This window comes from Bradyrhizobium sp. S69, assembly GCF_009766005.1.
Classification (GTDB): Bacteria; Pseudomonadota; Alphaproteobacteria; order Rhizobiales; family Xanthobacteraceae; genus Bradyrhizobium.
In genome coordinates, this window is the sequence record NZ_LMUK01000016.1 from 1 (window position 1) to 49,237 (window position 49,237).

Annotated in this window: 59 protein-coding genes and 1 pseudogene; 51 read left to right on the forward strand and 9 right to left on the reverse strand. The window is 61.9% G+C overall.

What is annotated here, in order from left to right; translation table 11 throughout:
- The 3 genes and pseudogenes from GSQ88_RS04900 to GSQ88_RS04910 form a co-directional block, all read left to right on the forward strand.
- A pseudogene (locus GSQ88_RS04900) lies at positions 1–898 on the forward strand (DNA-directed RNA polymerase subunit beta'); the annotation flags it as partial.
- 182 nt (positions 899–1,080) lie between these two features.
- Positions 1,081–3,150, forward strand: coding sequence for an FAD-dependent oxidoreductase (locus tag GSQ88_RS04905; RefSeq protein WP_159006269.1), 2,070 nt, complete (start codon positions 1,081–1,083; stop codon positions 3,148–3,150).
- A gap of 258 nt (positions 3,151–3,408) precedes the next feature.
- Positions 3,409–5,505, forward strand: coding sequence for an ABC transporter ATP-binding protein (locus GSQ88_RS04910; protein WP_174247919.1), 2,097 nt, complete (start codon positions 3,409–3,411; stop codon positions 5,503–5,505).
- On the opposite strand, the gene GSQ88_RS04915 is transcribed toward GSQ88_RS04910, so the two are convergent.
- Positions 5,430–6,668: an FAD-dependent oxidoreductase gene (locus GSQ88_RS04915; protein ID WP_159006270.1), complete on the reverse strand. Its 1,239-nt coding sequence runs from the start codon at positions 6,666–6,668 to the stop codon at positions 5,430–5,432. The two genes, GSQ88_RS04910 and GSQ88_RS04915, sit on opposite strands and share 76 nt — an antisense overlap.
- A 697-nt stretch (positions 6,669–7,365) precedes the next feature.
- Here GSQ88_RS04915 and rpsL point away from each other — a divergent pair.
- The 32 genes from rpsL (at position 7,366) to GSQ88_RS05075 (ending at position 27,383) form a co-directional block, all read left to right on the forward strand.
- On the forward strand, positions 7,366–7,737 hold the full coding sequence (gene rpsL / locus GSQ88_RS04920; RefSeq protein WP_029584567.1) for a 30S ribosomal protein S12: 372 nt from the start codon (positions 7,366–7,368) through the stop codon (positions 7,735–7,737).
- Between the two features lie 15 nt (positions 7,738–7,752).
- Complete coding sequence (rpsG, locus tag GSQ88_RS04925) at positions 7,753–8,223, forward strand: 30S ribosomal protein S7 (RefSeq protein WP_159006271.1); 471 nt, start codon at positions 7,753–7,755, stop codon at positions 8,221–8,223.
- Between the two features lie 31 nt (positions 8,224–8,254).
- Positions 8,255–10,327, forward strand: coding sequence for an elongation factor G (gene fusA, locus GSQ88_RS04930; protein ID WP_159006272.1), 2,073 nt, complete (start codon positions 8,255–8,257; stop codon positions 10,325–10,327).
- Positions 10,328–10,366: 39 nt separating this feature from the next.
- Positions 10,367–11,557 (forward strand): elongation factor Tu, encoded by a 1,191-nt coding sequence (tuf, locus tag GSQ88_RS04935; protein ID WP_159006273.1) that lies wholly within the window; start codon positions 10,367–10,369, stop codon positions 11,555–11,557.
- A gap of 80 nt (positions 11,558–11,637) precedes the next feature.
- A complete protein-coding gene (rpsJ, locus tag GSQ88_RS04940; RefSeq protein ID WP_002712302.1) occupies positions 11,638–11,946 on the forward strand; it encodes a 30S ribosomal protein S10 in 309 nt (102 codons plus the stop codon).
- Positions 11,947–11,999: 53 nt separating this feature from the next.
- Complete coding sequence (rplC, locus tag GSQ88_RS04945; protein ID WP_159006274.1) at positions 12,000–12,722, forward strand: 50S ribosomal protein L3; 723 nt, start codon at positions 12,000–12,002, stop codon at positions 12,720–12,722.
- 1 nt (position 12,723) lies between these two features.
- Positions 12,724–13,344: a 50S ribosomal protein L4 gene (gene rplD / locus GSQ88_RS04950; RefSeq protein WP_159006275.1), complete on the forward strand. Its 621-nt coding sequence runs from the start codon at positions 12,724–12,726 to the stop codon at positions 13,342–13,344.
- The gene (locus tag GSQ88_RS04955; protein WP_159006276.1) at positions 13,341–13,640 is read left to right on the forward strand and encodes a 50S ribosomal protein L23; all 300 of its coding nucleotides are present in this window, start codon (positions 13,341–13,343) and stop codon (positions 13,638–13,640) included. Before rplD ends, GSQ88_RS04955 begins: the two co-directional genes overlap by 4 nt.
- A gap of 12 nt (positions 13,641–13,652) precedes the next feature.
- On the forward strand, positions 13,653–14,486 hold the full coding sequence (gene rplB, locus GSQ88_RS04960; RefSeq protein WP_159006277.1) for a 50S ribosomal protein L2: 834 nt from the start codon (positions 13,653–13,655) through the stop codon (positions 14,484–14,486).
- Between the two features lie 12 nt (positions 14,487–14,498).
- Entirely contained in the window at positions 14,499–14,777 is a 279-nt protein-coding gene (gene rpsS / locus GSQ88_RS04965; protein WP_159006278.1) for a 30S ribosomal protein S19, read from the forward strand.
- Positions 14,778–14,801: 24 nt separating this feature from the next.
- Positions 14,802–15,188, forward strand: coding sequence for a 50S ribosomal protein L22 (gene rplV / locus GSQ88_RS04970; RefSeq protein ID WP_159006279.1), 387 nt, complete (start codon positions 14,802–14,804; stop codon positions 15,186–15,188).
- A 20-nt stretch (positions 15,189–15,208) separates the two neighbouring features.
- Entirely contained in the window at positions 15,209–15,907 is a 699-nt protein-coding gene (gene rpsC / locus GSQ88_RS04975) for a 30S ribosomal protein S3 (protein ID WP_159006280.1), read from the forward strand.
- Between the two features lie 33 nt (positions 15,908–15,940).
- Positions 15,941–16,354, forward strand: coding sequence for a 50S ribosomal protein L16 (gene rplP / locus GSQ88_RS04980; RefSeq protein ID WP_159006281.1), 414 nt, complete (start codon positions 15,941–15,943; stop codon positions 16,352–16,354).
- Positions 16,355–16,359: 5 nt separating this feature from the next.
- The gene (rpmC, locus tag GSQ88_RS04985) at positions 16,360–16,566 is read left to right on the forward strand and encodes a 50S ribosomal protein L29 (RefSeq protein WP_159006282.1); all 207 of its coding nucleotides are present in this window, start codon (positions 16,360–16,362) and stop codon (positions 16,564–16,566) included.
- Between the two features lie 10 nt (positions 16,567–16,576).
- Positions 16,577–16,825: a 30S ribosomal protein S17 gene (rpsQ, locus tag GSQ88_RS04990; protein ID WP_159006283.1), complete on the forward strand. Its 249-nt coding sequence runs from the start codon at positions 16,577–16,579 to the stop codon at positions 16,823–16,825.
- 81 nt (positions 16,826–16,906) lie between these two features.
- Entirely contained in the window at positions 16,907–17,275 is a 369-nt protein-coding gene (gene rplN, locus GSQ88_RS04995; protein WP_100382411.1) for a 50S ribosomal protein L14, read from the forward strand.
- Positions 17,275–17,589 (forward strand): 50S ribosomal protein L24, encoded by a 315-nt coding sequence (rplX, locus tag GSQ88_RS05000; protein WP_159006284.1) that lies wholly within the window; start codon positions 17,275–17,277, stop codon positions 17,587–17,589. The genes rplN and rplX overlap by 1 nt, the downstream gene beginning before the upstream one ends.
- The gene (rplE, locus tag GSQ88_RS05005) at positions 17,582–18,139 is read left to right on the forward strand and encodes a 50S ribosomal protein L5 (protein WP_159006285.1); all 558 of its coding nucleotides are present in this window, start codon (positions 17,582–17,584) and stop codon (positions 18,137–18,139) included. Before rplX ends, rplE begins: the two co-directional genes overlap by 8 nt.
- 43 nt (positions 18,140–18,182) lie before the next feature.
- Positions 18,183–18,488, forward strand: coding sequence for a 30S ribosomal protein S14 (gene rpsN, locus GSQ88_RS05010; RefSeq protein WP_159006286.1), 306 nt, complete (start codon positions 18,183–18,185; stop codon positions 18,486–18,488).
- A gap of 12 nt (positions 18,489–18,500) precedes the next feature.
- Positions 18,501–18,899 carry a 30S ribosomal protein S8 gene (rpsH, locus tag GSQ88_RS05015; protein WP_159006287.1) on the forward strand — a complete coding sequence of 133 codons (399 nt, stop codon included), beginning with the start codon at positions 18,501–18,503 and terminating at the stop codon, positions 18,897–18,899.
- Positions 18,900–18,913: 14 nt separating this feature from the next.
- The gene (rplF, locus tag GSQ88_RS05020; RefSeq protein WP_159006288.1) at positions 18,914–19,447 is read left to right on the forward strand and encodes a 50S ribosomal protein L6; all 534 of its coding nucleotides are present in this window, start codon (positions 18,914–18,916) and stop codon (positions 19,445–19,447) included.
- A gap of 11 nt (positions 19,448–19,458) precedes the next feature.
- Positions 19,459–19,821: a 50S ribosomal protein L18 gene (gene rplR / locus GSQ88_RS05025; RefSeq protein ID WP_159006289.1), complete on the forward strand. Its 363-nt coding sequence runs from the start codon at positions 19,459–19,461 to the stop codon at positions 19,819–19,821.
- Positions 19,822–19,877: 56 nt separating this feature from the next.
- Positions 19,878–20,450 carry a 30S ribosomal protein S5 gene (gene rpsE / locus GSQ88_RS05030; RefSeq protein ID WP_159006290.1) on the forward strand — a complete coding sequence of 191 codons (573 nt, stop codon included), beginning with the start codon at positions 19,878–19,880 and terminating at the stop codon, positions 20,448–20,450.
- 36 nt (positions 20,451–20,486) lie between these two features.
- Entirely contained in the window at positions 20,487–20,678 is a 192-nt protein-coding gene (gene rpmD / locus GSQ88_RS05035; protein WP_159006291.1) for a 50S ribosomal protein L30, read from the forward strand.
- An 82-nt stretch (positions 20,679–20,760) separates the two neighbouring features.
- Complete coding sequence (gene rplO / locus GSQ88_RS05040; RefSeq protein WP_159006292.1) at positions 20,761–21,249, forward strand: 50S ribosomal protein L15; 489 nt, start codon at positions 20,761–20,763, stop codon at positions 21,247–21,249.
- Positions 21,250–21,395: 146 nt separating this feature from the next.
- Positions 21,396–22,727 carry a preprotein translocase subunit SecY gene (gene secY / locus GSQ88_RS05045; protein ID WP_159006293.1) on the forward strand — a complete coding sequence of 444 codons (1,332 nt, stop codon included), beginning with the start codon at positions 21,396–21,398 and terminating at the stop codon, positions 22,725–22,727.
- Positions 22,728–22,808: 81 nt separating this feature from the next.
- Positions 22,809–23,699, forward strand: coding sequence for an adenylate kinase (locus GSQ88_RS05050; protein WP_159006294.1), 891 nt, complete (start codon positions 22,809–22,811; stop codon positions 23,697–23,699).
- Positions 23,700–23,881: 182 nt separating this feature from the next.
- Positions 23,882–24,250 (forward strand): 30S ribosomal protein S13, encoded by a 369-nt coding sequence (gene rpsM, locus GSQ88_RS05055; RefSeq protein WP_159006295.1) that lies wholly within the window; start codon positions 23,882–23,884, stop codon positions 24,248–24,250.
- 117 nt (positions 24,251–24,367) lie between these two features.
- Complete coding sequence (gene rpsK, locus GSQ88_RS05060; RefSeq protein WP_044585716.1) at positions 24,368–24,757, forward strand: 30S ribosomal protein S11; 390 nt, start codon at positions 24,368–24,370, stop codon at positions 24,755–24,757.
- Between the two features lie 106 nt (positions 24,758–24,863).
- The gene (locus tag GSQ88_RS05065) at positions 24,864–25,892 is read left to right on the forward strand and encodes a DNA-directed RNA polymerase subunit alpha (protein ID WP_174247920.1); all 1,029 of its coding nucleotides are present in this window, start codon (positions 24,864–24,866) and stop codon (positions 25,890–25,892) included.
- Between the two features lie 144 nt (positions 25,893–26,036).
- Complete coding sequence (gene rplQ, locus GSQ88_RS05070) at positions 26,037–26,453, forward strand: 50S ribosomal protein L17 (RefSeq protein ID WP_159006297.1); 417 nt, start codon at positions 26,037–26,039, stop codon at positions 26,451–26,453.
- A 135-nt stretch (positions 26,454–26,588) separates the two neighbouring features.
- On the forward strand, positions 26,589–27,383 hold the full coding sequence (locus GSQ88_RS05075; protein WP_159006298.1) for an SDR family NAD(P)-dependent oxidoreductase: 795 nt from the start codon (positions 26,589–26,591) through the stop codon (positions 27,381–27,383).
- Between the two features lie 160 nt (positions 27,384–27,543).
- On the opposite strand, the gene GSQ88_RS05080 is transcribed toward GSQ88_RS05075, so the two are convergent.
- On the reverse strand, positions 27,544–28,557 hold the full coding sequence (locus tag GSQ88_RS05080) for a zinc-binding alcohol dehydrogenase family protein (protein ID WP_159006389.1): 1,014 nt from the start codon (positions 28,555–28,557) through the stop codon (positions 27,544–27,546).
- Between the two features lie 118 nt (positions 28,558–28,675).
- Between GSQ88_RS05080 and GSQ88_RS05085 the strand changes: the two genes are divergently transcribed.
- Both GSQ88_RS05085 and GSQ88_RS05090 read left to right on the forward strand, forming a co-directional pair.
- Positions 28,676–29,053 carry a winged helix-turn-helix transcriptional regulator gene (locus GSQ88_RS05085; protein WP_159006299.1) on the forward strand — a complete coding sequence of 126 codons (378 nt, stop codon included), beginning with the start codon at positions 28,676–28,678 and terminating at the stop codon, positions 29,051–29,053.
- A 290-nt stretch (positions 29,054–29,343) separates the two neighbouring features.
- Positions 29,344–29,625 carry a hypothetical protein gene (locus GSQ88_RS05090; RefSeq protein WP_159006300.1) on the forward strand — a complete coding sequence of 94 codons (282 nt, stop codon included), beginning with the start codon at positions 29,344–29,346 and terminating at the stop codon, positions 29,623–29,625.
- Positions 29,626–29,705: 80 nt separating this feature from the next.
- Here GSQ88_RS05090 and GSQ88_RS05095 read toward each other — a convergent pair whose 3' ends face one another.
- Entirely contained in the window at positions 29,706–31,337 is a 1,632-nt protein-coding gene (locus tag GSQ88_RS05095; protein WP_159006301.1) for an OprO/OprP family phosphate-selective porin, read from the reverse strand.
- Between the two features lie 385 nt (positions 31,338–31,722).
- On the opposite strand from GSQ88_RS05095, the gene GSQ88_RS05100 reads away from it, so the two are divergent.
- The 5 genes from GSQ88_RS05100 to GSQ88_RS05120 all read left to right on the forward strand — a co-directional run bounded on the left by GSQ88_RS05100 (position 31,723) and on the right by GSQ88_RS05120 (position 36,361).
- Positions 31,723–33,132: a DegQ family serine endoprotease gene (locus GSQ88_RS05100; protein WP_159006302.1), complete on the forward strand. Its 1,410-nt coding sequence runs from the start codon at positions 31,723–31,725 to the stop codon at positions 33,130–33,132.
- A complete protein-coding gene (locus GSQ88_RS05105) occupies positions 33,129–34,463 on the forward strand; it encodes a replication-associated recombination protein A (RefSeq protein ID WP_159006303.1) in 1,335 nt (444 codons plus the stop codon). Before GSQ88_RS05100 ends, GSQ88_RS05105 begins: the two co-directional genes overlap by 4 nt.
- Positions 34,464–34,541: 78 nt before the next feature.
- Positions 34,542–34,826 carry a type II toxin-antitoxin system RelE/ParE family toxin gene (locus GSQ88_RS05110; protein WP_159006304.1) on the forward strand — a complete coding sequence of 95 codons (285 nt, stop codon included), beginning with the start codon at positions 34,542–34,544 and terminating at the stop codon, positions 34,824–34,826.
- 12 nt (positions 34,827–34,838) lie between these two features.
- Positions 34,839–35,156, forward strand: a complete 318-nt coding sequence (locus GSQ88_RS05115) for a HigA family addiction module antitoxin (RefSeq protein ID WP_159006305.1) — start codon at positions 34,839–34,841, stop codon at positions 35,154–35,156.
- On the forward strand, positions 35,153–36,361 hold the full coding sequence (locus tag GSQ88_RS05120; protein ID WP_159006306.1) for an RluA family pseudouridine synthase: 1,209 nt from the start codon (positions 35,153–35,155) through the stop codon (positions 36,359–36,361). Before GSQ88_RS05115 ends, GSQ88_RS05120 begins: the two co-directional genes overlap by 4 nt.
- A gap of 9 nt (positions 36,362–36,370) precedes the next feature.
- On the opposite strand, the gene GSQ88_RS05125 is transcribed toward GSQ88_RS05120, so the two are convergent.
- Positions 36,371–36,817 (reverse strand): hypothetical protein, encoded by a 447-nt coding sequence (locus tag GSQ88_RS05125; protein WP_159006307.1) that lies wholly within the window; start codon positions 36,815–36,817, stop codon positions 36,371–36,373.
- An 80-nt stretch (positions 36,818–36,897) separates the two neighbouring features.
- On the opposite strand from GSQ88_RS05125, the gene GSQ88_RS05130 reads away from it, so the two are divergent.
- The 4 genes from GSQ88_RS05130 to GSQ88_RS05145 all read left to right on the forward strand — a co-directional run bounded on the left by GSQ88_RS05130 (position 36,898) and on the right by GSQ88_RS05145 (position 40,527).
- Complete coding sequence (locus GSQ88_RS05130) at positions 36,898–37,689, forward strand: ATP12 family chaperone protein (protein ID WP_159006308.1); 792 nt, start codon at positions 36,898–36,900, stop codon at positions 37,687–37,689.
- 84 nt (positions 37,690–37,773) lie between these two features.
- Positions 37,774–39,585 (forward strand): flagellar hook-length control protein FliK, encoded by a 1,812-nt coding sequence (gene fliK, locus GSQ88_RS05135; protein ID WP_159006309.1) that lies wholly within the window; start codon positions 37,774–37,776, stop codon positions 39,583–39,585.
- Positions 39,582–39,848 carry an EscU/YscU/HrcU family type III secretion system export apparatus switch protein gene (locus GSQ88_RS05140; protein ID WP_159006310.1) on the forward strand — a complete coding sequence of 89 codons (267 nt, stop codon included), beginning with the start codon at positions 39,582–39,584 and terminating at the stop codon, positions 39,846–39,848. Before fliK ends, GSQ88_RS05140 begins: the two co-directional genes overlap by 4 nt.
- 40 nt (positions 39,849–39,888) lie before the next feature.
- Positions 39,889–40,527: an imm11 family protein gene (locus tag GSQ88_RS05145; RefSeq protein WP_210253748.1), complete on the forward strand. Its 639-nt coding sequence runs from the start codon at positions 39,889–39,891 to the stop codon at positions 40,525–40,527.
- A gap of 50 nt (positions 40,528–40,577) precedes the next feature.
- Here GSQ88_RS05145 and GSQ88_RS05150 read toward each other — a convergent pair whose 3' ends face one another.
- Together GSQ88_RS05150 and GSQ88_RS05155 are read right to left on the reverse strand one after the other, a co-directional pair.
- A complete protein-coding gene (locus tag GSQ88_RS05150; RefSeq protein ID WP_159006311.1) occupies positions 40,578–41,555 on the reverse strand; it encodes a Bug family tripartite tricarboxylate transporter substrate binding protein in 978 nt (325 codons plus the stop codon).
- Between the two features lie 156 nt (positions 41,556–41,711).
- Positions 41,712–42,140 carry a DUF4260 domain-containing protein gene (locus GSQ88_RS05155; protein ID WP_159006312.1) on the reverse strand — a complete coding sequence of 143 codons (429 nt, stop codon included), beginning with the start codon at positions 42,138–42,140 and terminating at the stop codon, positions 41,712–41,714.
- 140 nt (positions 42,141–42,280) lie between these two features.
- Between GSQ88_RS05155 and GSQ88_RS05160 the strand changes: the two genes are divergently transcribed.
- From GSQ88_RS05160 to GSQ88_RS05180, 5 genes are all read left to right on the forward strand, one after another.
- The gene (locus tag GSQ88_RS05160) at positions 42,281–43,813 is read left to right on the forward strand and encodes an acyl-CoA carboxylase subunit beta (protein WP_159006313.1); all 1,533 of its coding nucleotides are present in this window, start codon (positions 42,281–42,283) and stop codon (positions 43,811–43,813) included.
- 630 nt (positions 43,814–44,443) lie between these two features.
- A complete protein-coding gene (locus GSQ88_RS05165; protein WP_159006314.1) occupies positions 44,444–44,953 on the forward strand; it encodes a hypothetical protein in 510 nt (169 codons plus the stop codon).
- Between the two features lie 126 nt (positions 44,954–45,079).
- The gene (locus tag GSQ88_RS05170; RefSeq protein ID WP_159006315.1) at positions 45,080–46,051 is read left to right on the forward strand and encodes a dihydrodipicolinate synthase family protein; all 972 of its coding nucleotides are present in this window, start codon (positions 45,080–45,082) and stop codon (positions 46,049–46,051) included.
- Positions 46,052–46,141: 90 nt separating this feature from the next.
- Positions 46,142–46,459 carry a hypothetical protein gene (locus GSQ88_RS05175; RefSeq protein WP_159006316.1) on the forward strand — a complete coding sequence of 106 codons (318 nt, stop codon included), beginning with the start codon at positions 46,142–46,144 and terminating at the stop codon, positions 46,457–46,459.
- 293 nt (positions 46,460–46,752) lie between these two features.
- On the forward strand, positions 46,753–47,202 hold the full coding sequence (locus GSQ88_RS05180) for a hypothetical protein (RefSeq protein ID WP_159006317.1): 450 nt from the start codon (positions 46,753–46,755) through the stop codon (positions 47,200–47,202).
- A gap of 413 nt (positions 47,203–47,615) precedes the next feature.
- Here GSQ88_RS05180 and GSQ88_RS05185 read toward each other — a convergent pair whose 3' ends face one another.
- The 3 genes from GSQ88_RS05185 to GSQ88_RS05195 form a co-directional block, all read right to left on the reverse strand.
- Entirely contained in the window at positions 47,616–47,990 is a 375-nt protein-coding gene (locus GSQ88_RS05185) for a hypothetical protein (RefSeq protein ID WP_210253749.1), read from the reverse strand.
- A gap of 89 nt (positions 47,991–48,079) precedes the next feature.
- On the reverse strand, positions 48,080–48,325 hold the full coding sequence (locus GSQ88_RS05190; RefSeq protein WP_159006319.1) for a GCG_CRPN prefix-to-repeats domain-containing protein: 246 nt from the start codon (positions 48,323–48,325) through the stop codon (positions 48,080–48,082).
- 127 nt (positions 48,326–48,452) lie between these two features.
- Positions 48,453–49,145: an ArsR/SmtB family transcription factor gene (locus tag GSQ88_RS05195; RefSeq protein ID WP_174247921.1), complete on the reverse strand. Its 693-nt coding sequence runs from the start codon at positions 49,143–49,145 to the stop codon at positions 48,453–48,455.
- Between the last annotated feature and the right edge of the window lie 92 nt (positions 49,146–49,237).

The following is a 49,237-nucleotide window of genomic DNA, read 5'->3' on the forward strand; positions in this document are numbered from 1 at the left end:
CGACGTCGGCGCGAAGGTCAAGCCGGGCGACATCCTGGCGCGTGTCTCGACCGAGAGCGCCAAGACCCGCGACATCACCGGCGGTCTGCCGCGGGTTGCGGAACTGTTCGAGGCTCGCAAGCCGAAGGATGCCGCGATCATCGCGGAAATCTCCGGCATCATCCGGTTCGGCCGCGACTACAAGAACAAGCGCCGCATCTCGATCGAGCCGGTCGACAAGAACGAGGAGACTCGCGAGTACCTCATTCCGAAGGGCAAGCACATCCATCTGCAGGATGGTGACATCGTCGAAAAGGGCGACTTCATCGTCGAAGGCAATCCGGCGCCGCACGACATCCTGGCGATCAAGGGCATCGAGGAACTCGCTGCCTATCTGGTCAACGAAATCCAGGAAGTTTACCGGTTGCAGGGCGTGCTGATCAACGACAAGCACATCGAAGTGATCGTCCGTCAGATGCTGCAGAAGGTGGAAGTCACCGACCAGGGCGAGACCGACATGATCTCGGGCGAGCAGGTCGACAAGATCGAGTTCGACGTGCTCAACGCCAAGGCCAAGGAAGAGGGCAAGAAGATCGCGACCGGAACGCCGGTGCTGCTCGGCATCACCAAGGCGAGCTTGCAGACCCGTTCGTTCTTCTCGGCGGCCTCGTTCCAGGAGACCACCCGCGTGCTCACCGAAGCCGCCGTCAACGGCAAGGTGGACCCGCTGGAAGGCCTCAAGGAGAACGTCATCGTCGGCCGGCTGATCCCGGCGGGAACCGGCGCCTCGATGGCCAAGATCCGCGAAGTCGCGGTCAAGCGCGACAAGCTGATCCTCGACGAACGGGAAAAGCAGCAGGCCGCCATTGTGCCCGCGGCGCCGGAAGTCGAGCCTTTGGCGTTGCCGCCCGCGGAATAAAGCAACACGGTTTCAAGATGTTACCGAAAAGGCCGGCGAAAGCCGGCCTTTTCCTCATCTGCACAAGTTTTTGGCACGGTTCCCCCCGGTTTGTTCATCTTTCCTTCAGGGTGAAAAGCGCTTTTGGTAAGAGGACTTAGACCGGATTCCCTCGGGGGGAGCCGGAGACTTGCGGAAATTACATGTTGGATCTTGCAATCGTCGGCGGCGGGCCGGGCGGCCTGATGAGCGCCTGGTATCTGAAAAAGAAACTGGGTGAGCTCTGCCGCATCACCATTTTCGAGGCGTCGAACCGCGTCGGCGGCAAAGTGCTGACGCGCAGATTCGATTCCGCGCCCGCGACCTATGAGGCCGGCGTCGCCGAGATTTACGACTACTCGATGACGGGCCCGGATCCGCTGCGCGAGATGATCCAGCATTTCGGCCTGCAAACCATTCCGATGGATGCCGAGCAGGTTCTGCTCGACGGCGAACTGCTCAACGACGTGCCGGGCATGCGCCGCAAATACGGGGCGAAGACCGCGGCTGCCATCGAAGCGTTCCGCAAGCGTTGCGCCGAGATGGTGTCGCCGATCGAATATTACGAAGGCGTCGGCGCGCACGACAACGAGCATCCGTGGGCCTACATCACTGCCGAGGCATTGCTCGATCGGGAAGTCGATGACGCCACCGCCAAGCGCTTCTTCAAGGTGATGGCGCGCTCCGATCTTGCGACCGAAACCCACAACACCAATGGGCTCAACGCGCTGAAAAACTTCGTGATGGATGTCGATGGCTATATCGGCCTTTATTCGATCCAGAACGGCAATGAACAACTGATCGAGTGTCTGCAGTCCGAAGTCGATGCGGACATTCAGCTCAACCACCGGGTTCTCAAGGTCGGCAAGACCGAAGCTGGCCGCTATCAGCTCAACATGATGAACGGCAAGGGGCCGGAGAGCCGGGACTTCGATCTGGTGCTGATGTGCCTGCCGCATTCCTGGCTCGCCACCATGCGATGGGACGGCGAAGAGCTGCGCAAGTCGATGGTCAAGCACGTCGCCTATTTCGATCGGCCGGCGCACTATCTGCGGGTCTCGATCCTGTTCGATACGCCGTTCTGGGGCGAGAAGATCCCGGGCGCCTGGTTCATGTCGGAAGCGTTCGGCGGCTGCTGCGTTTACAATGAAGGCGCGCGTCACGATGTCGGCAAGCATGGCGTCCTGAACTGGCTGATCGCGGGCTCGGACGCGCTGGCGTTTGCCAATCTCAGCGACCAGGAGCTGATCGACGCCGCGCTGAAGTCGCTGCCGGCCTCGCTCGGCGACGCCCGCGCGCATTTCATGGAAGGCAAGATTCATCGCTGGCTGTCGTCGGTGAATGCGCTTCCCGGCGGCATGCCGGCGCGCGACGTCATGACCAATCACCGGCCTGAGCCGAAGCAGCATCCCGGACTGGTCGTGGTCGGCGACTATTTGTTCGATTCGACCTTGAACGGGCTGCTCGATTCCTCCGATGCCGCCACCGATATCGTCGTCACCGAGATGATGCGGCTGCGCCGCGCGCAAGGCGAGGGCGGCAATGGCTCGTCGAACAAGCCCGCTTCCGACAAGATCGACCGCGATTATTTCGAGAATTACCGCGGGCTCGGTCCCTACAGCGAAGTCTGGAACAGGTTTACCGATCCGGCCTACCTGATGGATCAGATCAAGATCGTCTGGAACAGGGCCAAGGGCTACAAGCTCCTGGTCGCGGGGTCTGCCAGCGGCGAGCTGGTCGGCGCGCTGCGCGAGCGCGGCATCGATGCCTGGGGCATCGAGAACAATCGCGCGATCCACGCCAAGACGCCAAAGGCGCTGAAAAAGTTCAACAAGCTCGGATCGATCGCCGATTTGCCGTTCAAGGACGGGGAATTCGATTTCGTATTCGAGACCAGCCTGTGTCATGTCGGCAAAAAGCAGGTGGTCCGCGCCATCGGCGAATTGAATCGCGTGGTGAAATCCGGCCTGGTGTTCGGATCGGTGACGTCGGATATGGCGCCGGCCCTGATCGACCGCTACGACCTACTGCGCGGCGTGAAGAAGCTCGGCACCTGGTGGGAATGGTCCGAGATGTTCTTCAGCAACGGCTTTGACCTGTCGATGCATCGGCAGGACACCACCGACGCGCTGTGGGCCGCGACACTGGCCGCCAACAAGGGGCCGGGACAATGGTACGCGGACTCCGACAGCCTGCGCTACTCGTTCTTCGACAAGGTCGAGGACGACGATTAACCAATCATCCCGGCATTCGTCGGGAAGATTGACGAGAGGCCATCGCCAATTATTTTTGCGGAATGCGTGGTGATCGCGTAGAGCGTTTTCGAGCGAAGTGGACGCCGGTTCGCGTGAAGAAAGCGCGTCAAAATGAAAGACTAGAGCCCCGTTCCGATTCCATCGGAACGGAAAAGGCTCTAGAGTTGGCGCGGTGGCACTTCCGCCCGCATTCCCTGATTTTACGGTCGTGCCGGCCGTGCAGTATCGGTTGGTTTCATGGCCTCCAAGCCTCCGTCCAACAAGCCTCCATCCAAGCCTTCATCGCCGGATGATCCGACGGCCACTGCGGCGGCTGGAAAAGCCGCGCCCGAGCTCGAGAAGAACCTCGCTGGTGGCGCCAAAGCGCCCGATCGCGTCATGGCCGGCAAGCCGCCCGCATCGCCTCCGCTGGATGATGGCGACGAAGACGACGATGAGGACGAACTTGACCTGGAAGATGACGAGGACGATGAGGAACTCGTCGTCTTCACGGCCAAGGAAGCCGCCGGCGCGCTGGCGACGGTCTATGCCTTCGTCCGGCCGTTCCTGAAAAACTACAAGAAGGTCATCACCCTGGTCGGCCTCGGCGTCCTGGTCGAGACGCTGTTCAACGTTATCATGCCGTTGAGCTTGAAATTCCTGATCGACGACGCGCTCGGCGAGGAAGACTTCGAAGCGCTGGTGCGGATTCTCTCGGTCCTCGCGGTGGCCGGAATCGTCACCTCGATCGTCGCGGTCTGGTACGAGCGCTGGGATGCCAACCTCGCGGCCTCGGTCATTTCAGATGTCCGGCTGCGGCTGTTCGAGCATGTGCAGAATCTGCCGTCGGCCTATTTCGGGCGCACCAAGCGCGGCGAGATCCTGTCGCGTTTTTCGATCGACCTGTCGGCCTTCGAAGGCGCCGTCAAGAGCTTCGCCAACAGCGCGGCGTTGCCGTTTTTCGAATTGATCGCCGGCATCATCCTGATGCTGTTCCTGAACTGGCAGTTGGCCGCGGTGGCGCTCCTGGTGTTCCCGATCACGCTGATCGGCCCGCGGATACTGACGCCGAAGGCTGTCCAGGCCAACTACGAGCAGAAGATCAACGAGTCCACGTTGCTCGGGATGGTGCAGGAAAACGTCGCGGCCCAGGCGGTGATCAAGGCGTTCAGCCTGCAGCGCAAGACGCTCGGCTGGTTCACGCTGCGCAACGACGACGCGCGCCGCAAAATCGCCGCGGCGACGTTCCTGTCGACCATGGTCGAGCGCACGGTCACGATCTCGGTTTTGTTGCTGCACCTCGTGGTGCTGGCGCTCGGCGCTTATCTCGCCACCAAGGGCCAGATCACCATCGGGACGTTTGTCACATTCGAGAGCGCGTTCTGGGAAGTCTCCTACAACATCGCCCACATCATGCATTTCATCCCGGTGTCGATCCAGTCGGCGGCCGCGGTGCGTCACATGGAGGAGTTGCTGGACGAGCCGACCAGGGGCGCGGATGATCGCCCGGGCGCGCCCGATCTGCCGCGCATCACCAATGACATCACCTTCGACCGCGTCAGTTTCCAGTACGAGGGCAGCGAAACTCCGGTTCTCGACAATCTCAGCCTCAAGCTCAATGTCGGCAAGACCATCGCCATCGTCGGCCCGAGCGGCTCCGGCAAGAGCACGCTGCTCAATTTGATCCTGCGGCTGTATGTGCCCGATGAAGGCCGCGTCACCATCGACGGCGTCGACATCAGAAGGGTCACCCGCGAATCCCTGCGCCGGAGTATGGCGGTGGTGTTCCAGGAGAACATGCTGTTCAACATGTCGATCCGGGAGAACATCCGGCTCGGCAAGGAGGGCGCGACCGACGAGGAGGTCGAACAAGCGGCGCGCAAGGCCGAAATCCACCGCTACATCATGAGCTTGCCGAAGAAATACGACACCCCGGTCGGTGAGCGCGGCGATACCCTGTCGGGTGGACAGCGTCAGCGTATCGCGATCGCGCGCGCCATTGTGCGCAATCCGTCGATCCTGTTGCTGGACGAGGCGACGTCGGCGCTCGACCAGACCACTGAAGCGGCGATCAACCGTACGCTGCTGAAAGTTGCCGAGGGCCGCACCTTGATCTGGTCGACCCATCGGCTGACCTCGGTGGTCGAGATGGACGAGATCATCGTGATTGCAGGCGGCAAGGTGATCGAGCGCGGCTCACACGCCAAGCTGCTTGCCGGCAATGGCGCGTACCGCAAGCTCTGGGACGACCAGAGCCACAGCGCGCATCCAGCGAACGATCAGGCCGCCGACGATAGCGATGATGATGAGGATGACGAAGACGAAGACGAGGATGAGGACGACGACGAGGCGTGATCGGGGAGTGCCGGGCCGGCACGCCGATGGATCAGCCGCCGCAGTAGGCCTTGGCCGAACCACACCAGAAAACGCGCCCAGCGTTGCGAGCTCCAGTAGATTTCATCCCCGAGCGTCAGGGCACGGAAATCATGGGCCTTGGCCGATGACCAGGCGTCGCAGGCTTTCTTGACCGGATCGTCGTAGAACGCCGCGATCTTGTCGGTGTCCATGTCATCGGTCGCGAGCCAGGCCGGGATATGGACATTGCACAGTCGCTCGACGTCGGTGAACACCTTGTCGGTCCCGGTTCCCGTGACCGGGCAGGTGGTCTCGAAGGCGTCGCCGACCAAAACAACGCCGGGCAACAGAAAATTGGTACTGACGCAGAGATCCGCCGGTCGGACCTTGATATCGCCCCGGGCCTCGAACGGACCGGTGATGCGGTGCAGCCTCGGCAACGAAGCATTCAAGGTCTCTACCGGGGCGTTGCGAAACTGGCGGATCCAGGGATCGTCGCTCTCGCGGTAGGTGAACAGGTTGGCCCGCATCCTGTCTTCGATCGGAAACAGCGTCAGATAGGCAATCCGGTCGCTGCGCCGTTCCGAGAAATAGGTCAGCGCCGGAAACGCGAAGGCCGGCCGGCCGACCGGCGCGATATCGAAGCCGATCGAAATCGAGTGGCAGGGGCTGACGATCTGGCGCTCGATCCCGAGGCTGCGACGCAGCCCGACATTCAAGCCGTTGGCGAGCACCACGAGCCGGGCGGAGATCATGGTCCCGTCGGACAATGTCAGTTTTTGCCGTTTGGCGCTGGTTGAGATCGCGATGACCTTTGCATGGACCTGCTCGACGGCCGGCGGAATCACGGCGCGGATGGCGTTGACGAGCCCGTCATACATGATGCCGAACTGCTGGCTCGGCCGTCTGTCGAGCAGGTAGCCGAATCGGGCGATCCAGTTCTCACCGTCATGCGTGGCCGATGCCAGTACCGATTCGGCGACGCCGGTTTTGCGGAATCGGTCGATTTGTTCGTCGCCGCTGAGCTTTTCGACGCGAAAATCCGGCGGATAGACCGGGTGCGGATCGATCAGGATGGCAGGAATACCGGCGCGTCCGAGCATGGCAGCCGCGGTCGAGCCGGCGAGGCCACCTCCGATGATCGCGATGTCGGTATACTTCATCCGATAATTCCGGCTCGCAAACCGCTATACTTGCGGGCGAAAAGGCAAATAAAGCTTTATCTCTGGGGCTCGCTTTGAAATAAAGATGCAGATTCCTTAATAATATCCGGGTAAAAATAGCGATCGGCCTTAAGAATACCCGGCGATGGTGGCGGTCGATTCGCGAGCGCACCGAACGAAGATGGCGTTCGGACGAGCTCTGCAAATCGCAACGAAGCGCGCGATTCCATCTGCGCCAGAGGCGTTTCTGCCATTGTCGTTTCGTCTTGACTTGACTATCTAGCGTGGATACAACCCGCGCACTTGACGACAGGCGGTGAGCGACGCCAAGAGTCGGAACGGATCACCCTTTCAGTTCTCCTTTGAACCTGAAACGGGCACCAACCTCGACGAATGCCGCTCAAACGCTGTCGATTATAGCTAGGCAATGCCAGGACGATCTTGGTTCTCTCGAGCAAGTTCTCTTGAGATAGATTTCGGATGCATGACCTCGGTGGCCAACTGACCAGCGCAAGCTGATCGGTTCAGACTGCGGTCCTCTGTGGCGTCGAAGCGCTTTCCGCTCAGTAATGAGTGGTTGGCGCGATTTCGCTTTGCGCGAATGTTTCGTGCGGGGCGCTCGACGGGACGACGTGTCCCGACAGGAATTTGCGGAGCCGATGTTCGGTTTCGCGTGAATTAAAGGGTGAAGGCTGACATGCCGACGATCAACCAGCTGATCGCAAGTCCGCGGACGGTGCAGAAGTCGCGCAAGAAGGTGCCGGCGCTGCAGCAGTCGCCGCAGAAGCGTGGCGTTTGTACGCGCGTCTACACCACGACCCCGAAGAAGCCGAATTCGGCGCTTCGTAAGGTCGCCAAGGTGCGTCTGACCAATGGCTTCGAAGTCATCGGTTACATCCCGGGTGAAGGCCATAACCTTCAAGAGCATTCGGTGGTCATGATCCGCGGCGGCCGCGTCAAGGATTTGCCGGGCGTGCGCTACCACATCCTCCGCGGCGTCCTCGATACCCAGGGCGTCAAGAACCGTAAGCAGCGCCGTTCGAAGTACGGCGCGAAGCGTCCGAAATAATCGGGAACAGACCAGATGTCTCGTCGCCATTCTGCTGAAAAGCGTGAAGTGAACCCGGATCCGAAGTTCGGGAACATCATCATCACGAAGTTCATGAATTCGGTCATGTATGACGGCAAGAAGTCTGCCGCCGAGAGCATCGTCTATGGTGCGCTCGAAATCATCGAGACCAAGACCAAGCAGGGCCCGCTGCCGGTGTTCGAGCAGGCTCTGGAAAACGTGATGCCGACCATCGAAGTGCGGTCGCGTCGCGTCGGCGGCGCCACCTATCAGGTGCCGGTCGAAGTGCGCAGCGTGCGCCGTCAGGCGCTCGGTATTCGCTGGATCATCACGGCGGCGCGCGATCGCAACGAAAAGACGATGACGGAGCGGCTCTCGGCGGAGTTGCTCGACGCATCGAATGGCAGGGGTAACGCCGTGAAGAAGCGTGAAGACGTGCATCGGATGGCGGAAGCCAACCGCGCCTTCTCGCACTATCGCTGGTAACGGCGAAGCAACGGATTTTAAGGAACAACCCATGCCCCGCGTTCATGCCATAGAGAACTACCGCAACTTCGGTATCATGGCGCATATCGATGCCGGCAAGACCACGACCACCGAGCGCATCCTGTATTACACCGGCAAGAGCCACAAGATCGGCGAAGTGCACGAAGGTGCCGCGACGATGGACTGGATGGAGCAGGAGCAGGAGCGCGGCATTACCATTACGTCGGCTGCGACCACCGCGTTCTGGGAAGGCAAGCGTCTCAACATCATCGACACCCCCGGCCACGTCGACTTCACCATCGAAGTCGAGCGTTCGCTGCGCGTGCTCGACGGCGCGGTATGCGTGCTCGATTCGAACCAGGGCGTTGAGCCGCAGACCGAGACCGTCTGGCGTCAGGGCGACAAGTACCGGGTTCCGCGCATCGTCTTCGCCAACAAGATGGATAAGACCGGCGCCGACTTCTACAAATGCATGCAGGATATTGTCGATCGCCTCGGCGCCAAGCCGATTGCGATCCAGCTTCCGATCGGCTCCGAGAATAATTTCAAGGGTCTGGTCGATCTCGTCCGCATGAAGGGCGTGATCTGGGAAGAAGAGAAGCTCGACGCCAAGTTCGTAGACATCGATATTCCCGAGGACATGGTCGAGAAGGCCAAGGAATATCGCGAGAAGCTGCTGGAAGCCGCCGTCGAGCTCGACGATGAGGTTCTTGCCGCTTACCTCGACGGCAACGAGCCCGATGAGGCGACGTTGAAGCGCATGATCCGTAAGGCCGTGCTGACTGGCGCGTTCTTCCCGGTGCTGTGCGGTTCGGCCTTCAAGAACAAGGGCGTGCAGCCTTTGCTCGACGCGGTCGTTGATTATCTGCCGTCGCCGGTCGACGTGCCGGCCATCAAGGGCCTTGATGAAGACGGCAATGAAATCGTTCGGCTCCCGAACGACAAGGAGCCGCTGGCGCTGCTCGCGTTCAAGATCATGGACGACCCTTTCGTCGGCACCATCACGTTTTGCCGCATCTATTCCGGCACGCTGTTGTCGGGCACCGGCGTCATCAATTCGACGCGCGACCGCAAGGAGCGCATCGGCCGCATGCTGCTGATGCATGCGAACAACCGCGAAGACATCAAGGAAGCCTTTGCCGGCGACATCGTCGCGCTGGCGGGCCTGAAGGAAGCGCGCACCGGCGACACGCTGTGCGATCCCGACAAGCCGGTGATCCTCGAAAAGATGGAATTCCCGGAGCCGGTGATCGAAATAGCGATCGAGCCGAAGTCGAAGGCCGACCAGGAAAAGCTCGGCGTCGCCCTGGCAAAACTCGCCGCGGAAGATCCGTCGTTCCGGGTCTCGACCGACGTGGAGTCCGGCCAGACCATCTTGAAGGGCATGGGCGAACTCCATCTCGACATCAAGGTCGACATCCTGCGCCGCACCTACAAGGTCGATGCCAACATTGGCGCGCCGCAGGTGGCGTTCCGTGAGCGCGTCACCAAGAAGGCCGAGGTCAAGTACACGCACAAGAAGCAGACCGGCGGTACCGGTCAGTTCGCTGAAGTGTCGATCGTGGTCGAGCCGAACGAGCCCGGCAAGGGTTACGAGTTCGAATCCAAGGTCGTTGGCGGTTCGGTGCCGAAGGAATATATCCCCGGCGTTGAAAAGGGCCTCAACAGCGTCATGGGTTCGGGCGTGGTCGCCGGCTTCCCGGTGGTGGACGTCAAGGTGACGCTGGTTGACGGCAAATACCATGACGTCGACTCGTCGGCGCTGGCCTTCGAAATCGCGTCGCGCGCCGCATTCCGCGAAGCGCTGACCAAAGGTAAGTCCGTTCTGCTTGAGCCGATCATGAAGGTCGAAGTGGTGACCCCGGAAGACTACACCGGTTCGGTCATCGGCGACCTGAATTCGCGGCGCGGCCAGATCCAGGGTCAAGACATGCGCGGCAACGCCAACGTCATCAATGCGATGGTGCCGCTCATGAACATGTTCGGTTACGTGAATAACCTGCGCTCGATGAGCCAGGGTCGCGCGACCTTCACGATGCAGTTCGATCACTACGCGGAAGCGCCGGCGAATGTGTCGGCAGAAGTCCAAAAGAAGTTTGCCTGATTGTCGTTGGCGACAACTAACGACTGAACGGAGAGTCAAATGGCTAAAGCAAAGTTTGAACGTAATAAACCGCATTGCAACATCGGCACCATCGGTCACGTCGACCATGGCAAGACATCGCTGACGGCGGCGATCACCAAGGTGTTGGCGGAAACCGGCGGTGCCACGTTCACCGCGTACGACCAGATCGACAAGGCGCCGGAAGAGAAGGCGCGCGGCATCACGATCTCGACCGCACACGTCGAATACGAGACCGCGAACCGGCATTACGCCCACGTCGATTGCCCGGGCCACGCCGACTATGTGAAGAACATGATCACCGGTGCGGCGCAGATGGACGGTGGCATCCTGGTGGTGTCGGCTGCCGACGGCCCGATGCCGCAGACCCGCGAGCACATCCTGCTCGCCCGTCAGGTCGGCGTTCCCGCGCTGGTCGTGTTCCTGAACAAGTGTGACATGGTCGACGATCCGGAACTGCTCGAACTGGTCGAGATGGAAGTTCGCGAACTTCTCTCCAAGTATGAGTTCCCCGGCGACGACATTCCGATCATCAAGGGTTCGGCGCTCGCCGCCCTCGAAGACAAGGACAAGACGCTCGGTCACGACGCGATCCTGGAATTGATGAAGGCCGTGGACAGCTATATTCCGCAGCCGGAGCGTCCGATCGATCAGCCGTTCCTGATGCCGGTCGAAGACGTGTTCTCGATCTCGGGCCGCGGTACGGTCGTCACCGGTCGTGTCGAGCGTGGAATCGTCAAGGTTGGCGAGGAAATCGAAATCGTCGGTCTGCGCGCGACGCAGAAGACCATCGTCACCGGCGTTGAAATGTTCCGCAAGCTGCTCGATCAGGGCCAGGCTGGCGACAACATCGGCGCGCTGCTGCGTGGTACCAAGCGTGAGGAAGTCGAGCGCGGTCAGGTTCTGGCCAAGCCGGGTTCGGTCAAGCCGCACACCAAGTTCAAGGCTGAGGCTTACATCCTGACCAAGGAAGAGGGCGGTCGTCACACTCCGTTCTTCACCAACTACCGGCCCCAGTTCTACTTCCGCACCACGGACGTGACCGGCGTCGTGCATCTGCCCGAAGGCACCGAAATGGTGATGCCGGGCGACAACATCGCGATGGAAGTGCACCTGATCGTGCCGATCGCGATGGAAGAGAAGCTTCGTTTCGCGATCCGCGAAGGTGGCCGCACCGTCGGCGCCGGCGTCGTCGCCAGCATCATCGAGTAAGTAAGCGAATAGGGAATGGTGAGTGGCGAATGGAAATTCGCTACTCGCTACTCGCCACTCACTAAAGAAAGACAACGGCAATGAACGGCCAGAATATCCGAATCCGTCTCAAGGCGTTCGACCATCGTATCCTCGATACGTCGACCCGCGAGATCGTGAATACGGCGAAACGGACCGGTGCACAGGTTCGCGGACCCATTCCGCTGCCGACCCGCATCGAAAAGTTCACCGTCAACCGTTCGCCGCACGTCGACAAGAAGAGCCGCGAGCAATTCGAGATGCGCACCCACAAGCGTCTTCTCGATATTGTCGACCCGACCCCGCAGACCGTCGATGCTCTTATGAAGCTCGATCTGGCCGCCGGTGTCGACGTCGAAATCAAGCTCTAAGTTTTTAAGCATCCGTCCGAAGTTAGCGGACAGAAAGAACAGGAAGCACGCCGATGCGCTCCGGAGTGGTCGCACAAAAGGTCGGGATGACGCGGGTCTTTACGGAGGCCGGCGAACATATCCCAGTGACCGTGCTGAAGTTGGGCAATTGCCAGGTGTTGGGTCACCGCACGACCGAGAAGAACGGTTATGTCGCGTTGCAACTTGGCTCGGGCACCCGCAAGACCGTGTATCTGCCGAAGGCAGAGCGCGGCCAGTTCGCGGTGTCGAAAGTCGAGCCCAAGCGGAAGGTCACCGAATTCCGCGTGTCGGAAGACGCGCTGATCCCGGTGGGCGCCGAGATCCAGGCTGACCATTTCGTGGTCGGGCAGTTCGTCGACGTTACCGGCACCTCGGTCGGTAAGGGTTTCGCCGGCGGCATGAAGCGCTGGAATTTCGGCGGCTTGCGCGCCACCCACGGCGTCTCGGTCTCGCATCGTTCGATCGGTTCGACCGGTGGTCGTCAGGATCCCGGCAAGACCTTCAAGAACAAGAAGATGCCCGGTCACATGGGTGTCGATCGCATCACCACGCTCAATCTTCGCGTGGTGCAGACCGACGTTGTGCGCGGCCTGATCCTCGTCGAAGGCGCCGTTCCCGGCTCCAAGGGCGGCTGGATTTCGGTGCGTGACGCGGTCAAGAAGCCGCTGCCGAAGGAGGCTCCCAAGCCCGGCAAATTCAAGGTTGCTGGCGGCGAGCAGGCTGCGGAAGCGCCCGCCGAGCAGGAGGGCGTGTGAGATGGAATTAAAAGTCACCACCCTTGAAGGCAAGGAAGCCGGTTCGGTCCAGCTGTCGGACGAGATCTTCGGTCTTGAGCCGCGCAAGGACATCCTCCAGCGTTGCGTGCAGTGGCAGCTCAACAAGCGGCAGGCCGGCACCCACAAGGCAAAGGGGCGCGCCGAGATCTGGCGCACCGGCAAGAAGATGTACAAGCAGAAGGGCACCGGCGGTGCTCGTCACGGTTCGGCCCGCGTGCCGCAGTTCCGCGGCGGTGGCCGTGCGTTCGGTCCGGTGGTTCGTTCGCATGAGACCGGTTTGCCGAAGAAGGTTCGCGTTCTCGCGCTCAAGCATGCGTTGTCGGCCAAGGCCAAGGACGGCGGCCTGATTGTGATCGACAATGCGCAGCTCGAGGCTGCCAAGACCAAGGCGCTGATCGGGCACTTCTCGGGTCTCGGCCTGACCAATGCGCTGATCATCGACGGCGCCGAGCTGCATAACGGTTTCGCGATCGCGGCCCGCAACATTCCGAACATCGACGTGCTGCCGATCCAGGGCATCAACGTCTATGACATTCTGCGCCGCCACAAGCTGGTGCTGACCAAGGCCGCAGTCGATGCGTTGGAGGCGCGCTTCAAATGAAGAATATTGATCCGCGCCATTACGACATCATCGTCGCCCCGGTCGTGACTGAAAAGGCGACGTTTGCTTCCGAGCACAACAAGGTTGTGTTCAAGGTCGCGAGCAAGGCGACCAAGCCGCAAATCAAGGAAGCCGTCGAAAAGCTGTTCGACGTCAAGGTGAAGAGCGTCAATACGCTGGTGCGCAAGGGCAAGACCAAGGTGTTCCGCGGTCAGTTCGGTTCCCAGTCGGATGTGAAACGCGCGATCGTGACCCTCGAAGAGGGCCACCGCATCGACGTTACCACCGGACTATAAGGCGATACGACGATGGCATTGAAAACATTCAACCCCACGACACCGGGCCAGCGCCAGCTGGTGATGGTCGATCGTTCGGCGCTGTACAAGGGCAAGCCCATCAAGGCTTTGACCGAGGGCAAGCGCGGGCAGGGCGGTCGTAACAACACCGGCCGCATCACCGTGCGGTTCCGCGGCGGTGGCCACAAGAAGGCCTACCGCATCGTCGACTTCAAGCGCGAGAGGACCGACTCGCCCGCCGTTGTCGAACGGCTGGAATACGATCCGAACCGCACCGCGTTCATCGCGCTGATCAAGTATCAGGACGGTGAGCAGGCCTATATCCTGGCGCCGCAGCGTTTGGCCGTCGGCGATACCGTGGTCGCCGGCAACTATGTCGACGTCAAGCCGGGCAATGTCATGCCGCTCGGCAACATGCCGATCGGCACCATCGTCCACAATGTCGAGATGAAGATCGGCAAGGGCGGCCAGCTCGCACGTTCGGCCGGCACCTACGCGCAGATCGTCGGTCGCGACCAGGATTACGTCATCGTTCGCCTGAACTCGGGCGAGCAGCGCCTGGTGCACGGCCGTTGCCGCGGCACCATCGGTGCGGTGTCGAACCCGGACCACATGAATATCTCGATCGGCAAGGCCGGTCGTACCCGCTGGCTCGGCTGGCGTCCGCATAACCGCGGCGTCGTCATGAACCCGATCGACCATCCGCACGGCGGCGGCGAAGGCCGCACCTCGGGCGGCCGCCACCCGGTGACCCCGTGGGGCAAGCCGACCAAGGGCAAGAAGACCCGTTCGAACAAATCGACCAACAAATTCATTCTCATCAGCCGCCACAAGCGGAAGAAGTAAGGAACGCCGGACATGGTTCGTTCAGTCTGGAAAGGCCCGTTCGTTGAAGGCTCTCTGCTCAAGAAGGCAGATACCGCCCGCGCGTCCGGCCGTCATGACGTGATCAAGATCTGGAGCCGCCGCTCGACCATCCTGCCGCAGTTCGTCGGTTTGGTTTTCGGCGTCTACAACGGCCAGAAGCATGTGCCGGTATCGGTCAACGAAGAAATGGTGGGTCACAAGTTTGGCGAGTTCTCGCCGACCCGTACCTTCCACGGCCATTCTGGCGATAAGAAAGCCAAGAAGGCTTAAAGGATTAGGCTTGAGGATTAAGCGATGAGCAAACCTAAGCGCGAACGGACCCTCCCGGATAACGAGGCCAAGGCGATCGCCCGGATGCTTCGGGTGAGCCCGCAGAAGCTCAATCTTGTCGCGCAATTGATTCGCGGCAGGAAAGCTTCGGCTGCGCTCGCCGACCTGCAGTTTTCGCGCAAGCGGATCGCGGTCGATGTCAAGAAGTGCCTGGAATCGGCAATCGCCAATGCGGAAAACAATCATGATCTCGATGTCGATGATCTGATCGTATCCGAGGCGCATGTCGGCAACGGCATCGTGATGAAGCGTTTCGCACCGCGCGGCCGTGGCCGTTCGGGCCGGGTCTTTAAACCGTTCTCGCAGCTGACGATCGTGGTTCGTCAGGTGCAGGCCGAGGCGAGCGCTTAAACAGAGCGCAGGAGAATACGATGGGTCAAAAGATCAATCCAATCGGGCTGCGTCTCGGCATCAACCGGACATGGGATTCCCGTTGGTTCGCAGGCAAGAACGAATACGGCAAGCTGCTGCATGAAGACGTGCAGATCCGCGCGATCCTGCACAAGGAACTCAAGCAGGCGGCCGTCGCTCGTATCGTGATCGAGCGTCCGCACAAGAAGTGCCGCGTAACGATCCACTCGGCGCGTCCGGGTGTCGTGATCGGCAAGAAGGGCGCCGACATCGACAAGCTGCGCAAGCGGGTTGCCGACATCACCGCCTCCGACGTCGTCATCAACATCGTCGAGATCCGCAAGCCGGAACTCGACGCGACCCTGGTCGCCGAATCGATCGCGCAGCAGCTCGAGCGCCGCGTCGCGTTCCGCCGCGCCATGAAGCGCGCGGTGCAGTCGGCGATGCGTCTTGGCGCCGAGGGCATTCGTATCAACTGTTCGGGCCGCCTTGGCGGCGCGGAAATCGCGCGGATGGAATGGTATCGCGAAGGTCGGGTGCCGTTGCACACGCTGCGCGCCGATATCGACTACGGCGTGGCGACCGCTTTCACCACGTTCGGCACCTGCGGCGTCAAGGTCTGGATCTTCAAGGGCGAGATCCTCGAGCACGATCCGATGGCGCAGGACAAGAAAATGGCCGAGGGCGATAATACCCGTCCGCGCCGCGACGCCGCTTAAGAGCGCAATAGAGAAGGTTTGAGGGCGTAAGCCATGATGCAACCAAAGAAGACGAAGTTCCGGAAGGCGCATAAGGGCCGTATCCACGGCGTTGCGACTTCGGGCGCAACGTTGTCGTTCGGACAGTTCGGCCTGAAGGCGATGGCGCCCGAGCGCATCACCGCCCGTCAGATCGAGGCCGCGCGCCGTGCGCTGACCCGTCACATGAAGCGCGCGGGCCGGGTCTGGATCCGCATCTTCCCGGACGTGCCGGTTTCGAAGAAGCCCGCCGAAGTCCGCATGGGCTCCGGCAAGGGTACGCCTGAATTGTGGGTGGCGCGGGTCAAGCCTGGCCGGGTGATTTTCGAGATCGACGGCGTGACCGTGCAGACCGCGAAGGAAGCCCTGACGCTGGCCGCCGCCAAGCTGCCGATCAAGACGCGCTTCGTCGCGCGCATCGCGGAGTAACCGATATGGCCGAGATGAAAACCGCCGATGTCCGTGCAATGAGCTCCGATCAGATGGATGACGCCGTCCTCAATCTGAAGAAGGAGCGCTTCAATCTGCGTTTCCAGCGCGCCACCGGGCAACTGGAGAACACCTCGCGGCTGCGTGAAGCCCGCCGCGACATCGCCCGCATCAAGACCATCGCCGCGCAGCAGCGCGCGAAGAAGAAGTAAGGGGCTTAAAATGCCAAAACGTACGCTTCAAGGGCTGGTCGTCAGCGACAAGCAGGCCAAGACGGTTGTGGTGCGCGTCGATCGCCGCTTCACCCATCCGATCTACAAGAAGACGATTCGCCGTTCCAAGAACTATCACGCGCACGACGAGAACAACGAGTTCAAGCCGGGCGACACGGTGTGGATCGAGGAAAGCAAGCCGATCTCGAAGTTGAAGCGCTGGACCGTGGTCCGGGGCGATCAGAAGAAAACGGCCTGAGACTCGTTCGTTAAACCGAACGACGCTTTCAGGAAATTTTAGGCGCAACTTAGCGCATCAGAAAGAGGACGAGGTGCATCAATGATTCAGATGCAGACCAACCTCGACGTGGCCGATAATTCAGGCGCACGCCGTGTCATGTGCATCAAGGTGCTTGGGGGTTCCAAGCGCCGCTATGCCACGGTGGGCGATGTTATCGTCGTGTCGATCAAGGACGCGATCCCACGCGGCAAGGTCAAGAAGGGCGACGTCATGAAGGCCGTCGTGGTCCGGGTCCGCAAGGACATCCGCCGCGCCGACGGTTCGGTCATCCGCTTCGACCGCAACGCCGCCGTGCTGATCAACAATCAGTCGGAGCCGGTCGGCACCCGCATCTTCGGGCCGGTGCCGCGCGAGCTGCGCGCCAAGAACCACATGAAGATCATTTCACTCGCGCCGGAGGTGCTGTGATGGCTGCCAAGATCCGGAAGGGTGACAAGGTCATCGTCCTCAACGGTCGCGACAAGGGTCGCACCGGCGAGGTGTTCGAAGTGCGCCCGACCGAGGGCAAGGCGCTGGTTCGCGGGGTCAACCTCGTGAAGCGTCACCAGAAGCAGACCCAGGCGCAGGAAGGCGGCATCATCTCGAAAGAGGCGCCGATCGACCTGTCCAACATTGCCTATGTCGGCAAGGACGGCAAGGCGACCCGCGTGGGCTTCAAGATTCAGGCCGATGGCAAGAAGGTACGTATTGCCAAGAGCTCGGGAGCAGAGATCGATGGCTGAGACCGCTTACACCCCGCGCCTGCGCGCGGAATACGACGCGAGCATCCGCGGCAAGCTGACCGAACAGTTCGGCTATGCCAACGTCATGCAGGTGCCGCGCCTCGACAAGGTCGTGCTCAACATGGGCGTCGGCGAGGCCGTCAACGACCGCAAAAAGGCGGAACTGGCGTCGGCCGATCTGTCGTTGATCGCCGGTCAAAAGTCCATCATCACTTACTCGCGCGTTGCGATCGCGACTTTCAAGCTGCGTGAAAACCAGCCGATCGGCTGCAAGGTCACGCTGCGCAAGACCAAGATGTACGAGTTCATCGATCGCCTGGTGAACGTCGCGCTGCCGCGGGTACGCGACTTCCGCGGCCTGAACCCGAAGAGCTTCGACGGCCGCGGCAACTATTCGCTCGGCATCAAAGAGCACATCATTTTCCCCGAAATCGACTTCGACAAGATGGGGGAGACGTGGGGCATGGACATCACGGTTTGCACGACGGCTGCGACCGACGATGAAGCCCGCGCGTTGTTGACCGCATTCAATTTCCCGTTCCGGCAGTGAGACGCTTCTAAGCCTCTCAAACGCGGAAACCCAGGAGCCAAGCATGGCAAAGAAGAGTTCGATCGAGAAGAATAACCGGCGCAAGCGGATGACCAAGAACGCAGCACCCGCACGGGCGCGGCTCAAGGCCATCATCGCCGACAAGAAGAAGCCGATGGAAGAGCGCTTCGCGGCGACGCTGAAGCTCGCCGAGATGCCGCGCAATTCGTCGGCGACCCGGATCCGCAATCGCTGCGAAATCACCGGACGTCCGCGCTCGGTCTATCGCAAGAACAAACTGTCCCGCATCGCGCTGCGTGAACTCGGCTCCAAGGGCCTGGTTCCCGGGCTCGTGAAGTCGAGCTGGTAAGGGGGTCGTCAGATGTCAACGCACGATCCGATCAGCGATCTCATCACCCGCATCCGCAATGCCCAGATGCGCGCCAAGCCCAAGGTTTCGACCCCGGGCTCGAAGATGCGCGCCAATGTGCTCGAAGTGCTGAAGACCGAGGGCTATATCCGCGGTTATGCCAGCGTCGAGCATTCTAGCGGCCGCAGCGAGCTCGAGATCGAGCTGAAATATTTCGACGGCGAGCCGGTGATTCGCGAGATCGAGCGGGTATCGAAGCCGGGGCGGCGGGTTTATGCCTCGGTGAAGAACCTGCCGCGCGTGAAAAACGGGCTCGGCATTTCGGTGTTATCGACGCCGAAGGGAATCATGGCTGACCACGAAGCGCGCGAAGCGAACGTGGGCGGCGAAATTCTCTTCACGGTGTTCTGAGAAGGAATAGAACGATGTCACGTGTCGGCAAGCGGCCTGTGACGATCCCGTCCGGTGTGACGGCGAGCGTCGAAGGGCAGACCGTAAAAATGAAGGGGCCGAAGGGCCAGCTTCAGTTCATCGTGCACAACGATGTCGAGGTGAAGTTCGAGGACGGCGCGATCAAGGTCGCGCCGCGGGTCGAGACCAACCGCGCGCAGGCCATGTACGGCACCGCGCGCGCGCAGGTCGCCAACCTGGTCGAAGGCGTCACCAAGGGCTTTGAGAAGAAGCTCGAGATCACCGGCGTCGGCTATCGCGCCGCGTTGCAGGGCAAGAGCCTGCAGCTCGCGCTCGGCTACAGCCACGACGTGGTCTATGCGATTCCGGAAGGCATCGCGATCACGGTGCCGAAGCCGACCGAAATCATTATTGTCGGCAACGATTCGCAGCGCGTCGGCCAGGTCGCCGCCGAGATCCGCAGCTATCGTCCGCCGGAGCCCTACAAGGGCAAGGGCGTGAAATACGCCAACGAATTCATCTTCCGCAAGGAAGGCAAGAAGAAGTAACGGAGCCGGTCATGTCGAAACTCAAGATTACGAATGCCCGGCGCAAGCAAAGCGTGAGGCTGTCGTTGCGCCGTACGGCGAACGGCCGGCCGCGTTTGTCGGTGTTCCGTTCGTCGAAGCACATCTATGCACAGGTGATCGACGATCTGAAGGGCGAAACCCTGGCGTCGGCGTCCTCGCTGGAAAAGACGATGCGCGACGCCGGCAATACCGGCGCCGACATCGACGCGGCGAAGGCGGTCGGCAAGCTGGTCGCGGAACGCGCGGTCAAGAACGGCGTCACCGAAGTGATATTCGACCGTGGCGGCTATCTCTACCACGGCCGCGTCAAGGCACTGGCGGATGCGGCGCGCGAAGGCGGGTTGAGCTTCTAAGCGGATTAAACGGATTTAGCCTTTCGAGGCGGGACTTTTAAGGATCGGAAAACACCATGGCAGGTGAACGCGAACGCGGTGGCGGCCACAGGGGCGGCCGGGAAGAACGCGACAGCGAGTTCGTCGACAAGCTCGTCCACATCAACCGTGTGGCGAAGGTCGTCAAGGGCGGCAAGCGCTTCGGCTTTGCGGCGCTGGTCGTGATCGGCGATCAAAAGGGCCGGGTCGGGTTCGGTCACGGCAAGGCGCGCGAAGTGCCCGAGGCGATCCGCAAGGCGACCGAATCGGCGAAGCGCAACCTGACCCGCGTTGCGTTGCGCGAAGGCCGTACGCTGCATCACGATATCGCCGGACGTCACGGCGCCGGCCGCGTTTATCTGCGCGCCGCTCCGGCCGGTACCGGCATCATCGCCGGCGGCCCGATGCGTGCGGTGTTCGAAACGCTCGGCATCCAGGACGTGGTGGCGAAGTCGATCGGCTCGTCGAACCCCTACAACATGGTTCGCGCCACGTTCGACGCGCTGAAGCATCAGGATTCGCCGCGTTCGGTCGCGGCACGCCGCAACATCAAGGTGTCCACGCTGCAGTCGCGCCGTGTCGGTGGCGACGCCGAGCTGGTTACCGAATAAACAACACGCGCTTCCAGCGCTTTCGGAGTTATGACGATGGCCAAGGCCGCAAAGACGATCAAGATCGAGCAGACCGGCAGCGCGATCCGCCGCCAGCACGCGCAGCGCGAGACGCTGATCGGCCTCAAGCTCAACAAGATCGGCCGGGTCTCCGAGTTGCAGGACACCCCTTCGATTCGCGGCATGATCGCCAAGGTTCAACACCTCGTCCGCGTCGTCGGCGAGTAATCGAAACAAGGAGGCGCATGATCCCGAAAAGCGGGGACCGGTTTTCGGTCAAGATCATGCTCCTAAGATAAGGAATTTCGCGATGAAGCTCAGCGATATCGCCGACAATGCCGGCTCGCGCAAAAAGCGTATGCGCGTTGGCCGTGGCATCGGTTCGGGCAAGGGCAAGCAGGCAGGCCGTGGCGGCAAGGGCCAGACCGCGCGCTCTGGCGTGCGCATCAAGGGCTTCGAAGGCGGCCAGATGCCGCTGCATCGGCGGCTGCCGAAGCGCGGCTTCAACAACATCTTCCGGGTCGAATACGCCGAGATCAACCTCGACCGGTTGCAGGATGCCATCAACGCCAAGCTGATCGACGTCAAGGAAACCATCAACGCGGAATCGCTGGTGAAAGCCCGCGTTCTCCGGCGTTCGAAGGCCGGCGTCCGGCTGCTCGGCCGCGGTGAGATCAAGGCCAAGCTCACCATCGAGGTTCACGGCGCGTCGAAAACGGCGATCGCAGCGGTCGAGAAGGCCGGCGGCACGGTAAAGATCCTGGCGCCGGTCGAAAAGGACGAAGGCGAGGCGGCGTAACATCTGCGTCATTGCCCGCCGACGGCGGGCAATCGGCGAACGAGACGATGGACTTATCGAAGCCGCGCACCAAATAATGTCCGGCGTCTGCTGAGTGCCCAGGCTTTGGGCATGTCAGCGAGAAGCGGCGCGGGAGAAAGCCAAACATGGTCTCAGCAGCGGAACAACTGGCGGCAAACCTCAATTTCGGCGCTCTGGCCAAGGCCGACGAACTGAAGAAGCGCATCTGGTTCACACTGGGTGCGCTATTGGTTTATCGGCTCGGCACCTATATCCCGCTGCCCGGCATCGATCCCAACATCTGGGAGCAGGTGTTCAAGACCCAGGCCGGCGGCATTCTCGGCATGTTCAATATGTTCGCCGGCGGCGGCATCCACCGCATGGCGATCTTCGCGCTGAACATCATGCCGTATATTTCGGCCTCGATCATCATTCAGCTTCTGACCACGGTGTCGCCGCAGCTCGAGGCGCTGAAGAAGGAAGGCGAGTCCGGCCGCAAGACGCTGAACCAGTACACCCGCTACCTCACGGTCATTCTCGCCGCGTTCCAGTCCTACGGCATCGCGGTTGGGCTCGAAGGCGCCGGCAATGTCGTCTCCGATCCCGGCATGTTCTTCCGGCTGTCGACCGCGATCACGCTGACCGGCGGCACCATGTTCCTGATGTGGCTCGGCGAGCAGATCACCTCGCGCGGCATTGGCAACGGTATCTCGCTGATCATCCTGTCCGGCATCGTCGCCGAACTGCCCTCGGCGCTTGCCAACATGCTGGAACTCGGCCGCCAGGGCGCGCTGTCGACCGGCCTGATCCTGGTCGTGATCGTGATGGCGATCGCGGTGATCGCCTTCATCGTGTTCATGGAGCGGGCCCAGCGCCGGCTCTTGATCCAGTATCCAAAGCGCCAGGTCGGCAACAAGATGTTCGAGGGCCAGTCCTCGCATCTGCCGCTCAAGCTGAACACCTCGGGCGTGATTCCGCCGATCTTCGCGTCCTCGCTGCTGCTGCTGCCGACCACGGTGGCGAATTTCAATGCCGGCAAGGGCCCGGAATGGTTCCAGTGGATCACCACGCAGCTCGGTCACGGCCGGCCGCTGTTTTTAATCATGTATCTGGCGCTGATCGTGTTCTTCGCGTTCTTCTACACCGCGATCGTGTTCAACCCGACCGAGACCGCCGACAACCTCAAGAAGCATGGCGGCTTCATTCCGGGCATCCGGCCGGGCGAGCGCACCGCCGAGTACATCGATTACGTGCTGTCGCGCATCACGGTGCTGGGCGCGATCTATCTGGCGATCGTCTGCCTGATTCCGGAAATCCTGATTTCCTATGCCTCGGTGCCGTTCTACTTTGGCGGAACATCGCTGTTGATCGTGGTCAGCGTGACGATGGATACCGTCGCCCAGGTTCAGGGTTATCTGCTCGCCCACCAATACGAGGGGCTGATCAGGAAGTCGAAATTGCGGGGCCGTCGCCGCTGACGTTGCGCGGCGCGCTGGTATAGGATGCCAAAAACAAGGGTGTGCGGTTGAGTCGCCCACCGAGCCGGGGGGCGAGACGAGATGCGACTGATTCTTCTGGGGCCACCGGGCGCCGGCAAGGGGACACAGGCTCAACGGCTGGTGCAGAAATACGCCATCGTGCAGCTTTCGACCGGCGAAATGCTGCGCGCGGCGGTCGCCGCCGAGACCCCGATCGGCCTTCAGGCCAAGGACATCATGGCGAACGGCTCGCTGGTGCCGGATGAAATCGTGGTCGGGATTATTTCCGACCGTCTCGATCAGCCGGACATGAAGAACGGTTTTATTCTCGACGGTTTTCCGCGCACCGTGCCGCAGGCCGAGGCGCTCGACGAACTACTCAAGAAAAAGCACATCAAGCTCGACGCCGTGGTCGAATTGCGCGTCAACGAAAGCGCGCTGCTCAGCCGGGTCGAGACGCGGGTGGCCGAGATGCGGGCGCGGGGCGAGGACGTGCGAATCGACGACACGCCCGAAGTGCTGTCGAAGCGGCTGGCGAGCTACCGCGCGCTGACCGAGCCGCTGATTCACTATTACTCCGAACGGCGCAAGCTTTTGACGGTCGACGGCATGATGACGATCGAGCACGTCACCCGGGAGATCAACCGGATTCTCGGCGCGATCGGGGCGGTCGACGAGGCCAAGGCGGCGAAAAAGACCGCCAAAAATACCGCCAAGAAGGCTTCCGGCAAGGTGTCCGCGGCGGCCGGCAAGCCGGCCAAGAAGGGCGCCAAAGTGGCCAAAAAGGCCACCGTAGCTGCCAAGACGGCGTCCAAAGGACCCAAGAAGGGGTCCAAAAAGACCTCTGCCAAGGCGACCCCAAAGGCCGCCAAGAAGGCTACCAGGCAGGCCACCAAGGGTTCCAAGGGCAGGGCAGCTGCCAAGGGTACAAAAGTCGCCAAAAAGGTCACGAAAAAGCGAGCTAAAGCATAGGAACGGTTGACGAAACCAAGTTGAATCCTTTAATAAGCCCCATCCAAGTCGGATAAATCCTGACGATGCCGGGCCCCAAGTAACCCGAGGGGAAGGGCGTCGTGTTCGCGTTTGCGGACACTTGCCCGAAATAACTTACAAATCAGCCGGTCCATACGGGATCGGCAACAGGAGAGAACTCCGTGGCCCGTATCGCCGGCGTGAATATCCCGACCAACAAGCGCGTCCTGATCGCGCTTCAGTACATCCATGGCATCGGCCAGAAGAACGCGGCCGAAATCATCGAGAAGGTGAAGATTCCCGAAGACCGCCGTGTGTCGCAGCTCAGCGACCAGGAGGTCCTGCAGATCCGTGAAGTGATCGATCGCGACTATCTCGTCGAGGGCGATCTGCGGCGCGAGACCGGCATGAACATCAAGCGTCTAATGGACCTCGGCTGCTATCGCGGCCTGCGCCATCGTCGCGGATTGCCGGTGCGCGGTCAGCGCACCCACACCAATGCGCGCACGCGCAAGGGTCCGGCCAAGTCGATCGCCGGCAAGAAGAAGTAAATTTAGCGAATCGCTGACGGGGAGTAGCGAATGGTTCCATTCGCTACTCACCATTGGCGTTTTAGGTGTAGCCGCTGGCACTACGGCGGCGTTTGATATCGCAAGAAAGGTTTTGCAATGGGCAAGGATGCCACCCGCGTACGCCGTCGTGAACGCAAGAACATCGCTTCGGGAATCGCGCACGTAAATTCGTCGTTCAACAACACCACCATCACCATCACCGACGCGCAGGGCAACACCATTGCCTGGTCGTCAGCGGGCACGATGGGCTTCAAGGGTTCGCGCAAGTCGACCCCTTATGCCGCGCAGGTCGCGGCGGAAGACGTCTCCAAGAAGGCGCAGGAACACGGCATGCGCACGCTGGAGGTCGAAGTTGCAGGTCCGGGTTCGGGCCGTGAATCGGCGCTTCGTGCGCTGCAGGCCGCGGGCTTCACCGTCACATCGATTCGCGACGTGACCACGATCCCGCACAATGGTTGCCGTCCGCGCAAGCGCCGGCGCGTTTGATTCAAGGCCGCGGGCGGCACGTCTGCCTGCGATGGTTTTATATTTTGTTAGCCGCGGACTGATCCGCGATCTCCAACGCCAGTCGTCTTGATAGCTGGCCGCATGGGTGCAAACAGTGACGATCCAGAAAAATTGGCAAGAACTTATTCGGCCGAACAAGCTCCAGGTTACTCCGGGCACCGACGCGAACCGTTTCGCGACCTTGATCGCTGAGCCGCTCGAGCGCGGTTTCGGCCAGACCCTCGGCAACGCGCTGCGCCGCATCCTGTTGTCCTCGTTGCAGGGCGCCGCGGTGCAGTCGGTGCATATCGACGGCGTGCTGCACGAGTTCTCCTCGATCGCGGGCGTTCGCGAGGACGTCACCGACATCGTGCTGAACATCAAGGACATCGCGATCAAGATGCAGGGCGAAGGCCCCAAGCGCATGGTCGTGAAGAAGCAGGGCCCGGGCACCGTCACGGCCGGCGACATCCAGACCGTCGGCGATGTCGTGGTGCTCAATCCTGACCTTCCGATCTGCACCCTCGACGAGGGCGCCGAAATCCGCATGGAATTCACCGTGGCTTCCGGCAAGGGCTATGTCGCCGCCGAGCGCAACCGTCCCGAGGACGCGCCGATCGGCCTGATCCCGGTCGACAGCCTGTTCTCCCCGGTGCGCAAGGTCTCGTACAAGGTCGAGAACACCCGCGAGGGCCAGATCCTCGATTACGACAAGCTGACGATGACGATCGAAACCAACGGCGCGATCTCGCCGGATGACGCGGTGGCCTATGCCGCGCGCATCTTGCAGGATCAGCTCAACGTGTTCGTCAATTTCGAAGAGCCGCGCAAGGAAGTGGCGCAGGAGATCATCCCCGATCTCGCCTTCAACCCGGCGTTCCTCAAGAAGGTCGACGAGCTCGAATTGTCGGTGCGTTCGGCAAACTGCTTGAAGAACGACAACATCGTCTATATCGGCGACCTCGTGCAGAAGTCGGAAGCGGAAATGCTCCGTACCCCGAACTTCGGCCGCAAGTCGCTGAACGAGATCAAGGAAGTGCTGGCCCAGATGGGTCTGCATCTCGGCATGGAAGTGCCGGGCTGGCCGCCGGAGAATATCGACGAACTGGCCAAGCGCTTCGAGGATCATTACTGAGCGAATAGGGAGTAGCGAATAGCGAATGGAAAACCACTCGCTATTCACCATTCGCTACTGGCCATCTTGGGCGAACGCAGGCAGCCCACCTGAGAACATGTCCGACGAACCGTCGCGACCAACTTCAATTCAAGGAATAGACCAATGCGTCACGGCAAGGTTCATCGCAAACTCAACCGCACCGCCGAGCATCGCCGCGCGATGTTCGCCAACATGTGCGCGGCGCTGATCAAGCACGAGCAGATCGTCACCACGCTGCCGAAGGCCAAGGAATTGCGCCCGATCGTGGAGAAGCTGGTGACGCTCGGCAAGAAGGGCGGTCTTTCGATGCGCCGCCAGGCGATCAGCGAAATGCGCGACCTCGACCAGGTCAAGAAACTGTTCGGCGTTCTCGCCCCCCGCTACGCGGATCGCCAGGGCGGCTACACCCGCATTATCAAGGCGGGCTTCCGCTACGGCGACAACGCGCCGATGGCGGTGATCGAGTTCGTCGACCGTGACGTCGATGCCAAGGGCAAGGATTCCGGCCCGGTGCAGGACAAGCCCGCGGAAGCAGCGTAACTTTCGTCACATCAGGTTTCGAAAGCGGCGCCTCCGGGCGCCGTTTTTTTGTTAGGCATCACTCGGCGGTGAGGGCCGATTGCGGTTGCCCGGTCCGCACCCGATATCCAGCGTAGCAACGTTGGAGAACTCAACATGAAAATCGATCTTTCGGGCAAGACGGCGCTGGTGACGGGCTCGACCGCCGGCATCGGCCACGCCATCGCCAGAGGGCTGGCGGCGGCCGGCGCTGACGTCGTGATCAACGGTCGAACCAAGGCCAAGGTCGATGCAGCCGTGGTCTCGATCGTCAGGGCGGTGGCGAATGCGAAAGTCCGCGGTGTCGCCGCCGACGTTTCGACCGCTGCCGGATGCGAGGCGCTGATCGCGGCACTGCCGCAGGCCGACATCCTGATCAACAATGCCGGAATCTTCGAGCCGAAGCCGTTCGCGGATATTCCCGACGAGGACTGGAGCCGCTTCTTCGAAACCAATGTGATGTCCGGCGTGCGGCTGTCGCGGGCCTATTTGCCTGACATGCTGAAGCGCAACTGGGGCCGTATCGTTTTTATCTCCTCGGAATCCGCACTGAACATCCCGACGGAGATGATCCACTACGGCACCACCAAGACCGCGCAGCTCGCGGTGTCGCGCGGCCTTGCCGAGATGACCCGCGGCACCGCCGTCACCGTCAATTCGGTATTGCCGGGGCCGACGATGTCGGAGGGCGTCGAGGTTTTTGTCAAGGATCTGGCCAAGGCCAACGGCCTGTCGGTCGAGGAGGCCGCGTCGAACTTCGTGAAGACGTTCCGCCCGACCTCGTTGCTGCAACGCTTTGCCAGCGTCGAGGAGGTCGCCAACATGGTGGTCTACGTCGCCTCGAAAGAAGCCTCCGCCACCAATGGCGCAGCCCTGCGCGTCGAAGGCGGCATCGTCCAGACCATCGCGTGAGGCGTGGAGCGGGTAGCCCGGATGAGCGAAGCGATATCCGGGGATTCGGCGTTTCCCGCATATCGCTACGCTCATGCGGCCTACGGCTCCGGCACATCCTTCGAGAAGCGCGCCCTTGCGCGCGTCTCGAACCATGGCGCCGCTGTACGCGTCTTAACCTCTACCACCCCTCCAGCACGATCTTGCCGCGCGATTGGCCGCTTTCCAACAGCGCATGCGCGCGCTTGAGATTGGCGGCGTTGATCGTCCCGAACGTCTGGTCGAGCGTGGTGCGCAGCACGCCCTTGTCGATGAGGTCGGCGACATCGTTCAGAAGGTTGTGCTGGCCGATCATGTCGGGTGTCTGGAACGAGGAGCGGGTGAACATCGATTCCCAGTGAACCGAGATCGCCTTGCCCTTGAAGACGCTGACATTGAATTCCGCGGGATCGTCGATCAGGCCGAATTTTCCTTGCGGCGCCATCACATCGGCAATCGCCTTGTAGTGCTGCTCGGTAAACGTGAGACTCGCGACCAGCGCCACCGGCGGTACTTTCAATTTCTCGATCTGCTCTTTGATGGGCTTGTTGTGATCGATCACCGCATGGGCGCCGAGATCGAGGCACCATTGTTGCGATTCCGGCCGGGTCGCGGTGGCGACCACGGTCAGGCCGGTGAGGCGGCGGGCGAGCTGGATCAGGATCGAGCCGACCCCGCCGGCGCCACCGGTGATCAGTAGCGTGCGCGGATCGACACTCTTGCCCGGCACGGCGCCGAGCCGGTCGAACAGCAATTCCCAGGCGGTGATCGAGGTCAGCGGCAATGCCGCGGCCTGCGCGAAGGTCAGGCTTTTCGGCTTGCGGCCGACGATGCGCTCGTCGACCAGGTGAAATTCCGAATTGGTGCCCTGACGCTGGATCGAGCCGGCATAGAAAACCTCGTCGCCCACCTTGAACAAGCTCACGTCGGGGCCGACCGCATCGACGATCCCGGCAGCGTCATAGCCGAGGATCTTGGTTTCGCCTTCCGGCGGGGCGGCGCGCTTGCGCACCTTGTAATCGACCGGGTTGGCCGAGATCGCTTTCACCGCGACGCGGATGTCGCGGCCTTTCGGCTCCGGTTTCGGGGCCTCGAAATCGATCAGCGCTTCGGCGGCGTCGAGAGGAAGCGATTTTTTGTAACCGACGGCTTTCATGTTCATGGTCTCCAGCTCTGAGAACGTTCTCCGCCTAACTGTCGCGCTGGCGCGTATTTGGCAAGTACTGTATATTTGGGGATATAGTCCCTGTTTGGATACTAATGGAAAAAGCCCCATGAAACGGCGAAATTTCGCGCATCGGCCCGGCTGCGCGGTCGAAGTGACGCTCGATCTGATCGATGGCAAGTGGAAAGGCGTCATCCTGTTCCACCTGCAAGGCGGGACGCAGCGGTTCGGTGAATTGCGCAAGCGGATGCCCGGCATCACCCAGCGCATGCTGACAAAGCAGCTTCGCGCGCTGGAGGACGACGATCTGGTCATCCGCAAGGTCTATGCCGAGGTGCCGCCGCGGGTCGAATACCGGCTGTCCGAGATCGGCGAAAGCCTGCGCCCGGTGATCGATACGCTGCGCGCCTGGGGCGAAAGCCATCGGGCCAATTTATCGTGCGCGCCGGAGCCGGAAATCATCACAGCGCCGCATCGCGCGGCCTGATGTGCGCTGTTCCGCAGGCTTTGCCGCAGCCCGCGCTGATCGCTGCCGTGAAACATCTGCTGGCGCCGGCGCAACCGCGATAGCGAACCCTCAATCCCGATCCGCTGCTATTGGCTTGGATCAGCTCGCGACAGAGATCGCGAGAACCTTGGATCGCGACAACTTGGATCGCGACAACTTGCCACGCCGCCACACATTTTGCGTGATCGGGAATATCCAGGCGCGGATCTCAGTCTTCCTTTTTGAGACAAGCGCCTCCGCCAATGGAGGCCTAATCAAGGAAGCGAACAATGAAGATTACACATCTTCTGACGGCGCTGCTGCTCGTATCGACTTTCGCGACCCAAGCAAGCGCTCATACGCCAGCCTACAAAACCAGCCATCACGCGTATCTCAGAACCCATAGCCTGAACCGGGGTATGCCGCCGGCCATTCAAAGAAGGCCTACTGCGCAGTACCAGAGCCCGCCGGCAGCGCCGAAGGATGACTGGCCCGCCAACATGATTCTCGACAGCTTCCGGTTCCATGAGGTGTCGAGTGCCGGAAAAATGGCGGCATCTTACGTCATTTGACGACTGGGAGCAGCCGAGGCTGCTCCCGTCTGTTTGGGTCAATCGCTCAACACGTCAATCCGGTTGAGCAGAACGCCACTTCAGAACGCAACTTGCGTCCGCATCGCGAACGCGTTGAACTTCGAGCCGGCATCGCCCGCATTGGTCGCGCTGATCTGCTTGGCGACATCGCCATGCAGATAGTCGAACATGAAGCGGACGTTGCCGTTGACGTACCAGTTCAGCGCCGCCGTGTAGACGGTCTGCCGCCCGCCAGCGACGCCGTTCGCGGTGGCGAGCTGATCGTTGAGGTTCATCGTGCTGACTCGACCTGCGATTTCCCACGCGCCCCAGCCATTTTCCGTCAGCGACAACGGATTGGCCGGCACGATGCCGCCATACGACGCGGCGGCCGGGTTGTACTTGCGGGTTTCGCCAGTCAGCGCATAGGCCACCTCCGCATAGCCGCCGTCGAATTTCACGCTCGACAACGGAACGATGTTGTTGCCGCGATCGACATTGTACCAGAAGTATTCGCCCTGAGCGAACAACGGGCCATAGGTTCCCGCCACTTCGCCGCTATAGACCTGCGCACCGGACACGCCCGCGAGCGCGCCGGTCGAAATCAGCGAGGTCGGATCGATGCGCAATTCCGGACGATCGCTCAGCGTCAGTGTTTGCGTGCCGGTGATCTCGTCACGCGGCGCCTTGATCAGCCACTCGCCTTCACCGCCGAGATGGAACGAGTAGCCGTTGCCGCTAACGAGCTGTCCGGCGGCGCGGGCGAATGCGCCGACTTGCTCCGTTGTACCATTGGGATTGAGGCTTGAGGCGGAGTGGATGGCGCCGGTGGCCGGTCCCGTCACATAGGCGCCGGCCCAGAACCTGTCATCGTACCAGCGTGCGCCGGCGGTGGAGCGGAAGTCGCCGGCCGCGATGTTTTGCGCGATGATGCCGGACGACGCGCGCTCCATGAACGGTATCTCGTTCGAACTGGAGGCTTCATCGAGCGTGTAGGGCAGGTCCATGATACCGCCTTCGATCGCGAGCTTGCCGCCGAAGGGTTTGAAGCCGGTGTAGCTCAGATAGGCGTTCTCAACTCCGGAGACGGCGCCGCCGGGAAGGAAGCCGACGCTGGTGCCGCCGACGCCCGGGGCCGCACCAGTGCTTGCGGTACTTGCAAAACCGTCCGAGGAGCCGCCGAAATCGTAGATCAGGGCGTAGTTCCAGTCGCCGAAGAATTTGCCGAGCACGCCGATCCGCGCGCGACGCAGGTTTTCGCCATCGTCGAGCTTCTGCGGTGAGGTCGCCGAGCTGTTGGGGTGGTAGTCGTAGCCGCCGACATCGAAATGAATACGGCTGGTGATGGCAATGCAGCTTTGATTGTCTGCGGTGCAGATGGTCGGCCGGTTGTTCGGCATCGTCACGACGACCCCGGACGTCGCGACCGGACCCTTGACAGGATAGGCCGCGTTGGCGCTGGCGAGGTCGACCGTCCTGACGTCGGCTTTTGCTTTGGCGTCGACCTTCGCGTTGGCGTTCGCCGCGGCGGTCGTGTTTGCCGTGGTTTGCGCCTGCAACTTGTCGAGCTTCTGCTCCATCAATTTAAGTTGCTGTTTCAACAGCGCGATTTCGGCATCCGGTCCGCCGGCTGACTGCGCCTCGGCGCGTGATGTTATTGCGATGCCAACTAAACAAATCGCCGTAGCCACCATCCACTTTGCTCTAGACATGATCGACCCCACTTGTTGAGCTGCACGCGATCCCCCACGCACTTTGCCCCGCAGGGAGACCGTCTTTCGATCGAATGGCCCGCGCCATTGACGATTGAAACATTTGGAAACGCCGGGATGATCTACGACTATTGGGCGATTAGCTATTATCCTTGGACAGGTTGGCGGCGAGTGTGACTTAGCGGCAACAATATGATGATCGTCATCTGATGCCGGCCAGACATGGTCCGTGATGCCGGCCGGGCATGACCGGAAATCGGCCGGTTCGCCGGCTGGGCAAGATCGCGCCGTTTGATGCGGCAAACGCCTCTGGAAAGGCGAGGGCGAACCCTTCTATTGCGGCGCCGAACAGCCTATAATCCGGCCATGTCTTTGAGAGGGCTCAATGTTCCGATATTTCCGTGCTGCGGCGGCAATCGCCGTCCTTGCTATCATCTCGGTCACCGGCGCCGGAAAGGCACTCGCCCAGGACCGCCGGCCGCCGGCCTCACCGGCTGAGCTCAGGCTGTCCTACGCACCCATTGTGCAGCGGGTACAGCCCGCGGTGGTCAACGTCTTCGCCACCAAGGTGGTGCAGAACCGCAATCCGCTGCTCGAGGACCCGATCTTCCGCCGCTTCTTCGGCGTTCCTGGCGACCAGCCCGAGCAGATGCAGCGTTCGCTGGGGTCGGGCGTGATGGTCGATCCGTCCGGTCTCGTCGTCACCAACGTCCACGTCATCGAGGGCGCCGATCAGGTCAAGGTGTCGCTGTCGGACAAGCGCGAATTCGAGGCCGAGATCGTGCTGAAGGATACACGAAGCGATCTGGCGGTATTGCGCCTGAAAGACACTCACGAGAAATTCCCAACGCTGGATTTCGCCAATTCCGACGAGCTGATGGTGGGCGATGTCGTGCTCGCGATCGGCAATCCCTTTGGTGTCGGCCAGACCGTGACCCACGGCATCATTTCCGCGCTAGCGCGCACCCAAGTCGGAATCACCGACTACCAGTTCTTCATCCAGACCGATGCCGCGATCAACCCCGGCAATTCCGGCGGCGCGCTGGTCGACATGACCGGCAAGCTCGCCGGCATCAACACCGCGATCTTCTCGCGCTCCGGCGGTTCGCAGGGCATCGGCTTTGCCATCCCTGCCAACATGGTGCGCGTCGTGGTCGCCTCCGCCAAGAGCGGCGGCAAGGCGGTCAAGCGGCCGTGGCTGGGTGCGCGATTGCAGGCGGTGACGCCGGAGATCGCCGAGACATTGGGCCTCAAGCTTCCCAACGGCGCGCTAGTGGCGAGCGTCGTGGCCGACAGTCCGGCGGCGAGGGCCGGTTTGAAGCTGTCCGATCTCATCGTCGGGATTGATGGGCAGACCATCGAGGATCCCAACGCGTTCGATTATCGTTTTGCGACCCGGCCGATCGGCGGAACGGCGCAGATCGACGTGCAGCGCGCCGGCAAGTCGCTGAAGCTTACGATCGTGCTCGAGACCGCACCTGATACCAACCGCGGCGAAATCGTCATCACGTCGCGTTCGCCGTTCCAGGGCGCCAAGGTCGCCAACATCTCGCCGGCGGTGGCGGATGAACTCCATCTCGATGCCGACACCCAAGGCGTCGTGGTGACCGATCTCGCCGATGACGGCACCGCCGCCAGTGTCGGATTCCAGAAGGGCGATATCATCGTGGCCGTCAACAACCAGAAGATCGCCAAGACCAGCGACCTCGACAAGGTCGCGCAAGCATCTTCGCGGCTCTGGCGCATCACGCTGGTGCGTGGCGGCCAGCAGATCAACGTCACGCTCGGCGGATGAGCCCGAAGCGCCCACGCGAAACCGCAACGCTGTTCGCAGCGGCAGGAATGGAGCGGGACGCGCCGCATCCGCTTCCGGACAGGCTACGCCCGCGCATCCTGTCGGAGGTCGTAGGGCAAGATCACATCCTCGGCCCGGACGGTGCGCTGACCCGGATGCTGGCGACGCGGACGCTGGGCTCGCTGGTATTCTGGGGACCGCCGGGCACCGGCAAGACCACGGTGGCGCGGCTGTTGGCGGACGCCACCGAACTGCATTTCGAGCAGCTCTCCGCGGTATTTTCCGGCGTCGCCGACCTGAAGAAGGCGTTCGACGCCGCCCGCGCGCGGCGCGAAACCGGCAAGGGCACGCTGCTGTTCGTCGACGAGGTGCATCGCTTCAATCGCGCCCAGCAGGATTCGTTTCTGCCCGTGATGGAAGACGGCACCGTGGTGCTGGTCGGCGCCACCACAGAAAATCCCTCGTTCGAACTCAACGCCGCTCTGTTATCGCGGGCGCGGGTGCTGGTGTTTCATTCGCTCGATCCGGTCGCGGTGGAAAAACTGTTCGTTCATGCCGAAGCGATCGAGGGCAAAAAGCTGCCGCTCGATGCCGAGGCTCGCGCCGTGCTGGTGCGGATGGCTGACGGCGACGGCCGCGCCGCGCTGACATTGGCCGAAGAGGTCTGGCGCTCGGCGCGCGAAAGCGAAACATTCGATGCCAAGCAATTGCAGGACATCCTGCAGCGCCGTGCGCCGATCTACGACAAATCGGCGGACGGTCACTACAACCTGATTTCGGCGCTGCATAAATCGGTGCGCGGCTCCGATCCCGACGCCGCTTTGTATTATCTAGCGCGGATGATGGACGCCGGCGAGGATCCGCTGTTCCTGGCGCGCCGCGTGGTTCGCATGGCGGTCGAGGATATTGGTCTGGCCGATCCGCAGGCCCTGGTGATCTGCAACGCGGCCAAGGAGGCCTATGATTTCCTTGGCTCTCCCGAAGGCGAACTGGCGATCGCGCAAGCGGTGATTTACCTCGCCACCGCGCCGAAATCCAACGCCGCCTATAAGGCGTTTGGCGCGGCGATGCGCGCGGCCAAAGAGGGCGGTTCGCTGCTGCCGCCTAAACACGTCCTGAACTCGCCGACCAACCTGATGAAGTCGGAAGGCTATGGCGCGGGCTACCAATACGACCACGACACGCCGGAAGCATTTTCCGGGCAGGACTATTTTCCGGAAGCGCTGGGCCGCCAGACCTTCTATGATCCGCCCGACCGCGGCTTCGAGCGCGAGATTCGTCGGCGGCTGGACTATTGGGCGAAGCTGCGCAAGGAGCGGGTGGTGAAGTAGAGATCCGGGTCTTATCAGTAGCTCAAGCGGGTCATTTACTGTTTACGTAAGTCGTAAATCGAGCTATCATTCTCGATCATGATCGTTGGCTACAGAAACAGACGCACTGAAAGGTTTGCGCCCGGCCAACATGTCAAGGAGTTCTCCGGCTTTGCGAGGCAAGCGGAGGCGCGCCTCGATCGACTTGAGGCGGCGACGAGCCTGGCTGACTTGGCGGCATTGCCTGGCAACCGGCTCGAGGAACTCAAGGGCGATCGTGCCGGCCAGTTTTCGATTCGAATCAACGATCAATGGCGGATTTGTTTTACATGGCCCAAGGGATCACCAGGCCCTGTTGACGTAGAGATTGTGGATTATCACTGAGGTTATATCGTTATGACCCGTAGCCCCATTCATCCTGGCGAACATCTTGCGGAAGAATTGCGCGAGCTTGGCATCAGCGCGGCGGAGCTTTCGCGCCAGATCGACGTGCCGGTCAACCGGATTACGGGGATCATTCACGGCCAGCGCGGGATCACCGCCGATACGGCGCTGCGCCTCGGGCATTGGTTCGGCACCAGCCCGCAATTCTGGATGAATTTGCAGCAGCTTTACGAATTGCGCTTGGCGGAAGGCGAGGTCGGAAGTCAAATCGCTGCCTTACCCCGCCGTGTAACGCGTTCGACTACGCGCAAGTTTGGACATACAGCATGAGCCGTCGCGTCAAGAGACCTCTGCGCCCAGCGGGCGACCGCCCCAAGGGCGCGCGCCCGTACCGGGGCTCGCAGGCCGAGCGCCCACCGTCGAAGTCGCCTCGTCCGGGTGGCAAGCCGGCGCCGCGTTTTGCGGCCTCGGCGCCGCGCGCGCCGAAGCCTGTGCCTTTTGTTCCCGAGCCGGAGAAGGTCGTTGCCGAGCTGCCGCCGTTGCCGACCAAGGTGCAGACCTTCGTGGTGACCGCGGACGAGAACAACATGCGGGTCGATCGCTTCCTGGAAGCGCGCTTCCCCGGCCTGTCGTTCTCCCACATCCAGCGCATCGTCCGTAAGGGCGAGTTGCGCGTCAACGGTAAGCGCGCCGATAGCAAGGACCGGATCGAAGAGGGCCAGAGCATCCGCATCCCGCCGCTGAAGCTGGATACGCCCAAGGTCGCGGGCCATCTGTCGGAGGCCGAGAACAAGACGCTGCAGACGCTCAAGGACATGATCCTGTTCGAGGATGCCGACGTCATGGTGCTGAACAAGCCGGCCGGGCTTGCGGTGCAGGGCGGCTCCGGCGTCACCCGCAATGTCGACGACATGCTGGAAGTGATGCGCGACGCGAAGGGCCAGAAGCCGCGGCTGGTGCATCGGCTCGACAAGGAGACCTCGGGCTGTCTGTTGATTGCGAAAACGCGTTTCGCAGCCACCGCGCTGACCGGTTCGTTCCGCCATCGCTCGGCCCGCAAGATCTACTGGGCGCTGGTCGCCGGCGTGCCGAAGCCGAAGCAGGGCCGCATCTCGACTTATCTTGCCAAGGAAGAGGGCGAGGACGATACCATCATGCGGATCGCGGCCCATGGCGACGAGGGCGCCAGCCACGCGGTGACCTATTACGCGGTGGTTGAAACCTCGGCGCAGAAGCTGGCCTGGGTGTCGCTGAAACCGGTCACCGGCCGGACCCATCAATTGCGCGCGCATATGGCGCATATCGATCACGCCATCGTCGGCGATCCCAAATATTTCAACAAGGAAAATTGGCAATTGCCGGGCGGCCTGCAAAAGCGGCTGCATCTGTTGGCGCGTCGGATCGTGATCCCGCACCCGCGCGGCGGGGTGATCGACGCCACCGCGCCGCTGCCACCGCACATGCTGCAATCGTGGAATCTGCTGGGTCTCGAAGCCGATCGCTTCGATCCGATCGAGAATGCGCCGGAAGAGTGAAGCGCGAACCTATCTCCCGTACTGCGCCAGGAACATCCGCAGTGAATCATGCGGGCTTTCGACATCGCTGATGACCCAGCCATCGGGGCCATCGACCACAATGAAATTCAGCGTCACCGCGCGGCCATTGTTGTCGAAGGAAGCCGCGACATAGGTCTTGTCGAATTGCCGGCGCAGGATCGAGATCGAGATGCCGCCGAGCTTCCAGGTCGGGCTCTGCACGAAGAAATCGTAAGGCTGCCGCTTCAACGAAAGCCACGTCTCGCGCAGGCCTGGATCGAAGAACTGGCGCGCGGTGTCGCCGTCGCGCGGCAGCCCGCTCGAGAGTGCGGACGAGCAGTCGCCGTAATAAGCGTAGAGATTCCGCACCACCGATTCCGGCGAACGAAATCCGGCCTGCGGCGTCGAGATGCCGAAGCCGGCCAATAGACCCAGAATGGCCGCTAAAATTCTCAACCCCGCAGGCTCGCTTTATCCGCGGGCGATCTTATCCTATTCTCGATCGATTTTATCAGTGATGGACCGGCGATATCAGCATGCGTGAATTATTCGACGAGGTAGCCGGAAAATCTGGGCTCGACCCCGAGGAGGCGGTCAGGCGCACCACGCGGGTGCCGCAGCGCAAGCGCTTTTACAAGCAGGTTGACGTCAGCGGGACGCCGGAGGGTTTTGCGATTATCCTCGACGGCAAGCAGGTGCGGACGCCGTCCGGGCGGCCATTGCTGGCGCCGAGCAGGGACATCGCCGACGGCATCGCAGCGGAATGGAATGCGCAGGTCGAGACCATCAATCCCCTGACCATGCCGTTGACGCGCTTTGCCAATACGGTCGGCGAGGCCGTGGTCGACCGGGTCGACGCGGTGGCCGAAGACGTCGCGAAATATCTCGGCACGGATTTGCTGTTCTACCGCGCCGGTCATCCGGAGGCGCTGGTGGTGCGGGAAGCCGCGCTGTGGGATCCGGTGGTGTTCTGGGCGGCCGAGGCGCTGGGTGCGCATTTTATCCTGGCCGAAGGCATCGTGCATGTCCGCCAGCCGGAATCCGCGATCGCGGCGGCCCGCGGCGCGCTGCCGGTGGATCCCTGGTCGATCGCCGCCCTTCACGTGATCACGACATTGACCGGTTCGGCGCTGCTCGCCTTGGCGCTCCAGCACGGTGTACTCGATGCCGATCAGGTCTGGGCCGCCGCCCATGTCGACGAGGACTGGAACAGCGAAAAATGGGGCGTCGATGCGGAGGTCGCCGCGCGCCGTGCCGTCCGGCTGGTCGACTTCAAGGCTGCCGCAGACATTCTCAAATCGTTAACGGCGGCCGCCGCGCAGGTTTGATCGGCTCGGTTAACGAGAGGTTCAGGACAGCGGGATAGGTTCGGCCGGGCATGATCCCGAAGTCTTGAACTGAAGTCTTTGCCCATGTCGATCACGATCAATCCGACCGTCCCATTGGTCGCAGCGCAGGGCGTTACGTCCAATATCGTGCTGCAGCCGGGAACGGTGATCAATGCCCAGGTGCAGCAGCTGCTCGGCAACGACCAGGTGCGGATCGCGATCGGCGGCCAGTCGCTCGATGTGGCCTCGCAGGTTCCGCTGCAGGCCGGCCAGACCTTGCAGCTTGCGGTCTCGCAAGCCCCCGATGGCACGATCAACCTCGCGGTCGTCAACCAGCAGGCCGGCGTCCCGGCGAGCCAGCCGGCCGCAAGTTCCGTGGCGTCGAATGTCACCTCCGATGCGGTCACCCTGACATCGGCGATCGCTGCGACCACGACCACGACGGCCGCAGCTGCGCCGCAGCCTCAACTGACGGTGCTACAGGCGCTCGCGGTGTCGGCGGTGGCCGAGACCGCGGCGACCCAGCAGACCAGCCTGGCGCCGCTGTTTGCCAATCTCGGCGTCGCCGCCAACTCGGGAGGCCTGCCGGCGTCGGTACAGCAAGCGGCGAGCGCGGTGCTGGCGCAGCGCACCAGCCTCGATCAGGGCCTGAGCGGCACCGACATCAAGCAGGCGTTCCAGAGCTCCGGCCTGTTTCTGGAGGCCTCGCTGGCCCAGGGATCGGCATCGTCCGGCTCGCCTGACCTCAAGGCGGCGCTGATCGTGCTGCGCCAGGTGCTGACATCGGCGCTGACATCGGCGAGCGAAAACACCACGGCCGCGGCAACGCTGGTGCCATCAAGCGGGCAGCCGGCCACGACAACACCCGGCGCGGTGCCGGCAAGCGCGACAGCGGCGACCCTGGTGCTGGAGCAGGGCGCTGGCGGCGCAGCGCAGGTCCTTGCAACTCCGTCCATCGTCATCACCGCCGAGCCGGAGACAACGTCGCCTTCGCTGGTGCCGACGTCCGGAGGCACGACCCCGAGCGCGCTGCTGCAAGCCGAGGCGCCGGAGATTTCCCAAGCCGTTCTCGAGTTCAGCGCGGCGGGCTCGATCATCGCGCCGGCTGCGACGCCGGCCGATGCGGCGGCGCGTACCGCCGCGAGCAGCGCCGCGCTCAATTTGTTGCAGGAAGCCGTTCAGGCTGGTCCGCTGACCAGCCCGCTCGCCGCGGCAAGTGCATCGGGGCTGATGTTCGACAACAGCCAGATGCTGTCGCTGCTTCCGGCGGTGGCCGGCGCCCGGCTGCCGAACACCGACGCATCAGGCTTTGCCCGCACCAACGTGCCGCCGCCGCCGATCAACGGCGCGTTGCCGGCGGCGCAGCCGGTGATGGCGGCGACGTTGGCCTCGCATTCGCCGCCCGAGACCGCGATGCATGTCCTGCTCGCCGATACTGACGGGGCGATCGCGCGGCAGACGCTGCTGCAAGTGGCCTCGCTGCCGGATCAGGTCGACCCCTCGACCGGGCGGATCGATCCCGCGGCGCAGCGCTGGAATTTTGAAATTCCGTTCCTGACGCCGCAGGGCACCGCGATGGCGCAGTTCGAGATTTCGCGCGACGGCGGCGGCACCGAATCCGAGGCTGCCAAGCGGGCGTGGCGGGCGCGGTTTACGCTGGATGTCGAACCGGCCGGCCCGGTGCACGCGCTGGTGTCGCTGAACGGCGACAAGACATCGGTGCGGATGTGGGCGGAGCGGCCGGCGACCGCCGATCAATTGCGCGCCGGCGTCACGCTGCTCAGCCAGGCGCTCAGCCGCGCCGAACTGCAGCCGGGCGACATTGTGATCCGCGACGGCGCGCCGTCGCAGCCGGCCGCGGCGAGGGCCGGGCATTTTCTGGATCGCGCGCTATGAGCGAACCGGCCAAAAGACAGCTCGCGGTCGCGCTGCATTATGACCGCACCGGCGCGCCGCGGGTGGTCGCCAAGGGCAAGGGCACCCTCGGCGCCAAGATCATCGAGGTCGCCAAGGAACATGGCATCCCGATCGAGGAAAACGAGGTGCTGGCGGGCGCCTTGTCGAATGTCGAGATCGGCGACGAGATTCCGGCCGAACTCTACAAGGCGGTGGCCGAAGTGCTGATCTTCGTGCTGCGGCTATCGGGGCGGATTCGCTGAGGCGCAGCACGCCCCCGGAAGTTCCGGAGAGGGACCAGATATGAGCAATCCCCCGACCGAGAGACGAGCGCGCAAGGCCAAGGCGCGAAAGTACTACCTCATGAGCCAGAACTTCAGGATCGGCGGCAAGGCCGGCTTTGAGGTTCAGAACCTGGCGGCCTTGCTGGATGGCAGGAGAGTCCTTGGTTCGCCAATTGGCAAACGAGGTTTCGGCAAGTTCGATGAGGTACCCAAAGTCCTGGTCGACAAATCTCTTGGCCGCAATCTTCGAGACCTGGAACAGTATCATGAATATTGGCTCGTATCCGACAAACTAAAGATGACGCTTGAAGCAGTTGATCCCGCTGGAGTCGTCTTCGTCAAATGCAATGTTCGGAATCGCGATGGGAGTGAGGGACCGGTCTACTGGCTCTGTGACGTCGTGCGGGTTCGGGACGCGGTCGACGAAGGATCATCTCGGGTCAAGGTGGAACAGAGATCTTATCAAGGGCAGCCATGGAAAGGTTACAGTCTGCTCGGCGGGGCCAGTCTCATTTTTAGAGAAGAGGTTGTTGGGCCCGCCCACATCTTTCGAATGCGCTACCTGGTGCCACAGGTCATCTGCGATCAGGAACTGAGGGATGCGTGCAAGCAATCGGCTCTGAAGGGCATCACATTCCAAGATGCTGCCGATTATTGATTGGATGGGCGACCGGCCCGGCGATGCGCGGCGGTTCCTGAACCATTGACTTAGCCGATCTTGATGTTGGCTTGCTTCACGACCTTGCCCCAGCGCTCGGTCTGCTCGTGGACAAACGCCAAAAATTGTTCCGGCGTGGTTGGCCGGCTCGCGATATTGAGCTGCTCGAAGCGATCCTTGACCTCGGGCGAAGCGATCGCCCGGTTGATCGCGCCGTTGAGGGTGGCGATGATGGCCGGCGGCGTGCCATGCGGCACGAACACGCCGTTCCATTCATAGGCCTCGAAGCCGGGCAGCGTCTCCGACACCGCGGGAATATCCGGCAGGCTTTTCAGCCGGCCCTTGCCGGTGTGGGCGATGGCCTTGAGCTGGCCGCTCTGGATCATGCCGACCACCGACGAGCCGTTGGAAAAGAAAAACTTCACCTGGCCTGCGATCACATCGTTCAGCGCCAGGCTGCCGCCGCGATAGGGCACATGGTTGACCTTGACGCCGGTCATGAAACGAAAAAGCTCGAGCGACAGATGCTGCAGCGTGCCGTTGCCCGACGATGCCATGTCGATGCCGCCGGGGGCCGCCTTGGCGTAAGCGATGAGGTCGGCCAAATTGTTCACCGGCACCGATGGCGTCACCACCAGGATATTCGGCACCAGCGACACCAGGGCGACCGGATCGAAATCCCTGTCGTAGTCGAACGGGAGGTTTGCATAGAGCGCGCCGTTGACCGAATAGGCGGTGGCGTCGTGCAGGATGCTGTAGCCGTCGGGCGTGGCCTTCGCGACCAGCGCTTCACCGATGGTGCCGCCGGCCCCGCCGCGATTTTCGATGACGAATTGCTGGCCCAGCAAGTTGCCGACCGTGGCGTAGAGGATGCGCGCGGTGGTGTCGGCGCCGCCGGCCGGCGGATAAGGCACCATCACCGACACCGGGCGGTTCGGCCAAATGGCCTGGGCGCGGACAGGCGGGACGAACGGCGCGGCAGCCATTCCGGCTAGCAGCGCGCGGCGCGAAAGCGGTCTCCTCGGCATCGCTCATCCCCGTGATTTTGTTCTGGAGCCTTTTCCGTTCCGATGGAATCGGAACGGGGCTCTAGTCTTTTGTTTGACGCGTTTTCTTCACGCGAACCGGCGCCCACTTCGCTCGAAAACGCTATAGTGGACGTAGAACAAGCGATCGGCGGCAAGTCAATTTGGCGCGGATGCGGCCGCTTTGCCGATTCGGCCGAGATGGGTGAACCCGAAGCCGGCAGAGTATTTCAGGCCGTAGCCGAGCGTGCGGTCGAAGCCGATATGGGCGAGCCAGATCATCGAGATCGACAGCAGCAGCGGGGCTTCCATGCCAAATCCCGAGATCATCAGTGCCATCGGCGCCATGTAGCTGTGCGCGGCGTTATAGATCATGGCGCCGAATTTCGGCCCCGAAAGATAGGCCACGAAGCTGATATCCGGCACGAAGAACAGGATAGCGTAGATCCACCATGAGCCGCCCCAGACCGCGTAAAGCAGCGTCATTCCGGCACACAGCGTCAGCCCTTCCAGCCGCAGCATGGTGCGCAAGCCCCCGGTTACGGCGCCGGTGGCCTCGGTCGCGGTCGCATCAGTCGGCTCATTCATGTCCGGTTCCCTTCGGATTCCCCGGTCATTGTACCCCATACCGCCCTCGAATCGATGACCTCCAGCCCCCTGCAAAGCAGGTTTCCTGCCGGGAAAAGGCCGTGTTAGAACCCGGTCAAATCGAGCGGGAAGCGAGTGACATGAAAGATATCCTGGATACCCTTGAAGACCGGCGCGCCGGCGCCAAGCTTGGCGGCGGCGAAAAGCGCGTCGAGGCGCAGCATGCCCGCGGCAAGCTGACCGCGCGGGAGCGCATCGAGCTGTTGCTCGACAAGGGATCGTTCGAGGAATTCGACATGTTCGTCGAGCACCGCTCGACCGAATTCGGCATGGAGAAGAACAAGGTCCCCGGCGATGGCGTCGTCACCGGTTGGGGCACCGTCAACGGCCGCAAGACCTTTGTCTTCGCCAAGGATTTTACCGTGTTCGGCGGCTCGCTGTCGGAGACTCACGCGCAGAAGATCGTCAAGATCCAGGACATGGCGATGAAGGCGAGGGCGCCGATCATCGGTCTGTACGATGCCGGCGGCGCGCGCATCCAGGAAGGCGTCGCCGCGCTCGCGGGCTATTCCTATGTGTTCCGCCGCAACGTCATCGCCTCGGGCGTGATCCCGCAGATCTCCGTCATCATGGGCCCTTGCGCCGGCGGCGACGTCTATTCGCCGGCGATGACCGACTTCATCTTCATGGTGAAGAACACCAGCTACATGTTCGTGACCGGTCCGGATGTGGTGAAGACCGTCACCAACGAGGTCGTCACCGCCGAGGAACTCGGCGGCGCCAGCGTGCACGCGACGCGCTCCTCGATCGCGGACGGCGCGTTCGAGAACGATGTTGAGACGCTGTTGCAGATGCGCCGGTTGATCGACTTCCTGCCGTCCAACAACACCGACGGCGTGCCGGAATGGCCGAGCTTTGACGATATCGGCCGGGTCGATATGTCCCTGGATACGCTGATCCCCGACAATCCGAACAAGCCCTACGACATGAAGGAATTGATTCTCAAGGTCGTCGACGAGGGCGATTTCTTCGAAATCTCCGAAACTTTTGCCAAGAACATCGTCACGGGTTTCGGCCGCATCGCCGGCCGCACGGTGGGTTTCGTCGCTAACCAGCCGATGGTGCTGGCGGGCGTGCTCGACTCGGACGCCTCGCGCAAGGCGGCGCGCTTCGTGCGCTTCTGCGATGCCTTCAACATCCCGATCGTGACGTTCGTCGACGTGCCGGGCTTCCTGCCGGGCACCGCGCAGGAATATGGCGGGCTGATCAAGCACGGCGCCAAACTGCTGTTCGCCTATTCGCAATGCACGGTCCCCCTGGTGACGGTGATCACGCGCAAGGCCTATGGCGGCGCGTTCGACGTGATGGCCTCAAAGGAAATCGGCGCCGACATGAATTACGCCTGGCCGACCGCGCAGATCGCGGTGATGGGCGCCAAGGGTGCTGTGGAAATCATCTTCCGCAGCGATATCGGCGACGCCGAAAAAATCGCCGCGCGCACCAAGGAATACGAAGACCGCTTTCTGTCGCCCTTCATTGCCGCCGAGCGCGGCTACATCGACGACGTCATCATGCCGCATTCGACCAGGAAGCGGATCGCACGGGCGCTGGCGATGCTGAAGGACAAGAAGGTCGAGATGCCGGCGAAGAAGCACGACAATTTGCCGTTGTGAGATGGCGGCCGGCGAAATCACTTGCGAATTAAGACTGGCTTGGGCCGCCCTTGGTTCAATTCGGAAAGATTTGGACGGGAAAATCCAATTTCCTCCAGCTGGGAGCAGATGTGGCGTCTACCGATTCTTGGTCCATCGAAGTGATGGCTCAAGAGCTGTATACGTTGGTGAAGCGGAAAATCTTCAAAGGAGGTTTGCGCACTACCGCAATCCAGGACCGTCTCAACCGACCAATCAAAGGGTCAATGCGTTGTTTGCCGAAGTACTTTCTTTGGGGGGCAGTATTGACGTTGAGATAGTAACTGACAAAGCGTGGATTCGGACGAGCGGCACCGAGCAGGTCGCGGACCTCAGCCGAAAGGACGTCCGTCGACTGTTCGAGAATTTCATCTTGGTGACGCAGAGGGTTGCGGAGATCGAAGATCTGAACAGATAGCGAGACGTAGCCCGGATGAGCGTAGCGATATCCGGGGCTGACTGTTGGGGACTACGATCGAGGCTGATACCCGCATGTCGCTTCGCTCATGCGGGCTACACGCCTGACGATGCTGAAAGACAAGAAGGCGAAAATGCCGACGATAAAAGCACGACAATTTTCCGTTGTAGCAATCATTAATTAGGCGACGGGTCATGCAAAATCAGCCCGGCTTCCTCGTGGTGCTGTTTTGGCTGATTATCGGCTTGGCATCCGTTTATGCATTGCAGCGTTGGCGTGCGAACGCAACGCCAAAAGCACAATGGACAGCCGACCGAACCATTCTGGAGCTAAGCTTCGAGGGCGAGCGGGTGATTATGAAGGAATTGATGCACGGCGCCACGCATGATGTGATCAAGATCGACGCTCACATTCACCATCTGGGCGTTGCCGCGGAATACGAGTGGATGCGTCGAAGACATCGGGGGAGCATCAAGGTCGAGCAATCGCTCCGGGCGATCAATGTGGCAAAAAGCGGAGAACGCGTGGTGTTCTTTGATGCGCTGGTCATCCGGCAAAGAAACGGAACGACGAAAGAACTGTATTTCGATATTTCGTCATTTTTTGGGGACGGGTATTCGTCGCCGCAGGTGGTCGCCGATTCACCCATGGTCGAGCAGATACGCGATCTTTATGAGAGCGTAGGGCGGATTAGCGCAGCGTAATCCGCCATGTTACCGGGTGACGACTGCGGCGGGTTACGCTACGCTAACCCGCCCTACGAAATACGGGCCTAGGCTGATCTCCACTACGGAACTCGTAGACAAGAACAAAAATAGGGAGCCGCCCCCATGCCCCGCCATCCTGATTTCGTGCCTCACGGCGTCATCCCGGCGGTGCTGCTGCCGTTCCACGAGGACTTGTCGATCGACGAGCAGAGCTTTCGGGCGCATCTGCGCGATGTCGCTGATGTGCAGGGGCTGTCAGCGATCACGATCAATGCGCACTCCACCGAGGTCGCTTCCTGTACTCGCGACGAGCAGCGCCGTGTGATGGAGATCACCGGCGAGGAAGTCGGCGGCGAATTGCCTGTTATTCACGGCATCTGGGCGGACGGCAGCCTGGAGGCGGCGCGGATCGCGCGCGAGGCGCAGGCCGGCGGGGCTTCGGCGCTGCTGGTGTTTCCGCCGGCGCCGTTCACGCTGGGGCAATCGGCCGCGATGGCGCTGGCGCATTTCAAGACCATTGCGGATGCGAGCGATCTGCCGCTGATCGTGTTTCAATATCCGCTGGCGACGGGGCAGGGTTATCCGGCGGCGACGCTGGAGCGGCTGTTCGACGAGGTGCCGACCATCCGCGCCATCAAGGATTGGACGCCACTCGTGCCGCAACACGAGAGCCAGATCCGCGCGCTGCAAGCGCGCAAGCGTCCGATCAACGTGCTCTCCACCAACAGCGCGTGGCTGTTGAGCTCGCTGGTGCTCGGCTGCAACGGGCTGCTGTCCGGCAGCGGCAGCGTCATCGCCGACCTCCAGGCCAAACTCTATCGCGCCGTGAAGGCCAACGATCTCGCCGAAGCGTGCCGGCTGAATGACCGGATCTATCCGCTGGCGCGCGCCTTCTACGCCGATCCATTCGTCGACATGCACAACCGCATGAAGGAAGCGCTGGTGCTGCTCGGCAAGCTGCCGCGCGCGGTGGTGCGTCCGCCGCTGGTCAAGATCACGGAGCCGGAAATCGCGCGGATTAGGGATGCGCTGATCGAGGCGGAATTGCTGGGTACTGGGACGCAACGTGGCGTAGGGTGGGTTAGCGCAGCGTAACCCACCATCTTTGTGTGTGGACTTCCATCGGTGGGTTACGGCTTCGCCTAACCCACCCTACGAAGTGCGATGAGCATCAAGGAAAACAACATGCCGACAGCCGTTTTCATCGTTCGCGCCACCGTCGCCGATCCCGCCAAGCGCAAGGCGTTTGACGCCTGGTATGCAAGCGAGCATCTGCCGGACGCGACCAAATCGTTCGGGGTGACAAAAGCGTGGCGGTTCTGGAGCGTCACCGATCCGAGCCAGCATCAGGCGATGTATCAATTCACGGGTGAAGCCTCGCTCGAGCGCGCTGTCGGTGGCGCGGAGATGAAACGCCTGATCGCCGATTTCAACCGCGACTGGCCGGACGTGACGCGCACCCGCGAGACGCTGGTGCTGGCGGAGGAGTTTGGGGCGGGGTGAGCGCGTCATTGTCAGAGCCCGTGACGCTATCTCTGCCGTCATCCTGAGGTGCGAGCTCTTGCGAGCCTCGAAGGATGGCCGCAAGCACCGAGCCGAACAGCATCCTTCGAGACGCGGCGAAGACGCCGCTCCTCAGGATGACGGCAGAGATAGCTTCGCAGGCTCTCAGATGCGCGATTGGACACCCTAGCTCATCGCTTCGCGATGCCCCGGAACGAGTATCTTCTCGCCTTGAACCTATCTCCACCGCGCCGCGACCAATGGAGCCGATGGTGGCGCGATAGGGGATTTTCATGAAAAAATGGATCGGTGCGGCGACGATGCTGGTCGTCGCATGGCCGGCGCTTGCGGCCAATGTCGCAACCTGCACGCTCAGCGCAGACAAGAAGACGGTCACGGTGACCGCGAGCAATCCCTATCCGCAAGTGATGGCCTGTGAGGTGAATTGCGACATGGCGGTGCCCGACGGCTTCGCGACGGTGGTCTGCGTCAAGCCGGTGCCGGTCGGCTCGAAGGATTTCGTGATGTGCACCCACGTCGCCGCCGAAGGCCATTCCTATACAAGGGTAAAGGAAACCGAAGCGAACTGCCCGGACCCGGCGGCGCCGCCGGCAGCCACCAAAGCCGACACGACCAAAGATGACGCCGACAGCGACGACGATGATGACGCCAAGGCGAACGAGAAGATGCAGAAGATGCTGAAGCAGGGGCAGGAATTTCTCGAGCGGCAGAAACAAAAATAAGGGAATTGATTGTTTTGTTTGTTACTCGCTGGCACGCCGTCAATCTCAGAGCCTGTGATGCAATCTCGGCGTCATCCTGAGGAGGCGCAATTGCGCACCCTGGAGCACATTGATTATTGATTGAATCAGCCGCGATTTCCCTTCACCTCTCCCGTTGGGAGAGGTCGGCGCATGGCGCCGGGTGAGGGGTTAGGGCCTCTCGTTTGCTGTAAGAGCCCTCACCCGATTTGCGCCGGACGATGCTTCGCATCGCCGGGAGCAAATCGACCTCTCCCCGCCAGGGAGAGGTGAAGTGAAGCGCGCGGATAGCCCCGGAATGACGAGCGCATGACGCCGCGCGTTTGTGGTTGGACTTTCTCGCCGACGCGATGTGGCGAGGGTGATTTTCTATATGGGTGTTGGCCGGCTTCGGTTCATAATCCATTCATCTCCACACAGCGAACCTCTCCTTCCTGACTCATGACGTGAAGGGAGAAAATTGAATGCTGCTTCGTTCTGTTTTGAAATTGGCGATCGGAATGGCCGCGGGCGCTGCGGCGCTTGTCGGCGTGGCCAATGCCGCGCCGCTGGCACCGGCCTCTTCGGTGCAAATCGTGGCTCCGCAGGCGCAAGCCGCGCAGCCCGCTTTGGTCTCGCAGGCCGAGGTCGATCAACTGAAGCCGCAGCAGGTCCGCTGGGGCCATCATTGGCACCGTCACCACGGGCACCGTCATCATTGGCGCCACCACCATTGGCATCACCGTCACGGGGGCTGGCATCACCGCCATTGGCACGGTCATCATCGGCATCATCATCACCGGCGCTAAGCGCCGGCGCGCAACCACGCAAAACAAAGCCCCGCGCGAGCGGGGCTTTGTCGTATTCCGTGACGCTGCGCTCAGATCGGGCGGCAGCGGCCGGCACGCCAGAAAAAGCCCGGGCCACAGCCGCGGCCGGGCCCCACCACCACCGGGCGCTCGACCACGACCGCTCCCGGTACCACCACGACAGCGGGGCCGCCATTGGGGCGGCAGTGGCCATAGGCGCCGCGATGCATGCCCGGACCGCATCCGCCTTCGGCATTGGCGGCGCTAAAGCCAGCGAACGAACTGGCGACCAAAACTGCCGCGAAAAGGTATTTCATATTTCCTCCGATTTTGAGCCGCCATGCGGCGTGCCGCGAACTTAGTCGCGGCGATCTGAATGTAAAATGAACGTTCGTGAGGGCGTCTATCATCGCGTTTTCGAGCGAAAGCGCGTCAAACAAAAGTTTAGGCCTCGCCGAACAGCGCCGCGAATCGCTTCTCGCCATTGCGGGTGAAATTGACCACGCGGCTGCCGGGGGCGGCATCGCGCGTCGCCCATTTCAGCTCGCTAAAGCGGGTCAGGATCGCGGCCCCCAGCGTGCCCGCCAGATGATGGCGACGCTCGCTCCAGTCGAGGCAGGCCCGGCACAACGGGCGGCGCGGATGGGCGAGCGCATCAGCCGAAATCTGCAAGGTGTCGGTCAGGAAACGCTGGCCCTCGGCGGTCAGCTCGATGTCCTGTTTGCGCTGCCGCAACCAGCGCTGCCGCTTCATGCTGTCGAGCATCTGCACGCCGAGATCGCCGGCCAGATGATCGTAGCAAACCCGGGCGTGGCGCAGCGCCGGGTCCTTCGGCCCGGTTCGCACCCGCATATGACCGGCGCGCGCGGCAAGGCCCTCGAGGCCCTCCAGCACCGCGGCGACATCGGGATCGCTGAGCCGAAAATAGCGGTGGCGGCCCTGTTTCTCCTGCTCGACCAGTCCGCCGGCCTCCAGCTTTGAAAGATGCGAACTCGCGGTTTGCGGCGTGACGCCGGCCTGGTGCGCCAGCTCGCTCGCGGTCAGCGCGCGGCCGGTCATCAGCGCGGTCAGCATGTTGGAGCGCGCGGGATCGCCGACCAGGGCGGCAATCATCGCGATATCGGGGCCTGCTTTCATAGTTCGATCATAGCCGAAGCATTGGCGTCGATCAAGCTGCTAGGGTGGGAATTGGAAGATTGGTTTCGTCATTGCGAGGAGTCACCGGGTCC

Bases quoted from the DNA above. Each gene is read 5' to 3' on its own strand.
- GSQ88_RS05115 (WP_159006305.1), top strand. From the start codon at position 34,839: ATGACCCGTAGCCCCATTCATCCTGGCGAACATCTTGCGGAAGAATTG.
- rplQ (WP_159006297.1), top strand. From the start codon at position 26,037: ATGCGTCACGGCAAGGTTCATCGCAAACTCAACCGCACCGCCGAGCAT.
- GSQ88_RS05185 (WP_210253749.1), bottom strand. From the start codon at position 47,990: ATGCCGATGATGACCGTGCCAATGGCGGTGATGCCAGCCCCCGTGACG.
- GSQ88_RS05050 (WP_159006294.1), top strand. From the start codon at position 22,809: ATGCGACTGATTCTTCTGGGGCCACCGGGCGCCGGCAAGGGGACACAG.
- GSQ88_RS05190 (WP_159006319.1), bottom strand. From the start codon at position 48,325: ATGAAATACCTTTTCGCGGCAGTTTTGGTCGCCAGTTCGTTCGCTGGC.
- GSQ88_RS05130 (WP_159006308.1), top strand. From the start codon at position 36,898: ATGCGTGAATTATTCGACGAGGTAGCCGGAAAATCTGGGCTCGACCCC.
- rplP (WP_159006281.1), top strand. From the start codon at position 15,941: ATGATGCAACCAAAGAAGACGAAGTTCCGGAAGGCGCATAAGGGCCGT.
- rpsK (WP_044585716.1), top strand. From the start codon at position 24,368: ATGGGCAAGGATGCCACCCGCGTACGCCGTCGTGAACGCAAGAACATC.
- GSQ88_RS05160 (WP_159006313.1), top strand. From the start codon at position 42,281: ATGAAAGATATCCTGGATACCCTTGAAGACCGGCGCGCCGGCGCCAAG.
- rplF (WP_159006288.1), top strand. From the start codon at position 18,914: ATGTCACGTGTCGGCAAGCGGCCTGTGACGATCCCGTCCGGTGTGACG.
- GSQ88_RS05175 (WP_159006316.1), top strand. From the start codon at position 46,142: ATGCCGACAGCCGTTTTCATCGTTCGCGCCACCGTCGCCGATCCCGCC.
- rplC (WP_159006274.1), top strand. From the start codon at position 12,000: ATGCGCTCCGGAGTGGTCGCACAAAAGGTCGGGATGACGCGGGTCTTT.
- rplE (WP_159006285.1), top strand. From the start codon at position 17,582: ATGGCTGAGACCGCTTACACCCCGCGCCTGCGCGCGGAATACGACGCG.
- GSQ88_RS05080 (WP_159006389.1), bottom strand. From the start codon at position 28,557: ATGAAAGCCGTCGGTTACAAAAAATCGCTTCCTCTCGACGCCGCCGAA.
- GSQ88_RS05165 (WP_159006314.1), top strand. From the start codon at position 44,444: ATGCAAAATCAGCCCGGCTTCCTCGTGGTGCTGTTTTGGCTGATTATC.
- GSQ88_RS04910 (WP_174247919.1), top strand. From the start codon at position 3,409: ATGGCCTCCAAGCCTCCGTCCAACAAGCCTCCATCCAAGCCTTCATCG.
- GSQ88_RS05150 (WP_159006311.1), bottom strand. From the start codon at position 41,555: ATGCCGAGGAGACCGCTTTCGCGCCGCGCGCTGCTAGCCGGAATGGCT.
- tuf (WP_159006273.1), top strand. From the start codon at position 10,367: ATGGCTAAAGCAAAGTTTGAACGTAATAAACCGCATTGCAACATCGGC.
- rplN (WP_100382411.1), top strand. From the start codon at position 16,907: ATGATTCAGATGCAGACCAACCTCGACGTGGCCGATAATTCAGGCGCA.
- rpsQ (WP_159006283.1), top strand. From the start codon at position 16,577: ATGCCAAAACGTACGCTTCAAGGGCTGGTCGTCAGCGACAAGCAGGCC.
- rpsL (WP_029584567.1), top strand. From the start codon at position 7,366: ATGCCGACGATCAACCAGCTGATCGCAAGTCCGCGGACGGTGCAGAAG.
- rpsJ (WP_002712302.1), top strand. From the start codon at position 11,638: ATGAACGGCCAGAATATCCGAATCCGTCTCAAGGCGTTCGACCATCGT.
- GSQ88_RS05100 (WP_159006302.1), top strand. From the start codon at position 31,723: ATGTTCCGATATTTCCGTGCTGCGGCGGCAATCGCCGTCCTTGCTATC.
- GSQ88_RS05140 (WP_159006310.1), top strand. From the start codon at position 39,582: ATGAGCGAACCGGCCAAAAGACAGCTCGCGGTCGCGCTGCATTATGAC.
- GSQ88_RS04955 (WP_159006276.1), top strand. From the start codon at position 13,341: ATGAAGAATATTGATCCGCGCCATTACGACATCATCGTCGCCCCGGTC.
- fliK (WP_159006309.1), top strand. From the start codon at position 37,774: ATGTCGATCACGATCAATCCGACCGTCCCATTGGTCGCAGCGCAGGGC.
- GSQ88_RS05195 (WP_174247921.1), bottom strand. From the start codon at position 49,145: ATGAAAGCAGGCCCCGATATCGCGATGATTGCCGCCCTGGTCGGCGAT.
- fusA (WP_159006272.1), top strand. From the start codon at position 8,255: ATGCCCCGCGTTCATGCCATAGAGAACTACCGCAACTTCGGTATCATG.
- GSQ88_RS05085 (WP_159006299.1), top strand. From the start codon at position 28,676: ATGAAACGGCGAAATTTCGCGCATCGGCCCGGCTGCGCGGTCGAAGTG.
- rplR (WP_159006289.1), top strand. From the start codon at position 19,459: ATGTCGAAACTCAAGATTACGAATGCCCGGCGCAAGCAAAGCGTGAGG.
- rplO (WP_159006292.1), top strand. From the start codon at position 20,761: ATGAAGCTCAGCGATATCGCCGACAATGCCGGCTCGCGCAAAAAGCGT.
- GSQ88_RS05170 (WP_159006315.1), top strand. From the start codon at position 45,080: ATGCCCCGCCATCCTGATTTCGTGCCTCACGGCGTCATCCCGGCGGTG.
- GSQ88_RS05120 (WP_159006306.1), top strand. From the start codon at position 35,153: ATGAGCCGTCGCGTCAAGAGACCTCTGCGCCCAGCGGGCGACCGCCCC.
- GSQ88_RS05075 (WP_159006298.1), top strand. From the start codon at position 26,589: ATGAAAATCGATCTTTCGGGCAAGACGGCGCTGGTGACGGGCTCGACC.
- GSQ88_RS05180 (WP_159006317.1), top strand. From the start codon at position 46,753: ATGAAAAAATGGATCGGTGCGGCGACGATGCTGGTCGTCGCATGGCCG.
- GSQ88_RS05110 (WP_159006304.1), top strand. From the start codon at position 34,542: ATGATCGTTGGCTACAGAAACAGACGCACTGAAAGGTTTGCGCCCGGC.
- GSQ88_RS04915 (WP_159006270.1), bottom strand. From the start codon at position 6,668: ATGAAGTATACCGACATCGCGATCATCGGAGGTGGCCTCGCCGGCTCG.
- GSQ88_RS05105 (WP_159006303.1), top strand. From the start codon at position 33,129: ATGAGCCCGAAGCGCCCACGCGAAACCGCAACGCTGTTCGCAGCGGCA.
- rpsS (WP_159006278.1), top strand. From the start codon at position 14,499: ATGGTTCGTTCAGTCTGGAAAGGCCCGTTCGTTGAAGGCTCTCTGCTC.
- rpsC (WP_159006280.1), top strand. From the start codon at position 15,209: ATGGGTCAAAAGATCAATCCAATCGGGCTGCGTCTCGGCATCAACCGG.
- rpmD (WP_159006291.1), top strand. From the start codon at position 20,487: ATGGCCAAGGCCGCAAAGACGATCAAGATCGAGCAGACCGGCAGCGCG.
- rpmC (WP_159006282.1), top strand. From the start codon at position 16,360: ATGGCCGAGATGAAAACCGCCGATGTCCGTGCAATGAGCTCCGATCAG.
- rpsH (WP_159006287.1), top strand. From the start codon at position 18,501: ATGTCAACGCACGATCCGATCAGCGATCTCATCACCCGCATCCGCAAT.
- rplX (WP_159006284.1), top strand. From the start codon at position 17,275: ATGGCTGCCAAGATCCGGAAGGGTGACAAGGTCATCGTCCTCAACGGT.
- secY (WP_159006293.1), top strand. From the start codon at position 21,396: ATGGTCTCAGCAGCGGAACAACTGGCGGCAAACCTCAATTTCGGCGCT.
- GSQ88_RS04905 (WP_159006269.1), top strand. From the start codon at position 1,081: ATGTTGGATCTTGCAATCGTCGGCGGCGGGCCGGGCGGCCTGATGAGC.
- GSQ88_RS05155 (WP_159006312.1), bottom strand. From the start codon at position 42,140: ATGAATGAGCCGACTGATGCGACCGCGACCGAGGCCACCGGCGCCGTA.
- rpsE (WP_159006290.1), top strand. From the start codon at position 19,878: ATGGCAGGTGAACGCGAACGCGGTGGCGGCCACAGGGGCGGCCGGGAA.
- rpsN (WP_159006286.1), top strand. From the start codon at position 18,183: ATGGCAAAGAAGAGTTCGATCGAGAAGAATAACCGGCGCAAGCGGATG.
- GSQ88_RS05095 (WP_159006301.1), bottom strand. From the start codon at position 31,337: ATGTCTAGAGCAAAGTGGATGGTGGCTACGGCGATTTGTTTAGTTGGC.
- rplD (WP_159006275.1), top strand. From the start codon at position 12,724: ATGGAATTAAAAGTCACCACCCTTGAAGGCAAGGAAGCCGGTTCGGTC.
- rpsG (WP_159006271.1), top strand. From the start codon at position 7,753: ATGTCTCGTCGCCATTCTGCTGAAAAGCGTGAAGTGAACCCGGATCCG.
- GSQ88_RS05145 (WP_210253748.1), top strand. From the start codon at position 39,889: ATGAGCAATCCCCCGACCGAGAGACGAGCGCGCAAGGCCAAGGCGCGA.
- rplV (WP_159006279.1), top strand. From the start codon at position 14,802: ATGAGCAAACCTAAGCGCGAACGGACCCTCCCGGATAACGAGGCCAAG.
- GSQ88_RS05090 (WP_159006300.1), top strand. From the start codon at position 29,344: ATGAAGATTACACATCTTCTGACGGCGCTGCTGCTCGTATCGACTTTC.
- rplB (WP_159006277.1), top strand. From the start codon at position 13,653: ATGGCATTGAAAACATTCAACCCCACGACACCGGGCCAGCGCCAGCTG.